Below are 57,353 nucleotides of genomic sequence, written 5' to 3'. Positions count from 1 at the left end.
ATCCTGAATGGCCTTTCTTGACATTCAGGTTTGTTGCAGGGGTCGAAGTGTGATGGATTTGTGATTTAAAGTGAGATTGCGTGAGCGGATCGGCGCAGGGAGGGTAACTGCACTGTCCTGGATATTCCCCCGGCGCAGCGCGCGCCGGGGATTGAAGAAGGGAACTTTGCTCTCAACAGTTCACGAGGTCAGAGCGCCGCCGCCAGACGGCTGCCCTGATCGATCGCGCGCTTGGCATCGAGCTCTGCCGCCACGTCGGCGCCACCGATGATGTGCACGTTGCGACCACCGGCCTGCAGCGCATTGGCCAGTTCGCGCTGCGGCTCCTGGCCGGCGCAGATCACCACGTTGCCGACATCGAGCAGCTGTTCCTGGCCGTCCACGCGGATGCGCAGGCCGTGGTCATCCACGCCCAGATACTCCACGCCGCCCAGCATGGCCACGTGCTTGGCCTTGAGCGTGGCGCGGTGGATCCAGCCGGTGGTCTTGCCCAGGCGGGCGCCGGGTTTGCCCGGGCTGCGCTGCAGCAGCCAGACCTTGCGTGCGGGCGCTTCGGGCTGCGGCTTGACCAGGGCGCCACGCTTTTCGAAGGTCGGATCCACGCCCCATTCGGCCATCCAGCGCGCGGTATCCAGCGAGGGCGATTGGCCTTCATGCACCAGGAATTCACCCACGTCGAAGCCGATGCCACCGGCGCCGATGATCGCCACCTTGTCGGCGGCGGTGACCCGTCCCTGCAGCACATCCAGGTAGTTCACCACCATCGGGTGGTCGGCTCCGGGGAAATCCACCTTGCGTGGCGAGATGCCGGTGGCGATGACGACTTCATCGAAACCAGCCAGTGCGCCGGCATCCACGTGCGTATCCAGGCGCAGGTCCACGCCGGTATCGGTCAGCCGGTGGTGGAAGTAACGCAGCGTCTCGTGGAACTCTTCCTTGCCGGGAATGCGCTTGGCCACATTGAACTGGCCGCCGATTTCGCTGGCGGCATCGAACAGGGTGACCTTGTGGCCGCGCTCGGCCGCCACCGTGGCGCAGGCCAGTCCGGCCGGGCCTGCGCCGACCACCGCCACGCGTTTGGGTGCGGTGGTCGGGCGGTAGACCAGTTCGGTTTCATGCGCGGCGCGTGGGTTGACCAGGCAGGTGGCGCGCTTGTTGACGAAGATATGGTCCAGGCAGGCCTGGTTGCAGGCGATGCAGGTGTTGATCGTTTCGGCCTTGCCGGCGCGGGCCTTGGCCGGCCATTGCGGATCAGCCAGCAACGGGCGCGCCAGCGACACCATGTCGGCATGGCCGTCGGCCAGCACCCGTTCGGCCACGTCGGGCATGTTGATGCGGTTGACCGCGATCACCGGTACGTTCACATGCGGGCGCAGCTTGGCGGTAACGCCGGTGAAGGCCGCACGCGGTACCGAGGTGGCGATGGTCGGCACGCGTGCCTCATGCCAGCCGATGCCGGAGTTGATCAGGGTGGCGCCAGCGGCTTCGATGGCCTTGGCCTGCAGCAGGACTTCTTCCCAGTTGCTGCCGTCTTGGACCAGGTCCAGCAATGACAGCCGGTAGATGATGATGAAGTCCGGGCCGCAGGCTTCGCGGATGCGGCGCACGATCTCCACCGCAAAGCGCATGCGCTTGGCCGGATCACCGCCCCAGGCATCGTTGCGCTTGTTGGTACGCGGAGCGATGAACTCGTTGATCAGATAGCCTTCCGAGCCCATCACCTCGACGCCGTCGTAGCCGCCGTCACGGGCCAACCGGGCGGCACGGGCGTAATCATTGATATGTCGCTCGACACCTCGTGCTGTCAGCGCACGCGGGGTGAACGGGTTGATCGGCGCTTTCAACTTTGACGGCGCCACCTGCAGCGGGTGGTAGGCATAGCGGCCGGCATGCAACAGCTGCATGCAGATCTTGGCGCCATGGCTGTGCACGGCGGCGGTTACCTGACGGTGGCGGCCCACTTCCCACGGCCAGGACAGCTTGCTGCCGAATGGCGCCAGCCAGCCCACCACGTTCGGCGAGAAGCCACCGGTGACCAGCAGCGCAGCGCCGCCCTCGGCGCGCTCGCCAAAGTAGGCGGCCAGCTTGGGGAAGTCCCGGACGTGATCCTCCAGGCCGGTGTGCATCGAGCCCATCAGGATGCGGTTGCGCAACTGGGTGAAGCCCAGGTCCAGCGGCGCGAACAGGTGCGGATAGGCGGAATCAGTGGCTGGCGTCATGTGGATACGCTTGCGTATGGAATGTCCCCATTCTGACTGGCAATGCAGGCGTACTCAATCCTCGGCGTGGACGAGGGCTTGAGTACTGCAATCCATGACCGAGTGATTACAATGCGCGCCGCTCGCCCACGATCGGGCAGCAGTCGTCAAGGATTGATTGTCAATGCACGCACGTTCCCTGCCTTCACAAACGGCGCGGCTGTTCCCGCGGCTGTGGCTGCTGGTTGCCACAACTGCCGCGCTCGGCGCGGTGGCGCGCCTGTGCCTGTGGGTTGCCTATGCCGGCGCCGAGCGGGGCAACGAGCTGCTGTGGCCGGCGTTGTTGCAGGGGTTGCGCTATGACCTGGTGGCCGGCGCGGCCGCCGCGCTGCTGGTGGGCCTGCTGATGGCGCCGCTGTGGCTGATTGGTTGGCGCGGGCGGGCGGTACGCTGGGCGCAGTGGATGCTGGTCGGCGTGCTGCTGTCGTTCGTGCTGTTGTCCGTCTGCGAACACTTCTATTACGCGTTCTATAAGACGCGCTTTGATCCGATCGTGTTCGGCATGTTCGAAGACGACACCGGGGCCATCCTGGAAACCGTCTGGCAGGACTATCCGGTCATCCCCGGCTTGTTCGGCCTGGGCGTGGCGGCGCTGGTGCTGCACTGGAGCGTGCCGCGCGCTGGTCACTGGTTGGGCGCGCGCTGGCCCAAGGCCGGCGGCAACTGGGGCAGGATCAGCCTGCTGGTCGTGCAATGCGTGCTGCTGGTGTTGCTGGCACGTGGCAGCGTGGGGACATTCCCGCTGGTACGGCGCGATGTGACCGTGTCGGCGGATCCTTTCGTCAACGCGCTGGTACTCAACGCGCCCTTGACCCTGTATCGCGCCGCGCGCATCCGCGCCAAGGAAACCGACATTGGTGCCGATCCGCTGGTCGGTGTTCGTCGCCTTGGCTTTGCCAGCCTGGAGGAGGCCGCACGTGTGGCCGGTCTGCCTTCCGGTGAGCCGGAGCAGGTGCGCGCCGCGCTGTTTCCGGTGGCGCCGGGCCAGCCACGGGCATTGGCCCAGTCCCCGCACGTGGTAATGGGACTGCTGGAATCGTTCGGCCAGGACCTGCTGTTCAGCGATGGCCCCGGCAATGATCTGCTGGGCCGATTGCGTGCCGAGCTGGCCTACGGCCATCGCTTCGACAACTTCATCTCCGGGCAGAACGGCACTCACCCGCAGCTGGAAAACCTGCTGCTGGGGTCGCCGATCACACCGCTTACCGGTGGCCGCAACGCGCGGCTGTCGTTTGATACTTCGGCGGCGCTGCCCTTCAAGCGGGCCGGCTATCGCACCGTGTTCCTGTATGGCGGCGGCAGCGACTGGCGCGAGATCGGCACTGCCTTCACCCGCCAGGGGTTCGACCGCGTGTACGACGCGCGCGATATCCGTGCGCGCTTTGCCGATGCCCATGGCACTGACTGGGGCTTGTATGACGCCTGGCTGTTCCGCTTCGCCGAGGACCTGCTGGTGCAGGCCGATGCCAAGGGGGAGCGGTTGTTCCTGGTGTTGTTGACCACCACCAACCACCCGCCGTTCGAGCTGGATACGCCGCGCCGCAACCTGCCGCTGGACCCTGCCGCGCTGGGCCCGCGCGCGCTGGACGACAAGGCCGAGCTGCGCAGCATGTTGGCCACCTACCAGTACCAGGCTGACGAATTCGGCGGCTTCGTGCAGACGCTGCGACAAGGGCCGCTGGGCGAACGCACCATCATCGCCGCAGCCGGCGACCATAATCTGCGCACCCATTACCGCTACGACCTGCCGGCCGAACAACCCGATGTGGACCGCGTGTTTGCATGGCTGCGGGTTCCGGATGCCTATGCGCCTGCCGGTGCCGGCCCGGATACCCGCGCCTTCGCCGGTCATGCGGACCTGATTCCAACCCTGGTGTCGCTGGCAGTGCCTGGCCAGCGCTACTTCGCCACCGGGCGCAACCTGTGGCAGGCGCCGGGCGATGGCGGTCAGGCCTTGGCCCAGTTCGACCGGATGTATACGGCCGAAGGCATGCTGATGCCGTTGCATGCACCACTGCTGCATGCCTGGCACAGCCCGCGCCAGGTGCGGCCCGAAGGCACGGTGCCGGACGCGGCTGCTACTGTTTCAGCGCGTCGTGCCGCTGCTGGCGTGGCGTTGCGTGACTGGTACATCCGCGACCAGGTGCTGCGCGTCCGCAAGTAGGCCGGGCACCCCTGACCCCCGGTAGTGCTGAGCCATGCTCGGCAAAGCGCCACCGGCGTTGCCACCAGGTAACACTCAGCGGAAGGAGCTCCTCATGGATCGACCTGTGCGCCCGGGCTGGGGGCCTCCTGCCGAGCATGGCTGGGCAGCACTACCGCTCAGGTGGCGGCTGGGGCCACGGCCCTGTTGCCTCGGTCGAACAGCGGCAAGGTAAGCCCGCACAACGGGCCGATCAGCAGCGCGAAGGCCAGCGTGCCCAGGCCGACGTTGCCGCCCAGCCACCAGCCAACGCCCAGCGCGCTGGCTTCAATCAAGGTACGTACCCGCCAGATCGCCCAGCCGGTGCGTGCATGCAGCCCGGTCATCAGGCCATCGCGTGGCCCCGGCCCAAAGCGGGCACCGATGTAGAGGCCGGTGGCGATGGCCAGCAGCACCAGCCCGGCGCCGAACACCAGCATCTGCCAGAACAGGCCGGTGACCGCTGGCAGCAACCACAGGCCGAGCTGGGCGCTGGGGCCGATGATCAACACGTTCAGCACGGTGCCCAGTCCAGGCTTCTGCCGCAGTGGCAGCCACATCAACAGCACCACTGCGCCGACCAGGTTGGTCACCAGCCCGAACGACCAGCCGCTGCGCAGGGAGATGCCCTGGCTGAGCACATCCCACGGCGCGATGCCGATACCCGCCCGGATCATCAGCGAAGAAGCGATGCCGAACAGGAACAAGCCGGCCAGCAGCTGCGCCAGGCGCAGCAGGAACGTTGAAGTGAACATTGCCAGAGAAGATAAGGAGGCGGTGCCTTGCCGTGACGGGGTAGGGCAGCGCGCCGCGACACCGCGCGCTGCCGGTTGCACATCCTGATGTGGCCTGGGTCGCTGCTCAGTCCCAGCCTTCCAGCGCCAGCTTGCCGATGCTGCTGCCGGACTCCAGCAGCTGATGGGCCTGGCGCAGGTTGCCGGCGTTGATCGCTCCCAGGCGCCGGGTCAGGGTGGTGCGCAGTTCGCCGGCATCGATCAGGCTGGCGGCGCGGGTCAGGATGCGGTGCTGCTCGATCATGTCGGCGGTCCGGAAGCGGGCCCGCGCGAACATGAATTCCCAGTGGATGCCGATGCACTTGGCCTTGTAGGGATCGCCGATGCGCAACTCGCCGGCCGGCTCCACGATCAGCCCGACATGGCCCTGCGGCGCCAGCAGTTCACCCAGCTGCTGCCAGTACAGGTCGGTGTTGGCCAGGTTCAGTGCCGCGTCCACCTGGGTGATGCCTACCGCCTGCAACTGCGGAGCAAGCGGCTGGCGGTGGTCGATGGCATGGTCGGCGCCCAGCTGCCGGCACCACTGCAACGATTCCTCCCGCGAGGCGGTAGCGACCACGGTGAAGCCGGCATGGCGGCCCAGCTGTATGGCGATGGAGCCCACGCCGCCAGCCCCGCCGATCACCAGCAGCACCTTGCCAACATGGCGTTTGCCGTCCAGCTGGTAAGGCATGCGCTGGAACAGCAGTTCCCAGGCGGTGAGCGTGGTCAGTGGCAGCGCGGCGGCCTCGGCGAAATCCAGCGTATTGGGCTTGCGGCCAACCAGGCGCTCGTCCACCAGCTGCAACTGTGCGTTGCAGCCCGGACGGGTGACATCGCCTGCGTAATAGACCTCGTCCCCCACCTCAAAGGCGGTGACTTCCGGCCCGACCGCCAGCACCGTGCCGGCAGCATCAAACCCCAGTACACGCGGCGGGTCTTCCTGTTGCGCCTTGGGCGCACGCAGCTTGGTATCGACCGGATTCACCGAAACCGCGTGTACCTGCACAAGCAGATCCTGGCCCTGCGGCGCGGCGGGAGCTGGCAGGTCGAAATCCTGCAGGGAGCGGGCGTCGTCGATGGGGAGGTACTGGGTGAGGCCAATCGCTTTCATGCGGAAAAGTTCCGTTGCTTGGGGGCCAAATGATCATACCCAGCAAACGGTTCAGCTGGCGGTAACCGGCCGACGCAGCCCGTGTTTCCGGGGGTTTGCCGGATGCAACCACCCGCAATGCAGCAATAACGCCAGAACCCTTGCCATGGCTGACTATTGCGCCCCTTGATGAAGCTGTATACGGTTCGCCCAGCCGGACACGTGGAGGTCTGGTGGCCGCTTCATTTGTTATATGGCCGTTAACATCGTCTTCACGGGCCAGCGCATAATCTGCCTCGCGATGGCGTGCGGAAACGGCCGTCTCTGAACGCGACGAATATCGCTGTGCTGGACCATGCCTCTACCGGTTTCATACCCCCGAAACAAGGAGCTGTATTTCATGAACAAGAAGATCCTTACCGCCGCGCTGCTGGGTGGTCTGGCTTTTGCCCAGGCCGCTTCGGCTCAGGAATTCGACGACCGCTGGTACCTGACCGGTTCGGCCGGTTTCAACTTCCAGGACGGCGACCGTGGCACCAACGACGCTCCGTTCGCCACGCTGGGTCTGGGCAAGTTCATCAGCCCGAACTGGTCGCTGGACGGTGAGCTGAACTATCAGAACCCGAATTTCGACGACAACCAGGACCAGAACTGGTCGCAGTACGGCGTGTCGCTGGATCTGCGTCGCCACTTCATCAATGAAGGCCGCGGCTGGAACCCGTACCTGCTGGCTGGCCTGGGCTACCAGAAGTCGGAAGAGGAATACCTGACCACCGGTGGTGAGCTGAAGGACCGCAAGGACGGCAACCTGGCTGCCAAGGTCGGCGTCGGTCTGCAGACCACCTTCGAAAAGCGTGTTGCCGTTCGTGCCGAACTGGCTTACCGCGCTGACTTCGACGACCAGAGCGTGCGTCAGTTCAGCACCGACAACGATCGTCCGGATTGGTTCGGCGACGTGCTGGCTTCGGTCGGCGTCGTGATTCCGCTGGGCCCGGCCCCGGTTGCTGCCGTTGCTCCGGCTCCGGTTGCTCCGAGCTGCGCCGACCTGGATGACGACGGTGACGGCGTCAACAACTGCGACGACAAGTGCCCGGATTCGCAGCCGGGTCAGACCATCGGTCCGGACGGTTGCCCGGTGCCGGTCTCCATCGACCTGAAGGGCGTGAACTTCGACTTCGACAAGGCCACCCTGCGTCCGGATGCTGTTTCGATCCTGAGCGAAGCCACCGAGATCCTGAAGCGTTACCCGGATCTGCGCGTTGAAGTTGCCGGTCACACCGACTCGAAGGGTACCGACGCTTACAACCAGAAGCTGTCTGAGCGTCGCGCCAAGACCGTGTACGACTACCTGACCACCAACGGTGTGTCGGCTTCGCGTCTGCAGGGCCCGATCGGCTACGGCGAGAGCCGTCCGATTGCCCCGAACACCAACCCGGATGGTTCGGACAATCCGGAAGGTCGCGCCAAGAACCGTCGTACCGAGCTGAACGTCCAGAACTAATCGGACGCTTCGGTTGAAACACAGCAAGGCCCGGCATCTGCCGGGCCTTGTTTTTTTGCGCCCGCGCACAGGCTTGGCCGCTGGTCGCAGATAACGGTTGAAAGCGGTGCAGGCGCTGCCTACACTCGCCGCGTTCCCCTGATTTAATGGAAATCCGATGCTGCGTATTGCCCTGGCTGGTCTTGTCGTGTTGGCCGCCGTGCCTGCCGCCCATGCAGCAGTGGATTGTTCGGCCAGTGCGATCCCGGCCGCGCCGCTGCCGGCGACGGTCATCGCACCGGTGGCTTCGGAGCTGTATGTGCGTCCGGGCCAGCTCGGCCTGCCTTCGGGCGTGCTCAGCGGCGGTGGCGAGGAATCGCTGGACCGCGTGCTGATGCGCCTGCGCGTGGAAAGCTGCAACAACGTGGCCAGCGCGATGCCGGCACGCCCGGCGGTCAACGCCAACGGCCCGGCCGCCTACAAGCCGCAGACTGAATTCGACAACACGCCTTGGCGCTTTGACATGAGCCAGAACGGCAAGCGCATGACCGCCGAGGAGTTCGACGCCTGGATGAAGGCGCGCGGTGTGCGTGTGGTCAAGGCACGCCCGGTTCCGGCCGAAGCCGCCGCGCCTGCCGCGCAGCCGGCCACCGAGGTCAAGTAAGGCGGCGGGAGCCGCCCTGGATACGCATGGCCTCCCGCAAGCCTCCGCATCAACCGAACGCCCGCCCGGCTAAACCAGGCGGGCGTTCGCATTCCCGTGGCAATGGCACGCAGGTGCGCCACGGCCTGGCGCGGGTGCTGTCCAAGGCCGGCATCTGCTCACGCAGCGAGGCGACACGGCGCGTGCTTGATGGGCGTGTCTGCGTGGACGGGCGGGTGATTCGTGACCCCGAATTTCCGGTGGTGGCCAGCCGCAACAAAGTGCTGCTCGACGGCCAGCCGCTGACCACGACGCGGCGGCTGTACCTGGCGCTGAACAAGCCGCGCGGGCTGGTGACCACGGTGCAGGACGAGCAGGGCCGGGACACGGTCTATCGCTGCCTTGAAGGCGCGGGCCTGCCGTGGCTTGCGCCGGTGGGGCGGCTGGACCGTGCCAGCGAGGGCCTGCTGCTTTTCAGCAACGACCCGGAATGGGCTGCGCGCCTGACCGACCCGGCAACCGGCCCGCTGAAGACCTACCACGTGCAGGTGGATGCGCTGCCCGATGCACGGCAGCTGGCGTGCATGCAGGAAGGGGTGGATGATGCGGGCGAGCACCTGGCCGCGCATTCAGTGCAGGTGCTGCGTCACGGCCAGCGCACCGCGTGGCTGGAGGTGGTGCTGGACGAAGGCCGCAACCGGCATATTCGTCGTCTGCTGGAAGTGCTGGGCTTTGAGGTGCTGCGGCTGATGCGGGTCGCGATCGGGCCGGTGCAACTGGGTGAACTGGCCAAGGGACAGTGGCGCGAGCTGGATCAGGCGGAACTGAATGCGCTGGCCGCAGGGAATGCGATACCGCTCTCACTGAATACGGTAATTAGTTCAACAAATTCAGTGGAATAGCTGGACTTGCTGTAGTGATGCATTAGACTGGTGCTCTAATTCACTGAGGTCAGGGCCATGCAAACGCTCATCCGTGTATCAGGCATTTCGGCGCTGCTGGCATCGGCCGTGGTTCTCGCCGGCTGTGCGTCCTCAGGCAAGCAGGTCAAGGCCGGTGGCGATGAAGTCACGGTAACGGCGACCGCGCCGGTGGTGGAGAAGGATGCGCTGGGCAATTACCGCTTCCTGATGCAGCAGGGCGAAAAGCGGATGAGCGCCGACCAGTTCGACGCGTGGATGAAGGCCAACGGCATCCGCGTTGCCAAGGGTGCACCGGCGCCGGCTACGGCCGCCGCAGCCAAGCCGGCCAAGAACTGAGCATCTTGATGTAGTGCCGAGCCATGCTCGGCAGGTGGCAAGGCCCCAGCGGAGCATGATTCCGCTCTACAGCAGGCTTTGTCGGTAGGACTCCAGCGGAGCATGACTCCGCTCTACCGGGAAACGAAAACAGGCGCCGTTTAGGCGCCTGTCTTGTTTTTCGTGCAGGCGATGCTCAGCCCTTGATGACGCCCAGCTCCTTGCCGATGCGGGTGAAGGCATCGATCGCGCGATCCAGGTGCTCGCGGCTGTGCGCGGCGCTGATCTGGGTGCGGATGCGTGCCTGGCCCTTGGGCACCACCGGGAAGAAGAAGCCGATCGCGTAGATGCCTTCTTCCAGCAGACGCTCGGCGAACTTCTGTGCCAACGGCGCGTCGTACAGCATCACCGGGCTGATTGGGTGCACGCCCGGCTTCACGTCGAAACCGGCAGCGGTCATCTTCTCGCGGAAGTAGGCGGTGTTCTCGGCCAGCGTGCCGCGCAGGTCATCGGCGGCGGCGAGCATCTCGAACGCCTTGATGCCGGCGGCGACCACGTGCGGCGGCAGTGAGTTGGAGAACAGGTACGGACGCGAGCGCTGACGCAGCAGTTCGATCACCTCGGCGCTGGCGCAGGTGAAGCCACCCAGCGCGCCGCCCATGGCCTTGCCCAGAGTGCCGGTGATGATGTCGATCTTTTCCAGCACGCCCTTCACTTCGGCAGAGCCGCGACCGGTGGCACCAAGGAAGCCGGTGGCGTGGCATTCGTCGATGTGCACCAGCGCGTTGTACTTCTTGGCCAGCGCGGTGATTTCATCGAGCGGGGCGATGAAGCCGTCCATCGAGAACACGCCATCGGTGGTGATCAGCTTGGTCTTGCAACCGGCGGCGTCAGCAGCCTGCAGCTGCGCTTCCAGATCGGCCATGTCGCAGTTGGCGTAACGGAAGCGCTTGGCCTTGCACAGGCGCACGCCATCGATGATCGAGGCGTGGTTGAGCGCGTCGGAGATGATCGCGTCGTTCTCGCCCAGCAGCGGTTCGAACAGGCCGCCGTTGGCGTCGAAGCACGCCGCGTAGAGGATGGTGTCGTCCTTGCCGAAGAACTCGGCGATCTGCTTCTCCAGCTGCTTGTGCAGGTCCTGGGTGCCGCAGATGAAACGCACCGAGGCCATGCCGAAGCCGTGGCTGTCCAGTGCGTCCTTGGCGGCCTGGATCAGGTCCGGGTGGTCGGCCAGGCCCAGGTAGTTGTTGGCGCAGAAGTTCAGCACGGTGCGGCCATCGTCCAGGGTGATTTCGGCCGATTGCGGGCTGGTGATGATGCGTTCGGACTTGAACAGTCCCTGCGCGCGGATGGCGTCCAGTTCCTCGGCGTAGTGCCGGGTGAGCGGGGAGGTGTTCGCAGTAACGGTCATGGCGGGTCTTGCGGCGGAAAGGAACCCCGATTTTAGCCGGCCCCCGCCGCTGGCGGCGGCGTCATGCGCGATGGCTATAAGCGCCGTGCCCGAAGTCATTTCTCCGGCCGGGTGTGCGCCCGCAGCATCGACGCTCCACCCAACCTTCACACAGGAGCCGCCGATGACTGCCCAACCGCCCCCGTTCACATTGCCGACCAGGAAGCTGTTGTCCCTCAGCCTGGCCGTGGCGCTGTGTGGGGCTTGGTCATCGGCGCAGGCGCAGCAGCTCACCGTGGAACAGTTGCAGCAGCGCCTGGAACGGCTGGAGCGCCTGGCCGGCGTATCCGACGGTGCACCGATCGAAGGTGCTGGCCTGGCCGACCTGGACCAGCGCCTGCGCATCCTCGAGCGCCGCCTGGAGTTGCAGGAAGAAGAACGCGTGGCCACCGCCAAGGCCGCACCGAAGATCACCGTCGACCAGAAGGGCGCCTCGTTCAAGTCCGGCGACGGCAACTACGAGCTGAAGCTGCGTGGCCTGCTGCAAGGCGATGCGCGCGTGTTCCTGGGCGACAGCAGCCAGAACGACACCTTCCTGCTGCGCACCGCGCGGCCGACGCTGGAAGGCTCGCTGGGCAAGCTGGTGGCCTACCGCTTCACCCCGGAGTTTGCCGGTGACAGCGCCAGCATCGTCGATGCCTACGCCGACCTGCGCTTCAACCCGGCCTACACGGTGCGCGTGGGCAAGTTCACCTCGCCGGTCGGACTGGAGCGCCTGCAGTCATCCGCCGCGTTGGTGGATGTCGAACGCGCGCTGGCCAGTGAGCTGGCACCCAACCGCGATCTCGGCGTGCAGTTGCAGGGCGAAGTGGCCAAAGGCAAGTTCAGCTATGCGCTGGGCATCTTCAACGGCGCGGTGGATGGCCGCGATGCGGTGAGCAGCAATCCGGACGACGATTTCGAGTACGCCGGCCGCGTGTTCTTCGAGCCGTTGAAGGGCAGCGACAGTGCCTGGGCCGGGCTGGGCTTCGGCCTGGGCGCGAGCGCCGGTGAAAAGCACGGCAGCGGCGCCAACTACCTGCCGCGTTACCGCACGCCGGGTCAGGCCACGTTCTTCAGCTATCGCAGCGCAGTGCTCGCCGATGGCGACACGCTGCGCTGGTCGCCGCAGGGCTGGTTCTATCGCAACGGGTTTGGACTGCAGGGTGAGTACATCGTCTCGCAACAGGAAGTGGCGCGTGATACACGGCGCGAGGACCTCAAGCACCACGCCTGGCAGGCCACGGCCAGTTATGTGCTGACCGGCGAGGACGCCAGCTATCGCGGGGTGACGCCATCGCGTCCGTTCGGCGTCAATGGTGGATTGGGTGCCTTCGAGCTGACCGCGCGCTACGGCGAGTTGGATATCGACGAAGCCGCGTTCCCGTTTTCTGCCGACCCCAATACGTCCGCTTCGCATATCCGCTCGTGGACCGTGGGTGCCAACTGGTACCTCACGCCCAACCTCAAGCTGGCGACCAACTACCTGCACAGCAGCTTCGATGCCGTCGCCGGTGCCGCCAAGCTGCCGAATGAAAAAGCCGTTTTCTCACGCCTGCAAGTTTCCTTCTGACGGAGAGCCTTCGTGAAGCATTCCTTTCTTGCCCGTACCGGTATCGCCTCGCTGGCTTTCCTGCTGACCTTGAGCGCAGGTGCGGCGTTCGCGCGTGACATCCAGCTGCTCAATGTTTCCTACGACCCGACCCGCGAGTTGTACCGCGACTTCAACGCCGCCTTCGCCAAGCATTGGAAGGAAACCAAGGGCGACAACGTCACCATCGAAACCTCGCACGGCGGCTCCGGCAAGCAGGCGCGCGCGGTGATCGATGGCATCGAGGCCGACGTGGTGACGCTGGCGCTGGCCTACGACGTGGACGCCATCGCCGAGAAGGCCAAGCTGTTGCCGGGCAACTGGGAGGACCGCCTGCCGGACAACAGCGCACCGTACACCTCGACCATCGTGTTCCTGGTGCGCAAGGGCAACCCCAAGGGCATCCGCGACTGGCCGGACCTGCTGCGCAGCGGCGTGTCGGTGGTGACGCCCAACCCGAAAACGTCCGGCGGCGCGCGTTGGAATTATCTGGCCGCCTGGGCCTACGCCGATCACATCTTCAAGGGTGACCGCGACAAGGTGCTGAACTACATGCGCGCGCTGTTCCGCAACGTGCCGGTGCTGGATACCGGTGCGCGCGGGGCGACGACCACCTTCGTGCAGCGCGGCATCGGTGACGTGTTGCTGGCCTGGGAGAACGAGGCATTCCTGGCGCAGGAAGAGCTGGGCCCGGACAAGTTCGAGATCGTGGTGCCGCGCCAGTCGATCCTGGCCGAACCGTCGGTGGCGCTGGTGGACCGCAACGTGGATCGTCACGGCACCCGCGAAGCGGCCCAAGCCTACCTGCAGTATCTGTATTCGCCGGAGGGCCAACGCATCGCTGCGCGCCATTACTACCGTCCGCGCAGCCCGGAATATGCCGACCGTGCCGACGTTGCCCGCTTCCCGCAGCTGCAGCTGGTCACCATCCGCCAGGCGTTCGGTTCATGGGAAAAGGCGCAATCCGAGCACTTCGCTGATGGCGGTTTGTTTGACCAGATCCAGGCGAGCAAGTAAGCGGTGAGTACAAGCACTGACGCATTACCGCCGCGCGTGCGGCGCCAACGCCGGGTTCTGCCCGGCTTTGGCATTGGTATGGGCATCACCCTGTTCTGGCTGGGGTTGATCGTGTTGATCCCGCTGGCCGGCGTGTTCCTGAAAGCGGCCGGGTTGGGCATCGGCGGTGTCTGGCAGATATGGACCGAGCCGCGCGTGTTGGCCGCATTGCGGCTGAGCTTTGGCACCGCATTTGCGGCGGCCGCATTCAACACGGTGATGGGCACCTGGGTGGCGTGGGTGTTCGTGCGCTATCGCTTTCCGGGCCGACGCCTGTTCGATGCAATGATCGACCTGCCATTCGCCCTGCCCACCGCCGTGGCCGGCATTGCCTTGACCGCGTTGTATGGCGGCCAGGGCTGGGTCGGGCGCTGGCTGGAACCGCTGGGCCTGAAGGTGGCCTACACACCGCTGGGCATCACCGTCGCGCTGGTGTTCGTGGGCCTTCCGTTCGTGGTGCGCATCGTGCAGCCGGTGCTTGCCGAAGCCGAGCGTGAGCTGGAGGAAGCCTCGGCAACCTTGGGCGCGAGCCGCTTGCAGACCATCGTGCGGGTGGTGGTGCCGATGTTGTGGCCGGCGATGCTGACCGGCTTTGCGCTGGCCTTCGCGCGCGGCGTGGGCGAGTACGGCTCGGTGATCTTCATCGCCGGCAACCTGCCCAATTTCACCGAGATCGCACCGCTGCTGATCACCATCCGCCTGGAAGAATTTGATTACGCCGGTGCCACCGCCATTGCCGGGGCCATGCTGCTGCTGTCCTTCGTGGTGCTGCTGCTGGTCAACAGCCTGCAGGCATGGTTGCAGCGTCGGGGGTCGCAATGAACGAACAGGTACTGGAGTTGCCGGTGCAGGCAGAGCAGGGGGCGGCGGTGCGTACCCGTCAACGGGTGACCAGCGAGCCGCGCTGGGTGCAGGTGCTGTTGATCCTCGGCGCGCTGGGGTTTTTGTTGTCGTTCCTGCTGCTGCCGTTGTTGCTGGTGTTCGTTGAAGCACTGCGTGGTGGTGTGCAGGGTTTCTGGTTGGCCATCAGCGAGCCGGATGCCTTGTCGGCAGTGAAGCTGACCTTGATCGTCACCGCCGTCGTGGTGCCGCTGAATCTGGTGTTCGGCGTGGCCGCGGCGTGGGTGGTGAGCAAGCACAGCTTCCCCGGCAAGCGCTGGCTGGTCACCTTGATCGACCTGCCGTTCTCGGTGTCGCCGGTGGTGGCGGGCCTGGTGTTCGTGCTGCTGTTCGGGCGCGATGGCTGGTTCTGGCCGTTCATCGAGGATGGCGTGCGCCTGCATCTGCCGGTGCTGGGAGAAACGCTGCTGCAACTGCCGCGCATCGTGTTCGCCATTCCGGGCATCGTGCTGGCCACGGTGTTCGTCACGTTCCCCTTCATCGCGCGCGAGTTGATGCCGCTGATGGAGCAGCAGGGCAGCGATGAGGAGCTGGCTGCACTGACGCTTGGTGCCAATGCCTGGCAGATGTTCTGGAAGGTGACCCTGCCCAACATCCGCTGGGGCCTGTTGTACGGCGTGCTGTTGTGCAGCGCGCGTGCGATGGGCGAGTTCGGCGCGGTGTCGGTGGTGTCCGGGCACATCCGTGGGCGCACCAACACGCTGCCGCTGCATGTGGAAATTCTCTACAACGAATACGCCTACAGCGCGGCCTTCGCCTGCGCCTCGCTGCTGGCGGCTACCGCGTTGCTGACGCTGGTGGTCAAGACTTTCCTGGAATGGCGCCACGGCCAGTCGCTGGCCGCCGCGCATCGCCACTGAGGTGAACTGATGAACATCCGCATCCAACAATTGGGCAAGCGCTTCGGCGCGTTCGCCGCACTCGACGGCGTCAGCCTGGACATTCGCAGCGGTGAGCTGCTGGCGCTGCTGGGGCCGTCCGGCTCGGGCAAGACCACATTGCTGCGCGCCATTGCCGGGCTGGAGCAGCCGGAGCAGGGCAGCATCCTGTTCGATGGCGAGGACGCCACCGGCTTGAGCGTGCAGGCGCGGCGGGCGGGTTTCGTGTTCCAGCACTACGCCCTGTTCAAGCACCTGGACGTACGCCGCAACATTGCCTTCGGGCTGGAAGTACGGCGCGGCGCCGAGCGCTGGCCGAAGGCGCGCATCGACGCGCGCGTGGACGAGCTGTTGTCATTGGTGCAGCTGGAAGGACTGGGCGGCCGCTATCCGGCGCAGTTGTCAGGCGGCCAGCGCCAACGCGTGGCGCTGGCTCGCGCCTTGGCCATCGAGCCGCGCGTGCTGCTGCTGGATGAGCCGTTCGGCGCGCTGGATGCGCAGGTGCGTCGCGACCTGCGCCGCTGGCTGCGTGAACTGCATGACCGCACCGGCCTGACCACGGTGTTCGTCACCCACGACCAGGAGGAGGCGCTGGAGCTGGCCGACCGCGTCGCCATCCTCAACCGTGGCCGCATCGAACAGGTCGGCACTCCGGGCGAGGTCTACGACCAGCCGGCATCGCCGTTCGTGTACGGCTTCGTCGGCGAAGCCAACCGGTTGCCGGCGCGGCAGCAGGGCGAGGTGCTGGAAGTGGCCGGCGCGCGCTGGCCGCATGCAGCGACGGCGCAGGACGACGCGCCGCTGGAAGTGTTCGTACGTCCGGAGGACCTGGTGATCGATGCTGGTGGCCATTGGCCGGCGACGGTGGGCGCAGTGCAGCGCAGCGGGCCTCGCCAGCGGCTGCGCGCACGCCTGGAAGGCGTGGCGGCCGAGCTGGAGGTGGAGCTGCCGCCCGGCAGTCCGGCCTACGCAACGGGTGAATCGATCCGCTTGGCAGCACGGCGCTACGGGATTTTTCCGGCCACGGGAGGCTGAATACGGGAAAAAGGGCACGCGGATGTTGCATCGCAATATCATTGCGGTTAAAAATTCGTGAATCGGATTGGTTCGATCCGATGCCCCCCACTTCCTGGAGAGTCCCTGATGCACAACAAGCGTCTTGTCGCCGTTGCCTGCGCCGCCCTGTTGTCCGTTCCGTTCGCCGCCTGGGCCCAGGACAGTGAGGAGGAGGCCACGTCTCCGTTCAGCGCTTCCTTCGCGGTGACCACCGATTACGTGTTCCGTGGTGTGTCGCAGACCGACAACGGCCCCGCGTTCCAGGCCAGCGCCACCTACACCGCACCGTTCGGCGTGTACGCCACCGTGTGGGGCTCCAACGTCGATTTCGGCGAAGGCGGCCCGAACTTCGAAGTCGACTACAACATCGGCTGGAGCAAGGACCTGTCCGACAGCTGGAACATCGATCTGGGCATCAACCGTTACACCTACACCAATGCCTCCTCGGGCTACGGTGACATCGACTACAACGAATACCTGGCCAAGGTGACCTGGAATGGCCCGGTGACCGTGAGCGGCCTGCTGGGCTACGCCAACGACTACAGCAACAGCGGTGCCGAACAGACCTACTCGGCGCTGGAAGCCAGCTACGACATCGGCGAGTCCGGTTTCTCGATCGGCGCTTCGGCCGGCTACACCACCATCAAGGAAGAAGCCAACGAGTGGCCGCGTCGTGCGGACTACTACGACGGTTCGATCTCGGTGTCCAAGGCCTTCGGCCCGGCGACCGCGACCCTGGGCTACTACGACACCTTCGGTTCGGACGCTTCGCTGCTGCGCCGCGAGTCGGACACCTACAAGCCGGGCGTGGTGTTCACCGTGTCGGTGGACGTGCCCTGATTCTTGTTTGATGCGTAATGGAAAAGGCGCCGAAAGGCGCCTTTTTCATGCTGTTTTTGTAGGAGCGGCGTCAGTCGCGAAGCTGATGATGTTCCAGGTTGCGTAGATGCCGGTCATTTCATTGTTTCGGGCTTCGCGGCTGCAGATATACGAAAGGCGCCTTGCGGCGCCTTTCGTGTGCATCGCGCTGGCGATCAGTTCCAGCTCAGCACGACCTTGCCGGCCTTGCCCTGTTCCATCAGGTCGAAACCTTCCTGGAAGCGGTCCACCGGCAACTGGTGGGTCATCACCTTGCCCAGCGGGAAGCCGGACAGCACCAGCTGGGTCATCTTGTACCAGGTCTCGTACATCTTGCGGCCGTAGATGCCCTGCACGGTCAGGCCCTTGAAGATGATCTTGTCCCAGTCGCAGCCGGCGCCCTTGGGCATGATGCCGAGCATGGCGATCTTGCCGCCGTGGTACATGCAGTCGAGCATGTCGTTGAACGCACGCGGGTTGCCGCTCATTTCCAGGCCCACGTCGAAGCCCTCCATGTGCAGTTCCTTCATCACTTCCTTCAGCGACTGGTTGGCGACGTTGACCACGCGCGTGGCGCCCATGTCGGCGGCCAGCTTCAGGCGGAAATCATTGACGTCGGTGACCACCACGTTGCGCGCGCCGATGTGCTTGCAGATGCCGGCGGCGATGATGCCGATCGGGCCGGCGCCGGTGATCAGCACGTCCTCGCCGATCACGTCGAACTCCAGCGCGCAATGCGCGGCGTTGCCGTACGGATCGAAGAAGGCGGCCAGCTCGGACGGGATCTGGTCGGGGATCGGCCACAGGTTGCTGGCCGGCATCACCATGTATTCGGCGAAGGCGCCGTTGACATTGACGCCGATGCCGACGGTGTTCGGGCACAGGTGCGGGCGGCCGCCACGGCAGTTGCGGCAGTGGCCGCAGACGATGTGGCCTTCGGCCGACACGCGCTGGCCGATTTCATAGCCGGTCACGCCCGGGCCGATCTCGGCGATGCGGCCGACGAACTCATGGCCGATGGTCAGGCCCGGCTTGATGGTGCGCTGGCTCCAGTCGTCCCACAGGTAGATGTGCAGGTCGGTACCGCAGATGGCGGTCTTTTCCAGCTTGATCAGCACTTCGTTGGGGCCGGGCGTCGGTACCGGCACCTCTTCCATCCAGATGCCCTTGGTCGCTTCGCGCTTCACCAGCGCCTTCATCGTCTGTGCCATTGCAGGAAAACCGCAGTGTGAAAAAGAGCCGCGATTATATGCCTCCCACCGTAACCGCCCCGTACTGACCGATGGCAGGGGAAGGGGGCGGTTCCAATCGTTACAATCGGCCGTTCCAACCTTTCGGAACTGCCTCATGCGCGTGAATTTGCTTGCGTTTTCCATCGTCGCCGGGCTGGGCATGGCCCAGGCCGCCCAGGCCGCTGAAGGCATGTGGGTGCCGCAGCAGCTGCCGGAGATCGCCGGTCCGCTGAAGCAGGCCGGTCTGAAGCTGGACCCGCAGCAGCTGGCCAACCTGACCGGCGACCCGATGGGCGCGGTGGTTGCGCTGGGCGGCTGCACCGCCAGCTTCGTCTCGCCGCAGGGCCTGGTGGTCACCAACCACCACTGCGCCTACGGCTCGATCCAGCTGAACTCGACCGCTGAGAAGAACCTGATCAAGGACGGCTTCAACGCGCCGACCTACAAGGACGAACTGAGCGCCGGCCCGAACGCGCGCATCTACGTGCTGGACGACATCACCGACGTCACCACCCAGGCCAAGGCCGCCATCGCTGGCGCCGGCAACGATCCGCTCAAGCGCACTGAAGCCCTGGAAGCGTTGGAGAAGAAGCTGATCGCCGACTGCGAAAGCGACGACGCCTACAGTTGCACCCTGTACAGCTTCTCCGGCGGCAACACCTATCGCCTGTTCAAGAACATGGAAATCAAGGACGTGCGCCTGGCGTACGCGCCCCCGGGCAGCGTCGGCAAGTTCGGTGGCGACATCGACAACTGGATGTGGCCGCGCCACACCGGTGACTTCTCCTTCTACCGCGCCTACGTCGGCAAGGACGGCAAGCCGGCCGCATTCGCCGCCGACAACGTGCCGTACCAGCCCAAGCATTGGCTGAAGCTGGCCAACCAGCCGCTGGGCGAGGGTGATTTCGTGATGGTGGCCGGTTACCCGGGCCGCACCGACCGCTACGCGCTGGTCAGCGAGTTCGAGAACACCGCCAACTGGAGCTACCCGGCCATTGCCAAGGCCTACAAGGACCAGATCGCGCTGGTCGAAGCGGCCAGCAAGGACAACAAGGACATCGCGGTGAAGTACGCCGCGAGCATGGCCGGCTGGAACAACACCAGCAAGAACTACGACGGTCAGCTGGACGGCTTCAAGCGCAACAACGTGCTGGCCCACAAGCAGCGCGAGGAAGCGGCGGTGCTGGAATGGCTGCGCGGGCAGGGTGCTGCCGGCAAGCCGGCACTGGACGCCTTCGCCCAGCTGCAGGCGCTGGGCCAGCAGTCGCGCGCCAACCAGGCCCGTGACCTCAACCTGGCCATGCTCAACCGCACCGGCACGCTGGGCACCGCTGTGCGCCTGTACCGCCTGGCCATCGAAAAGGCCAAGCCGGACGCGCAGCGCGAAGAGGGTTACCAGGAACGCGACCTGCCGGCCATCGAAGGCGGCCTGAAGCAGATGGACCGCCGCTACGTGGCGGCCATGGATCGTCAGTTCCAGCAGTACTGGCTGCAGCAGTACGTGGCCCTGCCGGCCGCACAGCGCCTGCCGGCGTTCGACACCTGGCTGGGTGGTGACAACGCCGCTGCGGTAGCGGCCAGCGTGACCCGCCTGGACGGTTCCAAGCTGGGCAGCCTGGACGAGCGCCTGAAGTGGTTCAACGCCGACAAGGCTGCGTTCGAAGCCAGCACCGATCCGGCCATCCAGTACGCGGTGGCAGTGATGCCGGCACTGCTGGAGCTGGAACACCAGCGCAAGGTGCGCATGGGCGAGGAGCTGGTGGCGCGTCCGCTGTTCCTGCAGGCCATTGCCGATTACAAGAAGACCCAGGGTGAGTTCGTCTACCCGGACGCCAACCTGTCGCTGCGCATCACCTTCGGCAACGTGAAGGGTTACACCGGCCTGGACGGCAAGGTGCAGCCGGCCTTCACCGACCTGGAAGGCATCGTGGCCAAGGAAACCGGCGCCGATCCGTTCGATTCGCCGAAGGCACTGATCGATGCGGTCAAGGCCAAGCGTTACGGCGGTCTGGAAGATTCGCGTATCGGCAGCGTGCCGGTGAACTTCCTGTCGGACCTGGACATCACCGGTGGCAATTCCGGCTCGCCGGTGCTGGACGCGCATGGCCGTCTGGTTGGCCTGGCCTTTGACGGCATCTGGGAATCGGTCGCCAGCAACTGGGTGTTCGACCCGGTGATGACCCGCATGATCTCGGTGGACGAGCGCTACATGCGCTGGATCATGCAGGAAGTGGCGCCGGCGCCGCAGCTGCTGAAGGAAATGGACGCCGCCTCGAAGTAAGCACGTCGAGCGGTCCAATCAGAAGCCCGGACGGGAATCCGTCCGGGCTTCTGCGTTTGCGGGCAACGCGTTGCTGATTCCTTCGGCTGCGGTCTATTGGCCCACCGCAGGAGCGGCTTCAGCCGCGAAGCTGACGATGCTCCAGGTTGCGGACGTGCCTGTCATTTCACTGATGCGAGCTTCGCGGCTGAAGCCGCTCCTACGCGTGCTCGCAGATAGCAAGAGAGACACGATGCGGCTTTTTCAGGTTTTGTAGGAGCGGCGTCAGCCGCGAAGCTGACGATGCTTCAGCTCGCGGACGTGCCCGTCATTTCATTGATGCGAGCTTCGCGGCTGACGCCGCTCCTACAAGGGTCAACCGAACGCCCGAATCAGCCGAACTCAGCGATAAGGCCCGGGGCCGCGCCAGAGCAGCTCGCCGTAGCGATAGACGTACATCACGATGACGAACTGCCGCGCATCGCCGATGGCCTTCAGTTCGGGCGAATCCGACGGCAACATGCGGCACTTGCTTGAACCACGCCGGAGCGCGACCTCGGCCGGGCAGACCATCAGGTAAGTGGTGCCGGGCAGGGGGATCAGCAGCTCCTTCATGCCCTGGTCCATCCAGGTGCGCAGCTTTGTCTCGCTGAGCAGGTCGTAGATGATCTGGTAGCCGCCCACTTCCATGGCCGGCTCGCCACCGCTTCGATCGACCAGGCGACCGGTCTGGTTGCCCTGGCCGGTGGAACGCCCGTTGTCGTCGGGATTGGCCGGCCTTTCCAACAGGCCGGGCGGGCGCCCGGTCCAGGTCTGCGGACGCTGTGTCGCGCTGCCCGAGGGGGCCGCGGCTGGCGGCGGCGTGGCTTCGGCCTGCGCCTGGTCGGGTGTCGGGTTTTCTTCCTGCTCGGACGCGCTGGGCGGCTCGATGTAACGGGCTTCCGCTACCGGCTTGCGGTCCGGGCTGCGGCGTTGCGCCTGCGTCTTGTTCTGCGAGGGGGGTGTTTGCCGGGGCTTGGGCTGCGCTGGCTTCTGCTGGGGCTGCGGGGGCGCCGCTGCGTCACCGACGAAATCGACCTTGACCCGGCCGCCACCGGAAGCGCCGTCCGGCGAGGAAACCACCGGCGGGTTGGAATGCAGCAGGAGCAGCAGCAACAGCAGGTGCAGCAGCACGGTGATCAGCGCCGCCGCCCAGCGGTTGCGGGGCTCGTTCCAGAATACGGAGATGGGATGCTTCGGAGAGGGGCTGCTCATGCCACGCCGGGGGCCTGGAAGTTGTTGGCCCTCATGCGGAAATCACACCGTGCCACCGATAGGAAGCGGACATGGTAACGCCTGTGCCGGGCACGCAACTGTTCCGTCTGCGCTATTGGCTGTTGCCGTTGCAGCTTTGAATCCTGGGCGGTGGTAACCGGTGGAAGCCGTTCGGCCATGGCGGCGGGGGCCGATCCGTATCGCTGGTAACCGTGGGCTGCTTCCTCGCGCGGCCGGGCTATGATGCGCCTCCTGCCGTATCGACCCGGCGGGCCCCACACAACAATGGAACTTGCTGCATGCGCATCCTGCTTGCCCGTCACGGCGAAACGCCGTGGAACGCCGAAGGCCGCTATCAGGGCCAGATCGACATTCCCCTTTCGCCGGTTGGCGAAGCCCAGGCCAAGGCCCTGGGTGAACGGCTGGCCGATGTGCAGATCACCCGTGCCGTCGCTTCGCCGCTGAGTCGCGCGCAGAGCACCGCCAAGGCCGCGCTTGGCAGCAACCGCGAAGCGATGCTGCTGACCGAGCCGGACCTGCAGGAAATCGCCCACGGTGAGTGGGAAGGCCTGCTGGCCAGCGAGATCAACGACAAGGACCCGGCGCGCCTGCGTGCCTGGCGCGAGGAGCCGGACACTGTGCTGATGCCCGGCGGTGAATCGCTGCGTCAGGTGCTGGACCGCAGCTGGCGCGGGCTGACCAAGGCCGCCGAAGGCCTGGGCGAGGACGACACCCTGCTGGTGGTCGCCCACGACGCGGTCAACCGGGTGATTCTGTGCAAGATCCTGGGCCTGCCGATCTCCAAGCTGTGGACCTTCCGCCAGGCACCGACCACGCTCAACCTGCTCGAAGGCCCCGATGTGGAGCACCTGGAAGTGGTGCGCCTGAACGACTGTGCCCACCACACCCCATTCTTCGGCGAAGCCAAGCACCGCGCGCTGTGAGGTGATGCGGCGCGTTGCGCCGCCGGAATTGGAGATTCGCGATTCGGTAGAGCGGAGCCATGCTCCGCTGCGGTCTTTCCCGTAATGCCCCCGCCGAGCACGGCTCGGCACTACCGATCTGCTCCCCCCTTTGCCGCAGGCAAGGGGAGGGCTGGGGAGGGGTAGCCCTTTGCGAGAACCCTGCCGTCATGTACGCCCGAGTCACGCTCGGCGATGCGGCCTGCCTGGTAGTGCCCCGACTGGGCACGGCTCGGCACCACCCAAACGCAGGGCCACCCGCAAGCCCGCTGTATTATGGGCACCATTCCCGCGCGCAACGCGCTGCCGGCCATCCTGGCCTGGCCCATGATCCAGAGAGCCTTCGCATGTCTTCCGTACGTCCCGCCACGCTTGAACAGTGGCTCGCCCATATCGAACAGCAGCACCCGCACCCCATCGCGATGGGTCTGGAAAGGGTCCGCGAGGTCGCCCAGCGCATGCAGCTGGGTAAACCGGGTGAGTACACCATCGTGGTCGGCGGGACCAACGGCAAGGGTTCGACGGTGGCCTTCATCGAATCCATCGCCCGTGCTGCCGAGTGGAAGGTGGGTGCCTACACCTCGCCGCATCTGCTGCGCTACAGCGAGCGCGTGCGCATCGACGGCGCCGACGTTGACGACGCCACCCTGGTGGCCGGTTTCAATGCCGTGGAGGATGCTCGCGGCGACACGGCGCTGACCTATTTCGAATACGGCACCTTGTGCGCATTGTGGGTGTTCCAGCAGGCCGGGCTGGACCTGGCGGTGCTGGAAGTGGGCCTGGGTGGCCGCCTGGACGCGGTCAACATCATCGATGCCGATGTTTCGGTGATCACCACCGTGGACATCGACCACTCCGATTGGCTGGGCAACGACCGCGAAGCCATTGGTGAAGAGAAGGCCGGCATCATCCGCGGCTGGAAGCCGGCGATCCTGGGCGAGATCGACCCGCCGTCGAGCGTGCTGCGCCGCGCCTACGTGCTGGGCGCCAATGCCATCCGGTTCGGCAGCGATTTCTTCGCCGAGCCGATCGATGCGCAGAACTGGCGCTGGCGCGATGTGGCGTTCCGCATCGAACTGCCGCAGCCGGCCTTGTGGGCGCCGATCCAGCGCAACAATGCCGCAACCGCCATTGCCGCGTTGCGTGCGCTGGACAAGCCGGTGCCGCGCACCGCGTGGGCGCAGGGTGTGGCCGATGCGCGGATTGCCGGGCGTCTGCAGCGGTTCGAACGCGGTGGCGTGGAGGTTCTGGTTGATGTCGGCCATAACCCGCAGGCTGCCGCGACGCTGGCCGCCGCACTGAAGGCACAACCGGCCAGCGGCCGCACGCTGGCGGTGTACGGGGCATTGGCCGACAAGGACGCCGAGGGCGTCGTGCAGGCGTTGCAGGAGCAGGTCGATGGCTGGTGGCTGGCCGGGCTGGACGGCGCACGTGGGCAGAGCGCGGCGCAGCTGCATGAACGGCTGAAGGCAACCGCCGCCGCCAACGGGGTGCAGGCCGGGAGCGTCAATGCGGCGCTGAAGCTCGCACTGGCCCAGGCCGGGGTAGGGGACCGGGTGTTGGTATTTGGTTCGTTCCACACCGTGGCCGAGGCCTTGCCGCTGCTGCAATCAGCGGGCTGACGGGGGCCAGCAAGCCGGTGCCACACCGAGATCGCGCGATCATGAACGGTTCCCGCGGCCGCGTGGCGGATGCCCCGCATATAATCGCCACGGCAACCCGCCACGCCCCTTGTGTACGCCATCTGTGGATACTCCTCTGAAACAGCGACTGATTGGTGCCATCGTTCTGGTGGCTTTGGCCGTGATCTTCCTGCCGATGCTGGTCAAAGGGCCGGCGCCGGACAGTGGCGTCCAGGACGTGCCGTTGAAGGCCCCGGCCGCCCCGGCCGATGGCCAGTTCGAAACCCGTGAGCTGCCGCTGGTGGCGCCTGCCGGTGGTGCAGTGGGCATGCCGGCCGCGCAGCCGGAAGCCACCACCGCGCCGGCCGTCGCAGCCACTGGCAGCGGCCTGCCGCCAGCCGTCGCCGCAGGCAACTACGCGGTCAACTTTGGTGCCTACGCCAGCCAGGCCGATGCCGATGCGGTGATCGCGCACCTGAAGAAATCCAACCTGCCGGGCTTCCACCAGGCCGACACCATCAATGGCCGTCCGGCCTGGCGTGTGCGCATTGGCCCGTACGCCGACCGCGCCCAGGCGGAACTGGTGCGGCTGGAGGCCGGCAAGGTGCGCAGCGACGTCAATGCACAGGTGGTCGTGCTCAACGCCAGCGCCGAAGCGCCTGCCACCGCCCCGGTGGCGAGCACGGCCACGGCCGCGCCGGCAACGGCTGCGGTGCAGACCGAGGCGCTGCCGCCGGAACCGGCCAGGCCGGTCGCCGCCGCGCCCAAGCCGGAAGTCAAACCCGAGCCGGCCAAGCCTGCGCCGAAGCCGGAACCGGAACCGGCCAAGCCGGTGGCAACCACGCCGGCCAAGCCGGAAGTGCGTACTCCGGCAGCACCGGCCGCCAGCAACGTCGGCTTCGCTGTGCAGCTGGGGGCATTTGGCCAGGCGGCCGATGCCAACGCCCTGCGCGACCGCGCACGTGCGGCCGGCTTCAGCGCCTTCGTCGAGCAGGTGCGCACCGACAACGGCACGCTCAGCCGCGTGCGCGTCGGGCCGGTGGTCAGCCGTGCCGAGGCCGAGCAGCTCAAGGCCCAGGTGGCCGCCAAGGTGGGTATCGCCGGCATGGTCCGTCCGCATCCTTGATGCGTAACGGCCTGCAAAGCCTGACCGGCTGCGCCGCGGTCCTCGTTGGCGGAGTGCGCGGTGCTTGATCTGCTGTTGTTGGGGCTGATCGCCATATCGGCCCTGCTTGGGCTGATCCGCGGCTTGCTGGCTACGGTGCTGGGCGTGGCCTCGTGGGGGCTGGCTGCCTGGGCGGCGCTGCTTTACGGCGAAAGCGCCGCGCAGTTCCTGTCCGCCGGTTCGCCGGCCGAGAGCGGTGATTACATCGGCGGCTACCTGCTGGTGTTCATCGGCGTGCTGCTGGTGATGGCGTTGCTGGGCATGTTGCTGCGCGGTGTGGTCAATGCCACGGTGCTGCTGAAGTGGCCCGATCGCCTTCTCGGCCTGGGCCTGGGCACGCTGCGCGGGGTGCTGCTGGCGGTGCTGGCGGTGTTCGCGCTGGGCTTCAGTTCGATGCGCGAGGCACCGGCCTGGCGCCAGTCGGTGGTGCTGCCGTGGTTGCAGCCGATGGCAGATTGGCTACGTGAACAACTGCCAAAGCCCTCACAGTCACCGGCAATGTCGCTGATGGACTTGGGCAAGTCGGTGCTGGCAGGCGATAATGGCGGACCGAACGAGTCAGATGCGGGCAGCGGGTTGCTGCCGGCGCTGCTGGAACAGGTGGGCAATGACCACCGCCAGCGCGCAGGCCAGGACAACCCGGTGGACCCGGCGGGGGCGTTGCCCTCCAACATCGATCCGGCGCAGGTGCGCCCGGGTCAACCCGATCCCACACGGGTCGAGGTACACGGCCAGGCACGGCCACCTTCACGTTAACCGGGCGCCTGCGCCCAGCGGAGATCGCGCAACATGTGTGGCATCGTCGGAATCGTCGGCAACCAGAACGTCGCCGGGCAGCTTTATGACGGCCTGACCGTCCTCCAGCATCGTGGCCAGGATGCGGCCGGCATCGCCACCGCGGACGGTACGCGGCTGCGTGTGGAAAAGGCCAACGGCCTGGTACGTGATGTGTTCGACGAGCGGCGCATGGCGCTGCTGCAGGGCCGCATCGGCATCGCCCATGTGCGTTATCCCACCGCCGGCTCCGAAGGCACCGACGAGGCGCAGCCGTTCTACGTCAACTCGCCCTACGGCATCGCGCTGGCGCACAACGGCAACCTGATCAATACCGAGGCGCTGCGTCGCCAGGTGTTCGAGGCCGACCGTCGCAACATCAATACCGACTCGGACAGCGAAGTCCTGCTCAACGTGTTCGCCTACGAACTGGATGCGCAGCGCATGCTCACCCCGGAAGCGGCCATCCGCGCTGTGGCCGGCGTGCACCGCCGCTGCAAGGGCGGCTATGCGGTGGTCAGCGTGGTGCTGGGCCTGGGCCTGGTGGCTTTCCGCGACCCGCATGGCATCCGCCCGCTGGTGCTGGGCAAGCGCACCAATGCCGAAGGCGACGAGTATGTGGTGGCTTCCGAATCGGTGGCGCTGGACGTGCTCGGTTTCGAGCGCATCCGTGACGTGGCGCCGGGCGAAGCGGTGGTCATCACCGAGCGCGGCGAGCTGTTCACTGAAGTGTGCGCGGCCAACACGCAGCAGACCCCGTGCATCTTCGAGTACGTGTATTTCGCACGTCCGGACTCGATGATGGACAACGTGTCGGTGCACAAGGCGCGCATGCGCATGGGCCAGAAGCTGGGCGAGAAGATCCTGCGCCTGCGTCCGGATCACGACATCGACACCATCATCCCGATCCCCGACACCTCGCGTGACGCGGCGCTGGAAATGTCCAACGTGCTCGGCGTGAAGTACCGCGAAGGCTTCGTCAAGAATCGCTATGTCGGCCGCACCTTCATCATGCCGGGGCAGGGTGAGCGGGTGAAGTCGGTGCGTCGCAAGCTCAACCCGATCCATCTGGAATTCCGCAACCGCGTGGTGCTGCTGGTCGATGACTCGATCGTGCGCGGCACCACCAGCCAGCAGATCGTGCAGATGGCGCGTGACGCCGGCGCGCGCAAGGTCTACCTGGCCAGCGCCGCGCCGCCGGTGCGCTACCCGAACATCTACGGCATCGACATGCCGGCCGCCGAGGAACTGGTCGCGCACAACCGCAGCGTCGAGGACATCGAAAAGCACCTGGGTTGCGACTGGCTGGTCTACCAGGACCTGGAAGACCTGGAGGTGGCCGTGCGTGAAGGCAACCCGGACCTGAAGGAATTCGATTCGTCCTGCTTCAATGGCGAGTACGTCACCGGCATCGAGCCGGGTTATTTCGAGCGCATCCAGCAGTTGCGTTCGGACGAAGCCAAGAAGCAGCGCCGCGCCTGACACACTCAAGCCCCTCTCCCGCTTGCGGGAGAGGGGTTGGGGTGAGGGCCGAACAGCGCCTCGATGTTTGGATGCCGATGACCACGCAACCTGCGCAGAACACGGAAGTGACGCCGGGCGTATCCGCACCGGAACCCGCTGGCTTCTCCCTCCTCGACGCGGCCTGCATCTGCCTTGCCGAAGCTGACCCGCTGCGCAAGGTTGAGCTGACCCAGCATTACGCCAGACGCTTTCGCGCCGGCAATTTGAAACTGCCCGCGCAGGCCTCCGATCCCGAGCCGATCCGCATGCCCGGCCGTCCGGCGCAGCTGGTGCTGGTGCATCCGCGCGACCTGCCGCGACGTGGTCTCGGCTCGCAGGAAGGGCGTGCTGCCTTCATCCACGCCATCGCCCATATCGAACTCAACGCCATCGACCTGGCCTGGGACGCGGTCTACCGCTTCCGTGGCCTGCCCGGCAGCTTTCATGCCGATTGGGTGAGCTGTGCCGATGACGAGTCGCGCCACTTCATGCTGCTGCGCGAACGCCTGCTGGCACATGGCCACGACTACGCCGATTTCCCCGCGCACAACGGTCTGTGGGAAATGTGCGAGAAGACCGCACACGACGGCCTGGCGCGCATGGCGCTGGTGCCGCGCGTGCTGGAAGCACGCGGGCTGGATGTCACTCCGGCCATGATCACCAAGCTGCGTTCGCTCGGTGACGATGCGACCGCCGATGTGCTGGAAGTGATCCTGCGCGAGGAAGTCGCGCACGTGGCGGCCGGTTCGCGCTGGTACCGCTGGTACTGCGAACGTGCGGGCGTTGAGCCCCGCGCACGCTTCAAGGAACTGCTGCGCGAATACGCCGGTGGCTATCTGCACGGCCCGTTCAACATCGAGGCGCGTCTGCTGGCCGGTTTCGACGAGGACGAACTGGCCAACCTGGTCGAGCAGGCCGGTTGACGCACGTCGCTGCCCGGTGACGAAGATGTCAGCGTGGCCTGTCGTGGCATTCGGGGCGCGCGTGAGCGTTACATCACAGTTGATATCACCGGTCGGCGCGGGTGATCGCGCGAATCCTCAGTTCACCAGCCATAGGCATGCGCTGGTGTTCAATGACCGCTTTCGTACAACAAGGAACCCGCTGATGAAGCATGCATGGATTGGATTGGCGCTGGTGATGGGGCTGGCAGGCTGCAAGCAGACGCCGCCTGCCGCGCCGGAAGAGGCCGCGGCACCGGCGGTGAGCGAGCAGGCTGTGCACGCTGCGGCGGAGTTTCCTGCGGTCCTGCAGGCGTCGGGCACCGAGCCGTTCTGGGGTGTGTTGGTGGACGGTGGTCGGCTGACCTACACCACGCCGGAAACCATGGACAAGCCGCGCATGTTCGAGGGAACGCACGAGGTGAAGGACGGTGTGCTGACCGTGAAGGGCGGCGAGGGCGATGCGGCCTTCGGCCTGACCATCCGTAAGGGCGAATGCTCGGACGGCATGTCCGACCTCCGCTACCCCTTCACCTCCGAGTTCGTACTCGGCAAGGAAACCTTCAAGGGCTGCGCACGCGATCCCTCGGTGCGGGTCGAAGCTCCCTGACGCCAGGTCAGCCCAGTCAGCCGGTGTCGAGCCATGCTCGGCACGGCAACGCCGGGAAATTCCAAGTAGTGCCGAGCCATGCTCGGCAGCATGTCACCGGTAAAGCACCAGCCGAGCGCGGCTCGGCTCCACCGGCACAAGGCAATCAGCGGGCGGCGCGATTCGTGCCCGCTCGTGTTCTCAGCCCTGCAGCGCTTCCAGCCGGAAACCATCGGCATCCACGCGCAGCACCGAACCCTGTTCGTACCAGTCGCCGAGCACGATGCGCGTGCAGATGTGCTCGCCTGCCTGCACGGTGTGGATGGCAGGGCGATGGGTATGGCCGTGGATCATCGTGTCCACGCCATAACGCTGGAAGGTGGAAACCACTTCGGCCGGCGCCACGTCGGTGACGGTCTCGAACTGGGCGCGGTCGCCTTCCTTCATTTCCGACTGACGGGCCTGGCTGGCGGCACGGGCCTTCTGTGCGAACGCGATGCGCGCTTCCAGCGGTTGCGACAGGAACTGAGCGATGAAGGCCGGGTCGCGGGTCTGCGCGCGAAACGCCTGATAGGCGACGTCGTCGGTGCACAGCAGGTCGCCGTGCTGCAGCATCACCGGTTTGCCGTACAGCTCGATCACCGCCGGGTCCGGCAGGATGCGCATGCCGGCGCGTGCGGCGTAATCGTTGCCGACCAGGAAGTCGCGGTTGCCACGGATGAAGAACACCGGCACGCCGCTCTCATGCAGTTCACGCAGGGCGCCGGCGACGGCATCGGCGGTACTGGAAGGCGTGTCATCGCCAATCCAGGCCTCGAACAGGTCGCCCAGGATGTACAGCGCCTCGGCCTGGCGCGCTTCACCGCGCAGGAAGCCGAGGAACAGTTCGGTGATGGCTGGACGGCTCGGGTCCAGATGCAGATCGGAGATGAACAGCGTGGTCATGGCCCGCATTGTAGGGCGTGTGCTGCGCCGTCGTGCAGGCCGGCCAGGATCAGACCACCAGCGGCCACAGCTGCAGCGAGGCGGTGCCCAGCAGCAGGCCGATGCCGGTGGCCGCCAGCACGTCGCTGGGGTAATGCAGGCCCAGCACCACGCGCGACAGCGCTACGCCGGCGGTGAACGGCACCAGCAGCGGCGCCAGCCACGGGTAGTAGGCCAGCGCGACCACCGTGAAGGAGACTGCGTGCAGGGTGTGCCCGGAAGGGAAGCTGTATTCATCCAGCGGTGCCACCCAGGCGCGGATATGCAGGTCAGCGGCGAACGGGCGCGGGCGTCGCGTCCAGCGCTTGAGCGCCTTGTACAGGGTCAGCGCGATCACGCCGGTAGCGGCCATGTGGATCGAGGCCTCCAGACCGTCCAGTCCGTCGGCCAGCACCAGGGCGCCCATCAGCATGTACCAGAACACGCCGTCGCCGAGCCGGCTCAGCACCGAGAACACCCGGCGGATGCCGCGTCGGCGGCCGTAGCGGTTTGCGCGACGGCACCAGCGGGCCTCGCGCGCGGCGATTCCTTCAGGCGGCAGCAAAGGCATGGGGGCGTCTCCGGTTGGCCAGTGCGCTCAGCAGTGCATCGAATTCGGCGACCACCTGCTCCGGATGCAGCCGCTGCATCGCGCGGCTGGCGTTGGCACCGAGCGTGGTGCGCATCTCTTCATCACTGGCCAGCTGGACGGCTGCGGCAATGAAGCTCTCGTCGTTTTCCACCGCGACTCCGTTGTGGCCGCTGCGCAGGTGTTCGCGCGCGGCTCCGTAGTTGAAGGCCACCGTCGCCACGCCGCTGGCCATCGATTCCAGGGTGACGTTGCCGAAGGTCTCGCTGCGGCTGGGAAACAGGAACAGATCACCGCTGGCGAAGTGCCTTGCCAGCGCTTCACCGCGCTGGATGCCGCAGAAGATGAAGTCCGGGTTTTCGTAGGCCAGCCTCTCGCGCAACGGGCCATCGCCCACCCACACGAAACGCGCCTTCGGCCGCTGCTGCTGGATGCGACGGAAGGCTTTTACTGCCAGGCCCAGATTCTTCTCGGCGGCGATGCGGCCGACATGGATCACCACCAGCCCTTGGCCTTCAATGCCCCACTCGGCGCGCAGCGCGGCGCTGCGTTGTTGCGGATCGAACTGGCGGCCATCGACCGCGCGTGCGAGCTGCCGCGGCCGCGCGAAGCCGTTGTCCTGCAGGAACTGGCGCAGTTCCTGGGTCGGCACCAAGGTGACATCGGCCTGGTTGTGGAATCGTCGCATCCACGCCAGCGCGGCGGCTTGCAGCCACGCTGCGCCGTAGTCGGGCAGGTACTCGTCAAAGCGTGTGTGCAGACCGGAGGCCACCGGAATGCCGAGCCGGCGTGCGCTGCGCATGGCCGACCAGCCAAGCGGGCCTTCGGTGGCGATGTAGATCGCATCGGGACGACGCTGCTGCCAATGCTGGGCAAGCCGCTGCGGGGCCGGCAGGCCAAAGCGAAGGCCCGGATAGCGGGGCAGGGAGGCGCCGCGGACCAGCACTTCATGCGTGGCGGCGGTGTCCTGCGACTGTCGTGGGCGGATTAGATCCACCTCATGGCCGCGATTGCGCAGGCCATGTTCCAGGCCCTGGACGGTCAGGGCAACGCCGTTGACCTCCGGCGGATAGGTCTCGGTGACAATGGCGTAGCGCATGGCGGCCTCCGGGTTTGCCGGAAGGATGCGCTCGGCCTGTGGCGGGCATATGTCGGTGATGTTCCGCCTGGATGACAAGCGCCGAAACCGCCAAGCCGGTAACGCCGAGCCATACCCGGCGAGGTTTTCCTCCCGGGCAAGCCCTTGCCGAGCATGGCTCGGCACTACATGGTGCGGGTGAGGCTCAGGCCACGAACGGCCGGAAGTTGATGCCCAGCCCGGTCATGCCTTCGGCTTCGCCGACCAGGTCGGCACGCAGCAGCGGGCGGGCGTCAATGAAGCTCTTGGACAGCACCAGCGACAAGGTGTTGCCGTCCACCGCCAGTTCCAGCGTGGGGATTGGCGTCTGCTCGTGGGCGCGGTGCAGCAACACCGCAAGCCGCAGCAGGGCGGCGGTGCGCTTGGCCGGCAGCAGCAGACGCTCGGGCAGGGCATCGAAAGCGGATTTGGAAACGCTGCGACGATGGCTGCGGATCAACGCTGCCAGCATCTGCTGTTCCTGGCGCGAGAAACCGGCGATGTCCGAATGCTCGATCACGTAGCTGCCATGCGTGTGATAGCCGCTGTGCGCGATCATCAGGCCCAGCTCATGCAGGCGTGCGGCCCAGCCGAGCATGCGTGCATCGTCCGAATCCAACTTCCAGGCCTCGGCAACCTGCTCGAACAGGCGCTGCGCAGTGGCTTCCACGCGCTGCGCCTGGGCGGTGTCGATGCCGTAGCGCTGGGTCAGTGCGGCCACGGATTCATCGCGCGGGTCGTTGTCGCTGGCGCGGCCCATGATGTCGTAGAGGATGCCTTCGCGCATCGCGGCCTTGCTGACCAGCAGTTTCTGCAGGCCCAGCGCCTGGAAGGCGGCCTCCAGCACCAGCACGCCGCCGGCGATGATCGGGCGACGTTCGCTCGACAGCGTGGGCAGATTGATGTCGTCGATGTGCTTGGCGCGCAGCAGTTCCTCGCGCAATTGCGGCAGGGCCTCGGCGGTGATGGCGCCCTTGCTGAGCTTCATCGCCGCGCAGATTTCGCTGATTGCCTTGTGCGTGCCGGAGGAACCTAGCGCTTCCTGCCAGCCCAGCGTCTTGTACTTGTTGGCGAAGGGTTGGAACTCGGCGCCGATTTCGGTCAGTGCATCCTTCCAGCGCTTCTTGCTCAGCTTGCCACCGGGGAAGAAGCGCCGCGTGGAGGCAATGCAGCCAGCCTGCAGGCTTTCGCGTTCCAGGGTCTGCATGCCCTGGCCGATGATGAACTCGGTGGAACCACCGCCGATGTCGATCACCAGTCGTCGCTGGCCCGGCTTGGGCGGCTGTGCGTGTGCAACACCGAGGTAGATCAGGCGCGCTTCCTCGCGCCCGCTCACCACTTCGATGGCGTGCCCCAGCGCGGTTTCGGCCGGCATCAGGAACGACATGGGCGAACGCAGCTGACGCACCGTATTGGTGGCCAGCGCGCGGACCCGGTAAGGGGGGATGTCGCGGATGCGCTGGCCGAAACGGGCCAGACATTCCAGCGCGCGCTGCCGCGCTTCGGTCGATACCCCGCCCTTGCCATCCAGGCCGTCGGCCATGCGCACGGTTTCGCGCAGGCGATCGACCACACGCAACTGCCCGAGCAGATAGCGGGCGATGACCATGTGGAAGCTGTTGGAGCCCAGGTCGATGGCGGCCAGCAGGTCGCCGTCCTGGAGGGGCGGGGGAGTCGTGGAGGACTGGGGCATGACGGGGATGGTAATGCCAGGAGCGGGGGGAGGGCGAGAAGAGGAAGTGAGCGAAGAGGAGTCGGGTGAGGCAGCGGCAGGGAGGCTGGCCGGCAGCGCTTTGCTTTTTTGCCGTCATTCCCGCGCAGGCGGGAATCGCTCTGGCATTTGCTCTTTGCCGCAGGGTTCAAGGAACAGCGGAAAGCCGGGAACGATGCGCCGCCGCTCGTCGGTTGAGATCCCGGCCTGCTCGGAAATGAAGGCCGAGGGCAGGAGCGCGGCTGCTCTCACTGCCCTTCAGTCACGCGGCCCTCAAAGCCCCTCGAGCAACGCCTGCTGGGCCGAATGCGGCGGCTGGTCGGCGGCCGGCTCGCATTTTTCGTAGCGGCCATCGGCACGCAGTTCCCACGCATTGAGGTTGTCGTCGAGGTAGTTCTGCAGCACTTCGCGATAAATGCGCCGGGACAGGTCGTTGTCCAGGATCGGGAAGCAGGTTTCCACCCGGCGCAGCAGGTTGCGTTCCAGCCAGTCGGCGCTGGCGCAGTACAGCTCCGGCGCGCCGTTGTTGCCGAACCAGTAGACGCGACTGTGCTCCAGGAAGCGGCCGACGATGGAACGCACCCGGATGTTGTCCGACACGCCCTCCACGCCCGGGCGCAGGGTGCAGGCGCCACGCACGATCAGGTCGATCTGCACGCCAGCCTGCGAGGCGGCGTACAGCGCGCGGATCACCTGCGGTTCGTTGAGCGCGTTCATCTTGGCGATGATGCGCGCCGGTTTGCCCTGTTCGGCCAGCCGCATCTCGCGCTCGATGCGCTTGATCAGCCCCGGATGCAGGGTGAAAGGGGACTGCAGCAGGCACTTGAGTTTCATCTTCGGTGCCAGCCCGGACAGCTGCTGGAACAGCAGGTGCACGTCGTTGCCGATATCCGCGTCGGCGGTGATCAGGCTCAGGTCGGTGTACGCGCGGGCGGTGCCGCTGTGGTAGTTGCCGGTGCCCAGGTGCACGTAGCGGCGCAGCTTGCGGCCTTCACGGCGCACGATCAGCAGCATCTTGGCGTGGGTCTTGTAACCGACCACGCCGTAGACCACCTGCACGCCGGCATCCTGCAGGCGGTCGGCCAGGCCGAGGTTGGCTTCCTCGTCAAAGCGCGCGCGCAGCTCGACCACCACGGTGACGTCCTTGCCGTTGCGCGCGGCCAGGATCAGTGCCTCGACGATCCCCGAGTCCTTGCCGGTGCGGTACAGCGTCTGCTTGATCGCCAGCACATTCGGGTCCACCGCCGCTTCGCGGATCAGCTCCAGCACGGTGCTGAACGAGTCGAACGGATGGTGCAGCAGGATGTCACTTTGCGCGGCCTTCTCGAAGATGCCTTCGCTGGCCTTGAGCACACGCGGCGTCATCGGTGGGTACTTCAGGTCCGGCCGTTGCAGCAGGTCGTAGACCTGGATCACCCGGTTGAGGTTGACCGGGCCTTCGATGCGGTAGGCCGCGTTTTCGGGCAGGCCGAAGTTCTGCAGCAGCGTCTGCATGATCGGCTTCGGGCAGTCGTGCGCGATCTCCAGCCGCACGGCCGGGCGATAGCCGCGATCGACCAGCTCGTCGCGCAGCGCCAGCGCCAGGTTTTCCACTTCTTCCTCGTCCACCACGAGTTCGGAGTTGCGGGTGACGCGGAACTGGTAGGCGCCCTGGACTTCCATGCCCGGGAACATCTCGTCGACGAAGGTCGACAGCACTGCCGACAACAGCACGAAATTCTGCGGGCCGCCCAGTGACTCGGGCAGTTGGATGATGCGTGGTAGCGAACGTGGTGCCCGCACCAGCGCCAGGTGACCGGCGCGGCCGAATGCGTCGGTGCCCTTGAGCACGACGACGATGTTCAGTGACTTGTTGAGGATCTTCGGGAACGGATGCGAGGGGTCCAGCCCCAGCGGCGACAGCACCGGCATGATCTCGTTGCGGAAGTAGGCGCGCAGCCAGCGCCGCTGGCGCGGTGTCCACGAGCGCTGCGCGAGGATGCCGACACCGGCCTCGGCCAGCGCCGGGCGCAGCACGTCGTTCCAGCAGCGGTACTGCTGGTCCACCAGTTCGGCGGCGCGGTCGTGGATGGCGGTCAGGATCGCCTGCGGGCTCATGCCGTCCGGTGCCGGCGGCAGGCCGAACTCCTGCGCGTGGCGCACCGCGGCTGCACGGATCTCGAAGAACTCGTCCAGGTTGGTGCAGGAGATGCACAGGAAGCGCAGGCGCTCGAGCAGCGGCACCTGTTCGTCCATCGCCTGCGCCAGCACGCGGAAGTTGAAGTCCAGCTGCGACAACTCCCGGTTGATGTACAGCGCCGGATCACGCAACGGATCGTTGGCGGAGGCGGGCAGCGTGGGGACGGGCGGGTTCATGCCGGTGAGTCTTCCGTGGAAGCGGTCGTGGAGGTGGAGTTGCGCGGGCGCACGTGCTCGGCATCGAAGTGGCACGAGAACGTGCTGCCCTTGCCGACTTCGCTGCGGATATCCAGGCGCGCCTGGTGCAGCCCGAGGATGTGCTTGACGATCGACAGCCCCAGCCCGGTGCCGCCACTTTCGCGCGAACGGCTGCTGGAGACGCGATAGAAACGTTCGGTCAGGCGCGGCAGGTGGTTGGCCGGGATGCCGTAACCGGTATCGGTGACGGCCAGCACCGCGCCATTGCCCTCGCGGGCGAAGGTAAGCGTGATGCGGCCGCCGGCCGGGGTGTAGCGCACCGCGTTGGTCAGCAGGTTGGAGAAGGCGCTGTGCAGTTCCTTGTTGGAACCGGCCAGGTCCACGCCGGCCTTGTCTTCGACGACGATGGTGTGACGTCCCTGGCTGTGCGCTTCGGCTTCACGCCGCAGCGAGGCCAGCATCGAGGTCATCGCCACCGTTTCCAGTTCGGTGTGTTGCTGCGACTCCAGCCGCGACAGCGTCAGCAGGTCTTCCACCAGCTGCGCCATGCGCTGCGACTGCTTGCGCATCTCCGACAGCATCGGCCCGGTATCGGGGAAATCCTCCGGGTCCATCATGTCCAGGTAGCCGTGCACGACGGTCAGTGGCGTGCGCAGTTCGTGCGAGACGTTGGCCACGAAGTCGCGACGCACCTGCTCCAGGTGCAGCAGCTTGGTGACATCGCGCGCCACCAGCAGCCAGTGATGGTCTGAATACGGAATCAGGCGCAGGTGCAGGCGGATGCTCGGATCGACCGGCGAGTTCGCATCGAGGATCGGCTCGGCATTGCGGCCGCCGGCCAGCCAGTGCGCCAGCGGCAGCGGCAGCAGGCGTTCGACCAGCGCCGCTTCCATGTCGGCCGGATGCTGAAGCCCGAGCAGCGCCGTGGCTGCTTCGTTGAACCACTGCACGCGCTGGGTATTGCGGTCCACCACCACCACCGCATCGGGCAGGGCCGCAGCGGCGGCGCGGTAGCTGCGCAGCATCTGGATCAGGCGCCGCTTGCGTGCGCGCATTTCCTGCTGGTTGCGGTACAGCACCCGGTCCAGTTCGTTCCACACGCCGGTGCCTTCGGTGGTTTCCCAGCGCTGGCGCGCGGTCAGTCGCATCAGCACCTGACGCAGCCGCCAGTAGTGCCAGGCCAGGACCGCCAGTGCCGCTATCGCCACGCAAAGCGCCGGGTGTCCGATCGCCATGCCCAGCAGCCCGGCCAGCAACAGCAACGTGGCCACGGTGGTCAACGTCTTCAACCAGGCGGATCGGAATTGACGGGGCATTGCGCTCTCGGATGGTGCGAAGGGTTCACAAGGGTGAACCCGGTTATGACATCAATCCTGGCTTACGGCCAGCGGTCGCCGCGGTGTGGTTCAGATCGACGCGGAAAAGCGGTAACCCGACCCGCGCACCGTCTGCACCATGTTTTCCGCGCCAAACGGCTCCAGGGTCTTGCGCAGCCTGCGGATGTGCACGTCGATGGTGCGTTCTTCCACGTACACGCTGCCGCCCCAGACATGGTCCAGCAGCTGCGAGCGGGTATAGACGCGCTCGGGATGGGTCATGAAGAAATGCAGCAGGCGGTATTCGGTCGGGCCGATCGGCACCGGCACATCGCCGGCGAACACGCGGTGCGCGGCGCCATCGATGCGGATCGGGCCGACCGCGACGCTGCCGTCCTCGTCGTCGTCGCGGGTACGGCGCATCACCGCGCGGATGCGGGCGAGCAGTTCGCGGGCCGAGAACGGCTTGACCACGTAGTCGTCAACGCCGGCCTCCAGTCCACCGACCCGGTCGTTCTCCTCGCCACGGGCGGTGAGCATGATGATCGGGACATCGCGGGTCAGGGCCTCCTTGCGCCAGCGCCGGGCCAGTTCCAGGCCGCTGGTGCCAGGCAGCATCCAGTCCAGCAGGATCATGTCCGGCACGCGGTCGGCAATGGCGGTCTGGGCTTCGAGGGCGTCGCCGGCATGCACCGGTTCGTACTCCCCCTTGCGCAGGGCGAAGGCGACCATGTCTCGGATCGCGGGTTCGTCATCGACAATCAGGATGCGTTTCTGCACGTCGTGCCTACCGTAAAGCCCATCGAGCGGGGGATGCGCCCAGTAGACTACGGTTTGATGACCGGTTTGTGACATAGCTGGCCTACCGTATGTAGGCCGGCTTCAGCCGCCAAACAGGCGCCGCGCTCCGACTGTGGCGTCATCCGTAATTGCAGGCGGGTCCGCGGCGGGTGTCGCAGGGGCTCCGCGTCGGAAGTCACTGCCGCCACGGCCGGGGTTTGCTGTCAGTTGCGTGACATGTCCGGGTCACGCTGGCCGAGCCGGCGCATTTCCAGCACGGTGGGCATGATCGTTTCGATCCGGGCATCAACCCGTGCCCGGCTCACGTAATCCAGCCCGGGTTGCTTGAGCAACGCCTGGAACTGGATCAGCGCCTGCTCCGGGCGCCCGTTCAGGTAGGCGGCCTCGGCGTACGCCTCGCTGGCGCGGCTGGAGTCGCCGGCCAGTTCGCTGGCGCGGGCAAAGGTGGCCTGGAACACCGCGTCGTCACCGGCCCGGGCCAGCAGCGGTCGCAGCATGGCCTGGGCACGCCTGCCGGCTTCGACGCCACCTTGCTCGTTGAGTACCCGCGCATAGGTCAGCGCGACCGGCCGGCTTTGCGGCAGACGCTTGAGCAGCGCGTCGAAGCGCCGGTTGGCTTCGGCATGCAGCCCGTTGCGGGATTCGGCTTCGCCCAGCGCCAGCTCCACCCACAGGTTGTCGGGGTATTCGGTTTCCAGCTGCTGCAGCTCCACCAGCGCCTGCTTGCTGGCGGTGCCGCCATCACGCAGACGGGCGATGGCGACGCCGTAGCGCTGCGCATCGGTCAGGCCGTCCTTCTGGCTGCGCTTGAGGCCTTCGTACTCGCGGACCAGCTCCGAAGGAGTGGTCGCGCTGAGCACGCGCAGGCGTTCGCGGGCCCAGTCGAACTGGCCGGTGGCGCCGCGCGGCAGGCTGCTGTCGGGCAGCGACAGTTGCAATCCACCCGGTAGCAGCGGGTTGCCCTTGCCCAGCGGATCGCGGCTGGCGTCCGGCTCGGACGGGTTGACCCGTTCCTGGCGCACGCCGGTGGGCGTCTGCGTGGTCAGCAGCACCGTGTCCTTCTTCATCTGCTCGGCGCGCGACTTTGCCTCGCTGATGCGGGTGATGTTGACCGGGTGGGTGCGCAGGAAATCCGGGGTGGAATAGCCACCCTCGTTGCCGCGCATCGCCGCGGACATGCGCTCGAAGAAGCCGGCCATCGCATCCACGTCGTAACCGCTGCGCGCCAGGGTGCGGATGCCCAGGCGGTCGGCTTCGGATTCGTTGGAGCGGGTGTAGTTGATCTGGCGCTGCTGCATCAGGCCCATGCCGGAGGTGATCGCCGCCATGGTGGCGTCACCGGAAGAATTGCCACCGGCCTGCTGCGCGGCAACCACCGCCGCCAGCATGCCCAGCAGGATCGGGATCTGGTCGCGCTGGGCGCGCTCAACGCCACGCAGCACATGCTGCTGGGTGACGTGGGCGATTTCGTGCGACAGCACCGCGGCCACCTCGTCCTCGCGCTCAGCGGTCAGCACCAGGCCGGCATTCATGCCGATGTAGCCGCCCAGCGTGGCGAAGGCGTTGATCTGGCGGTCCTTCATCATGAAGAACGTGTAGCGCTGTTGTGGCTGGGCACTGTTGGAGCCCAGTCGCGTGCCCATGGTGTTGAGCCAGTCATCCACCAGCGGGTCGTCGAGCAGATAGCCGTAGTTGCGCAGCTCACGCAGCATCATTCCGCCGTACTCGGCCTGCCGTGCCGGAGTCAGCAGCTCGCCGGCCGACGAACCGATGTCCGGCAGCTTGGTGTCGTCGGCGAAGGACGGCGGGATGGCCAGGGCCAGGGTGACGGCGGTGGCTAACAGCAGCGTGCGCAAGCAGTTACTCCGGTTGGGGCGGGGCGGAGGATGACAGTGGAGCGGAGAATGACGGTGAAGCGGTGGAACGATGTGAAGCACAGGTTAATGGGACGGGGTGTCGTGTGCTGCGTTTTCAGCGCCAAGCCGGCTGGCAGCGGCTGATGTCCGTGTCGCAGTGTTCCGCTGGTGCGTCTCGAAAACCGATCCGCCGCTACCATATACAGACAATGTTTCCAGTCAGGAGTTTCCTTGTGAGCAATGAATCCAATGGCGGCACCCCGGGCGTACCGGAGATCACCATTTATTCCACCGCCGTGTGCCCGTACTGCGTGGCGGCCAAGAATTTCCTGAAGAGCAAGGGCCAGTCCTGGACCGAGGTGCGCATCGACCTGGACCCGGCCGCACGCGAAAAGATGATGGCGACCACCCGCCGCACCAGCGTGCCGCAGATCTTCGTCGGCGACGTCCACGTTGGCGGCTATGACGACATGATGGCCCTGCATCGTGAAGGCAAGCTGGAGCCGCTGCTGGCCGGGCAGAGCGCATGAGCCAGCCGACCGACAAGGACCGCCTGGCCGAATTCACCGAATTCCGCCAGCGCATGAACCAGCGCATCCTGGCCGAGCCCAACCAGATGGTCCGGCGCTTCTTCGCGTTGGACACCCAGACCTACCAAGCCGGCGCGCTGGACGTGAAGACCAAGGAACTGCTGGGCCTGGTGGCGTCGCTGGTGCTGCGTTGCGATGACTGCATCAGCTACCACGTGGCCCAGTGCAAGGAGGCCGGGGTCAACCGCGAGGAGTTCTTCGAGACCTTCTCGGTCGGCCTGGTGGTCGGCGGTTCGATCGTCATCCCGCACCTGCGCCGGGCCGTGGACTTCCTCGACCAGCTGGAAAACGGGGCTGTCGAGGCACCGGCCGGGCACGATCACGGCTGAACCCAGACCATGGTCCAGTTGGGAGGAGCGGGCTGGATCGGGCATAATTGACAGTTGAAACCTTTTAAAAACGCGCCGGTATCCGGGCAGCCGGACGGGCGCTACCTCTCCTCCCTGTTCGGAATACCAACAAATGACGCAGACAATCACCGTCATCCGTGGCGATGGCATCGGCCCGGAAATCATGGACGCCACCCTGTTCGTGCTGGACAAGCTCGGCGCCGGGTTGCAGTACGAATTCGCCGATGCCGGTCTGGTCGCGCTGGAAAAGCACGGTGAACTGATCCCGGCTTCCACGCTGGAATCGATCACCAAGAACAAGGTCGCCCTGAAGAGCCCGCTGACCACCCCGGTGGGCGGCGGTTTCAGCTCGATCAACGTGGCCCTGCGCCGCCAGTTCGACCTGTACGCCAACGTGCGTCCGGCCATCTCGTTCCCGAACACCAAGTCGCGCTACGAGAACATCAACATGATCACGGTGCGCGAGAACACCGAAGGCGCCTACCTGGCCGAAGGCCAGGAAGTGTCGGCCGACGGCGAGACCGCGTTCTCCGGCACCCGCATCACCCGCAAGGGTTCCGAGCGCATCGTGCGTTACGCCTTCGAGCTGGCCAAGAGCACCGGCCGCAAGAAGGTCACCGCCGTGCACAAGGCCAACATCATCAAGTCGACCTCGGGCCTGTTCCTGGACGTGGCCCGTGAAGTGGCCGCCAAGTACCCGGAAATCGAGTTCCAGGAAATGATCGTCGACAACGCCTGCATGCAGCTGGTGATGCGTCCGGAGCAGTTCGACATCCTGGTCACCACCAACCTGTTCGGCGACATCATCTCCGATCTGTGCGCCGGTCTGGTCGGCGGCCTGGGCCTGGCCCCGGGTGCCAACATCGGCAAGGACGCGGCGATCTTTGAAGCCGTGCACGGCACCGCACCGGACATCGCCGGCCAGGGCAAGGCCAATCCGGTCGCACTGCTGCTGGCAGCGGCGCAGATGCTGGACCACGTGGGTCAGCCGGAAAATGCCGAGCGCCTGCGCAAGGCCATCGTCGCCACGATGGAAGCCAAGGATTCGCTGACCGGCGACCTGGGCGGCACCGGCACCACCATGGGCTTTGCCCAGGCCATCGCCAGCCGCATCTGATCGCAGCAGGCAATTGCCAGTGGTTGAAGAAACGGAGCGCGGAAGCGCTCCGTTTTTTGTTGCCTGCGATGTCGCCGAGGCCAGTGTTTCAGCTCCCTCCCTTTCGCCGAAGGCGAAGGGGAGGGTTGGGGAGGGGTAAGCCGCTCTCGCCGTGAAACAACCGCAAGCCTGGACTGCACTCCACCCAGCGCGGTCCACAGAGCCCCGCGCACAAAAAAAAGGGCGCCTCGCGGCGCCCTTTCATGCAGTTCCGAACGAAGTGCTCAGTTGCGCGACTGCAACTTCGACAGCAGGCGCAGGAACTCGATGTACAGCCACACCAGCGTGACCATCAGGCCGAACGCGCCGTACCACTCCATGTACTTCGGAGCGCCGGCTTCCACGCCGCTTTCGATGAAGTCGAAGTCCAGCACCAGGTTCAGCGCCGCGATCACCACCACGAACAGGCTGAAGCCAATGCCGATCAGGCCCGACTCGTGGATGAAGGGAATCTGGATGTTGAACATGCCCAGCACGATGGTGGCCAGGTAAACCAGCGCGATGCCGCCGGTTGCAGCCACAACGCCCAGCTTGAAGTTCTCGGTGGCCCGGATCAGGCCGCTGCGATAGGCGAAAAGCAACGCGAACAGCGTGCCGAAGGTCAGGATCACCGCCTGGAACACGATGCCGTTGAAGCGGGCTTCGTAGATGGCCGAGATCGAGCCCAGGAAGAAGCCTTCGGCCAGTGCATACAGTGGTGCGCTGACCGGTGCCCAGGTCTTCTTGAAGATCGTCACCAGCGACAGGATGAAGCCGACGATCATGCCGCCCCACAGATACAACTTGCCGGAGGCGGCCAGCTCGCCGGTATCGGTGAGCGTGTTGTTCCAGGCAAATGCTGCCGTCAGCACCGCCAGCAGCAACAGGATGCCGGTCTTGTTGACGGTGCCGTTGATCGTCATCGCATCGGCGCCGCGCGAGATGACGCTGCCGCTGCCAAGATCAAGGAAGGTCGAATCGGAAAGGGCTGGGTTGCCGCTGCGCATGCCGTGCTCCATGGCTGAAGGAAGAGGGGTACTGAGCGAAAGGATACCCGTATCCACGAAGATGAAAATTGTCGTTGACAGATACTGCCGCAGTTCCGACAATAGCCGACCTTTCCGGGGTAACCCGAGAGATTCACCGCCGGGGTATAGCGCAGTCTGGTAGCGCGCCTGCTTTGGGAGCAGGATGTCGGGGGTTCGAATCCCTCTACCCCGACCATCCGATGCACTCGATGCGCACCGGAGTGCGACGATCCGGTTCAGAGCGCCCGTAGCTCAACTGGATAGAGCACCGGCCTTCTAAGCCGGCGGTTACAGGTTCGATTCCTGTCGGGCGCGCCAATCGGCGCAAGCGGTAGGTAAGTTGTTGGTTTTCAGTGGTGGCTGTAGCTCAGTTGGTTAGAGTACCGGATTGTGATTCCGGTGGTCGGGGGTTCGAATCCCCTCAGCCACCCCACTGAACAAAGAGGCTTCGAAGTGAAATTCGGGGTTTCAAAAAAAAGAAGGGTGCGGTAACATTCGCCCCCTGATTTTCAGGGCTGTTAGCTCAGTTGGTAGAGCAGTTGACTCTTAATCAATAGGTCCAAGGTTCGAATCCTTGACAGCCCACCAAATCAAGAAGCCGCTTGAGCAATCAAGCGGCTTTTTCCTTATTTATGTAAGTCCCGTGTTTTCGGGCTGGTGCGATAAACACCTTCGGGTGTAGAATTCGCACCCAGAGTTTCAGGGCTGTTAGCTCAGTTGGTAGAGCAGTTGACTCTTAATCAATAGGTCCAAGGTTCGAATCCTTGACAGCCCACCAATTTGAAGCCACCGGAGCGATCCGGTGGCTTTTCTTTATCCGCATCGTTGTCGGCTTCCGCTTTGCGCGCCTGCCTGCAACAATGCCGCCCTGAACCGGCAAAGCGAAAGTGGCGGAATTGGTAGACGCCCTGGATTTAGGTTCCAGTGCCGCAAGGCGTGGGGGTTCGAGTCCCCCCTTTCGCACCATTGCCCGGCATCTCGCACCCGCCCCGGGTGCTGCCCTCGACCCTGAACGACCGCCGCTGCTGGCGGTGCCGGGCGATATCGGCCAAACTAAAGGGCTGCGGCGGTTATCGGCGCTCTTAACAATCGTTTCAACCATCACATCGTGCCGGGGCTGTCGCCACCGGTGGCAGGAGTCAACATGCAAGCTTCGATCGAATCCACCGGCAACCTGGAACGCCGCCTGAGCTTCTCGCTGCCGGAAGACCGCCTACAGGGCCACATCAGCGGCCGTCTGGGCGAAATCGCGCGTACCGCGCGTATCAAGGGCTTCCGCCCGGGCAAGGTGCCGGCCAAGGTGATCGAACAGCGTTTCGGGCCGCAGGTGCGCGCTGAAGCACTGGATGGCCTGCTGCGTGAAACCTTCGACGCCGCGCTGCGCCAGCACGAGCTGCGCATCGCCGGCAACCCGCGTATCGACAAGGCCGGTGAAGGCGAATTCGACTTCGTTGCCACCGTCGAGCTGATCCCGGACTTCGGCGATGTCGACGTGACCAAGCTGACTGTGGTCCGCCACACCGCTGAGATCAGCGATGCCGACATCGATCAGATGATCGAGAACCTGCGCCAGCAGCGCCGCACCTGGAAGCCGGTTACCCGTGGCGCCCAGGAAGGCGACCTGGTCGGCCTGGAAACCTGGTCGCAGGCCGGTGACGAGCGCCTGCCCGCTGAAGGGTCCGAGAAGGGCACCATCATCATCGGCCAGGGCATGATGTTCGAGCAGATCGAAAAGGGTCTGATCGGCCTGGCCAAGGGCGAGGAAAAGACCCTGGACGTCGAGTTCCCGGCTGACTGGCGCGTGCCGGCACTGGCGGGCAAGACGGTCCAGGTGACGGTCAAGGTCACCGAGGTTTCCGAGCAGGAAGTGCCGGAAGTGGACGCCACCTTCATCAAGAGCTTCGGCGTGAAGAACGGCGACGTGGAGCAGTTCCGCGCCGACATCCGTTCCAACCTGGAGCGCGAGCTCAAGGGCGCGCTGATGAACCGCCTGCGCCGCGAAGTCGGTGAGCAGCTGATCGCCGCCTATTCCTCGGTGGAACTGCCGCCGCGTCTGGTCGAGAACGAAGCCCGCTCCATGCTGGCCCAGCAGGTTGACGCCATCCGTCGCCAGGGCGGCAACCCGGGCGAAATCCCGGCCGATGCCCACGAAGGCTTCAAGGACGCCGCTGGCAAGCGCGTGCTGGTCGGCCTGCTGGTCGGCGAAGTGGCCCGCAAGAACGAGCTGCGCCTGGACCCCAAGCGCCTGAACGAAACCATGCGCCTGATCGCTTCGACCTACGAAGAGCCGGAGCAGGTCATTGAGATGTACCGCAATGATCCCCAGCTCATGGCTGGCCTGCAGAACCGCGTGATGGAAGAGCAGGTCATCGACTGGATCGCCGAGCGTGCCCAGCACACCGAGCAGGCGTTGACGTTCCAGGAAGCCATCCGCCAGTAAGCTGGTGGTCGTTTGATCCCCGCGCCTCGGCGCGGGGCGTACCCCTCCAAGACAGGTGCCTCACGAAATGGACAACCGAACCAAAGCCCTGAACATGGTTCCGATGGTGGTCGAGCAGACCGCCCGTGGCGAGCGCGCCTACGACATCTATTCGCGCCTGCTCAAGGAGCGCCTGATTTTCCTGGTCGGGCCGATCGACGATCACATGGCGAACCTGATCGTGGCCCAGTTGTTGTTCCTTGAATCGGAAAACCCGGAAAAGGAAATCAACATCTACATCAACTCGCCCGGTGGCGTGGTGACCGCCGGCATGGCGATCTACGACACCATGCAGTACATCCGGCCGGACGTGAGCACCACCTGCATCGGTCAGGCTGCTTCGATGGGCGCGCTGCTGCTGGCAGCTGGCGCACCGGGCAAGCGTTACGCGCTGCCGAACTCGCGGGTGATGATCCACCAGCCGCTGGGCGGATTCCAGGGCCAGGCCACGGACATCGACATCCATGCCCGTGAAATCCTGACCCTGCGTTCGCGCCTGAACGAAGTGATGGCCAAGCACACCGGCCAGCCGCTGGAGACCATTGCACGCGACACCGAGCGCGACAATTTCAAGAGCGCGTTCGACGCCAAGGCCTATGGCCTGGTGGACCAGGTGCTGGAACGTCGTCCGGAAGAGACGATCCAAGCGTCTTGATGGTGCAAGTGGCCGAAAACACGGCATTTTTTGCAGGGTCGGAACTGGACTGGCGTCCATCCGGCCCTGTGCTATTCTCGAAATCGAACCCCCTGTTCATAGGGGGAAGCAACTGGGTAAGCGAAGCATGAGCGAAGACCGGCAAGGTCGTTCCGGGGACAGCAGCAGCGGCAAGATCCTGTACTGCTCGTTCTGCGGCAAGAGTCAGCACGAGGTACGCAAGCTGATCGCGGGCCCGAGCGTGTTCATCTGTGATGAATGCGTGGAGCTGTGCAACGACATCATCCGTGAAGAACTCGAGGAAAAGGCGCAGTCGGCGCGCAGCTCGCTGCCCAAGCCGCGCGAGATCCTCGAAGTCCTGGACCAGTACGTCATCGGCCAGAACCGTGCCAAGCGCACGCTGGCGGTGGCTGTCTACAACCATTACAAGCGCATCGAAAGCCGTCAGAAGAGCGACGAAGTCGAGCTGTCCAAGTCCAACATCCTGCTGGTCGGTCCGACCGGTTCGGGCAAGACGCTGCTGGCCGAAACGCTGGCACGCCTGCTCAACGTGCCGTTCACCATGGCCGATGCGACCACGCTGACCGAAGCCGGTTACGTGGGCGAGGACGTGGAAAACATCATCCAGAAGCTGCTGCAGAAGTGCGACTACGACGTCGAGAAGGCGCAGCAGGGCATCGTCTACATCGATGAAATCGACAAGATCTCGCGCAAGAGCGAGAACCCGTCGATCACTCGTGACGTGTCGGGCGAAGGCGTGCAGCAGGCACTGCTGAAGCTGATCGAAGGTACTGTCGCCAGCGTCCCGCCGCAGGGTGGTCGCAAGCATCCGCAGCAGGAATTCCTGCAGGTGGACACCAAGAACATCCTGTTCATCTGCGGCGGCGCGTTCGCCGGCCTGGACAAGGTGATCCAGCAGCGTTCCTCGGAAACCAGCAGCATCGGCTTCGGTGCCAAGGTCAAGAGCGCCGAGCGCAAGCAGGAAGTTGGCAAGGTGCTGGCTGAAGTCGAGCCGGAAGATCTGATCAAGTTCGGCCTGATTCCGGAGTTCGTCGGCCGTCTGCCGGTTGTGGCGACGCTGGAGGAGCTGGATGAGCCGGCGCTGATCAAGATCCTGACCGAGCCCAAGAACGCGATCACCAAGCAGTTCAAGAAGCTGTTCGACATGGAGAACGTGGAGCTGGAGTTCCGCCCGGATGCGCTCTCGGCCATCGCCAAGAAGGCGCTCAAGCGCAAGACCGGCGCCCGTGGCCTGCGCACCATCGTCGAATCGGTGCTGCTGGACACGATGTACGAGCTTCCGTCGCAGGAAAACGTCAGCAAGGTGGTGGTGGACGAGTCGGTCATCGAGAACAAGTCCGAGCCGTACATCATCTACCAGACGCCGCCGGCACCGCCCAAAGCCGCGTCCGGCGACTGAACCAGTCTCATGGCGGTTTGAGCTTTCCGCCGCGTAGTCAGGTTCAGTTTTCAGCGCCTCTTGCAACACTCCGCCGATGGCCCCATAACGGGGCCATCGGCTTTTTTATTCGGCCTTTCCTGACATCAGCGGAGCCCGCCCCCCATGGCCCAGTCCCAACTCGAAGTTCTCGACCTGCCGGTCCTGCCACTGCGTGACGTGGTGGTGTTCCCGCACATGGTCATCCCGCTGTTCGTGGGCCGCGACAAGTCCATGCAGGCGCTGGAACGCGCCATGGAAGCGGACAAGCGCATCCTGCTGGTCGCGCAGAAGTCGGCCGAAACCGACGACCCGACGGCAGCGGACCTGTACTCGGTTGGCACGTTGGCCCAGGTGCTGCAGCTGCTGAAACTGCCTGACGGCACCATCAAGGTGCTGGTCGAAGGGCTGTCGCGCGTGGCCGTGGACAAGGTCTACGAGCGCGACGGCGCGCTGCAGGGCCATGGCGAGGAAATCGAATCGGACGATTCACGCGAGACGCGAGAGATCGAGGCGATTGCCCGTTCGCTGATGTCGCTGTTCGAGCAGTACGTGAAGACCAACCGCAAGCTGCCGCCGGAGCTGTTGCAGACCCTGGCCGGCATCGAGGAGCCGGCACGTCTGGCCGACACCATCGCCGCCCATATCGGTGTGCGCCTGGCCGACAAGCAGAAGCTGCTGGAAACGCTGCAGGTCGGTGACCGGCTGGAAATGCTGGTCGGCCTGGTCGACGGCGAAATCGACGTGCAGCAGCTGGAAAAGCGCATCCGCGGCCGCGTGAAATCGCAGATGGAAAAGAGCCAGCGCGAGTACTACCTCAACGAACAGATGAAGGCCATCCAGAAAGAACTGGGTGACCTGGACGACGCGCCGGGCGAGCTGGACGAGCTGGCCCGCAAGATCGCCGAAGCCGGCATGCCCAAGCCGGTGGAAACCAAGGCCAAGGCCGAACTCAACAAGCTCAAGCAGATGTCGCCGATGTCCGCCGAAGCGGCCGTGGTGCGCAACTATCTGGACTGGCTGCTGGGTGTGCCGTGGAAGAAGCGCACCAAGGTGCGCAAGGACCTGAAGGCCGCGCAGGACACGCTCGATGCCGATCATTACGGTCTGGACAAGGTCAAGGACCGCATCCTCGAATATCTCGCCGTGCAGTCGCGCGTGAAGCAGATGAAGGGGCCGATCCTGTGCCTGGTCGGGCCGCCGGGCGTGGGCAAGACCTCGCTGGGTCAGTCCATCGCCAAGGCCACCAACCGCAAGTTCGTGCGCATGTCGCTGGGCGGCGTGCGCGACGAAGCCGAGATCCGTGGTCATCGCCGTACGTATGTCGGTTCGATGCCGGGCCGCATCGTGCAGAACCTCAACAAGGTCGGCAGCAAGAACCCGCTGTTCGTGCTGGATGAAATCGACAAGATGTCGATGGACTTCCGTGGCGATCCGTCCTCGGCGCTGCTGGAAGTGCTCGATCCCGAGCAGAACAACGCCTTCAACGATCACTACCTGGAAGTGGACCTGGACCTGAGCGAAGTGATGTTCGTGGCGACGTCCAACTCGCTCAACATCCCCGGCCCGCTGCTGGACCGCATGGAAGTGATCCGCATCCCCGGTTACACCGAGGACGAGAAGCTCAACATCGCCACGCGTTACCTGGTGCCCAAGCAGCTCAAGGCCAACGGCCTGAAGCCGGAGGAGTTGGCGATCGAGGAAGATGCGATCCGCGACATCGTGCGTTATTACACGCGCGAATCCGGTGTGCGTAACCTTGAGCGCGAAGTGGCCAAGATCTGCCGCAAGGTGGTCAAGGAAATCGCGCTGGCCGGCCCGCAGCCGGTGAAGAAGGCCGCCAAGAAGAGCGCGAAAAAGCCCAAGGCGCTGGTGGTGGTCGACGGCAAGAACCTGGACAAGTACCTGGGCGTGCGTCGTTTCGACTTCGGCCGCGCCGAGGAAGAGAACGAGATCGGCCTGGTTACCGGCCTGGCCTGGACCGAAGTGGGCGGCGACCTGCTGCAGATCGAATCGACGTTGATTCCGGGCAAGGGCGCGGTGACGCTGACCGGCCAGCTCGGCAACGTGATGAAGGAATCGGCGACGGCGGCGCTGTCGGTGGTGCGTGCACGCGCCGAGGCATTGGGCATCGACGTGGATTTCCTGCAGAAGCACGACGTCCACCTGCATGTGCCCGATGGCGCTACGCCCAAGGATGGCCCGAGTGCCGGTATCGCGATGGTGACCTCTCTGGTTTCCACCTTGACCAAGGTGCCGGTCAAGGCGGAGGTGGCGATGACCGGCGAAATCACCCTGCGCGGGCGCGTCACCGCCATCGGTGGCCTGAAGGAAAAACTGCTGGCCGCGCTGCGTGGCGGCGTGCGCACGGTGATCATCCCGGAGGAGAACCGCAAGGATCTGGCCGACATTCCGGCCAATGTCACCGATGGTTTGAAGATCCTGCCGGTGAAGTGGATCGACGAAGTGCTGGATATCGCGCTTGAGTCGCCGCTGGCGGCGCCGAAGGCACGCAAGAGTGCGCAGCGCGTCACTGTGCGCGGCAAGTCCAAGTCAACTCCGGCCGCGCGCGTCAAGCATTGAAGTGTGAACGCAAAATCCCCCAAAACCCGCGTCATTGCTGGCTTTTCAGCTTGCGTGGGTAGGGGGGCGCTGGTATAAAAGTGCGACTCACGTACCTGCTGATCTGCAGCTGACGTGTTTCAAGGATCTTCCGGTCATCGCAGTCTTCCAGCATGCGAAGACCACCCCAACTATTTCGCGGATTCGCCGCAAAGGGAGTTTTACAGAATGAACAAGACCGAATTGATTGATGGCGTTGCCGCTGCTGCTGACCTGTCCAAGGCCGAAGCTGGCCGTGCAGTTGACGCTGTCATCGCCGAGATCACCAAGGCCCTGAAGAAGGGTGATGCCGTGACTCTGGTGGGCTTCGGTACGTTCCAGGTTCGCGAGCGCGCAGAGCGCACTGGCCGCAACCCGAAGACCGGCGAAGAGATCAAGATCGCCGCTGCAAAAAATCCTGCCTTCAAGGCTGGTAAAGCCCTGAAGGACGCTGTAAACTAAGCGGCTCACCGGGGGTGCTTAGCTCAGTGGTAGAGCGTCTCCCTTACACGGAGAGGGTCGGGGGTTCGAAACCCTCAGCACCCACCAAAAGCACCAACGAGCAGTATTGAAAGTGGAGCGGTAGTTCAGCTGGTTAGAATGCTGGCCTGTCACGCCGGAGGTCGCGGGTTCGAGTCCCGTCCGCTCCGCCACTTCATACGCGCCCCTGAGCAATCGGGGGCGTTGTTTTCTCAAGGCCCCAGGGTTGAGAGAAAACAAAAAAGGTTAAATGCGGAGCGGTAGTTCAGCTGGTTAGAATGCTGGCCTGTCACGCCGGAGGTCGCGGGTTCGAGTCCCGTCCGCTCCGCCATTTTTCCAGTCACTCTTCGGAGTGCGCATCATCGGGTTTCCGGTGGTGGTCGAGTCAAAACGTGGAGCGGTAGTTCAGCTGGTTAGAATGCTGGCCTGTCACGCCGGAGGTCGCGGGTTCGAGTCCCGTCCGCTCCGCCAGTTGTCTCAAAGCCCTCGGCGCAAGCCGGGGGCTTTTTCTTTGTAGCCCAAGCCCGGACTGGCCCGGTTGGGACTCGGGCGGGAAGCGGGTTACACTGCCCGGCTCGCCAATAGGCCCTGATTTTTCCCATGCTGCAGAAACTTCGCGACAAGACCTCAGGCTGGATCGTTACCGTGATCGTGGGCCTGTTGATGATCCCGTTCCTGTTCGTGATCGACAACAGCTACCTTGGTGGCGTCGGTTCGCAGAATGTGGCCAAGGTATCGGCGCCGCCGACATGGTGGCGTTCGGCGCCGTCCTGGTGGCCGGTGTCGTTCCTGTGGAGCCACCACGAAATCAGCGTCGAGGATTTCCGCACGCGTTTCGAGCAGGCGCGCATGGCTGCACGCGAGCAGCAGGGCGACAACTTCGATCCGCGTGAGTTCGAGACGACCGAGAACAAGCTCGCCGTCCTGGACCAGCTGGTGGACGAGCAGGTGGTTCGCCTGGCCGCCGAGCAGGCACACGTTGTCATCGGCGACAAGGCCGTGCGCGACTACATCAACGGCATCGAGGCGTTCCAGCGCGACGGCAAGTTCGATCCGGACCAGTACCGCATGGTGCTGGCGCAGAGCATGCCGCCGCGTACGCCGGCGATGTTCGAGCAGGTGGTCCGCACCAGCCTGCAGCAGTCGATCATTCCCACCGCGTTGGCCGAGTCGGGCTTTGCCACCAAGGGTGAAGCCGAGCGCATGCTGAAGCTGTTGGGTGAAACCCGTGACGTCGAGTTCGCGTTGCTGCCGCCGGCCGAAGTCGATACCGCGCCGGTCAGCGATGCTGAAATCAAGCAGTGGTACGACGGCCACGCGAAGGATTTCCTGCAGCCGGAGAGCGTGTCCATCGAATACGTGGAACTCAACGCGGCCAGCCTGCCGGCTGCGACGCCGGCCGATGAAGCAACGCTGCGCAAGCGCTATGAAGACGAGAAGGTGCGTTTTGTCGCACCGGACCAGCGCCTGGCATCGCACATCCTGATCAGTGCCAGCAGCGATGAAGCCTCGCAGAAGGCCGCCGAAGCCAAGGCCAACAAGCTGGCGGCCGACGCCAAGCTGCCGGGTGCCGACTTCGCCGCGCTGGCCAAGGCCAATTCGGACGACCCGGGTTCCAAGGAAGCCGGTGGCGACCTGGGCTGGGTGGAAAAGGGCGTGATGGTCAAGCCGTTCGAGGACGCACTGTTCGCGATGAAGGCTGGCGAGATCACCGGTCCGGTCAAGACCGAGTTCGGCTATCACGTGCTGATGCTGCGCGAGATCAAGGGCGGCGAAGGCCGTCCGTTCGAGGAAGTGCGTGACCAGCTGGCCGCCGAGCAGTTGCAGGCCGACAGCGAGCGCGCCTTCAACGAACTCAGCGGCCGTCTGGTCGACCTGGTCTACAAGAACCCGACCGCGCTGGAACCGGCGGCCAAGGAAGTGGGCGTGCCGGTGCAGACCATGGGGCCGTTCACCCGCGCCACTGCCAGTGGCATTGCCGCCACTCCGGCCGTGCTGCGTGCGGCGTTCTCCGATGCGCTGGTGGAAGACGGCACGGTCAGCGACCCGATCGAGATCGCGCCCAACCACAACGTGATGATCCGCGTCACCGCACATACGCCGGAGCAGGCGATTCCGCTGGAAAAGGCGCGTGAGCAGGTGATCGCGGCAGTGCGCGCGAACCGTGCCGAGGAAGCCTCCAAGAAGGCTGCCGATGCATTGCTGGCCAAGTTGGCCGCTGGCCAGACGCTGTCGGCACTGGCACAGGAAGACAAGCTGCAGTTGCTGCCGATGCCGGGCCTGCCGCGTGGTGCGCCGATGCCGAGCGCCGAAGCCAACCGTGCGGTGTTCAGCGCGGCACCGCCGGCGGGCGACAAGCCCAGCTACGGCAAGGTGGAAGTGGAAGGCGGTCGTTATGCGGTGTTCGCGCTGACCAAGGTCACGCCGGGCAATATCGCCGAAGTGCCGGAACAGCAGCAGCAGATGCTCAAGCAGCAGTTGAGTCAGATCGATGGCGCCGCTGCGGCCAAGGCGTACGTCGATGGCATGCGCAAGCACTTCAAGGTGCAGGTGCAGGAAAGCCAGCTCTGATCGAACGCGTTTGGTTACAGAAAAAGCCCGGTCGTCTGACCGGGCTTTTTTTTTGTCTGACAGCACGGGCTCGACGTGATCTGGAAGCCGCGTCGGCGCGGGGCAGGAGCCGTGTCGACGTTGGGCGCTATCGGGAACGTCGCTGCCGAGCGTGGCTCGACACTACGGAGCGGAGACGCAGGCGGGGACAAAGCCCCGGCATCCCGTGTCGGATGTTGGCCGGCAAGCCCGGGAATACGCTGGGCTGCATCCCAGCCACAGCGCCGCTGTCGGAATGACAACCGATAAACAGAAAGCCCGGCGGGTGCCGGGCTTTCCAGGTTGCTTCCAGAGAGTGATCTCAGCGCGCTTCTTCGAAGCGCAGCACCATGCCCGGCTTGAGGATCGCGCGGGCATCGAGATTGTTGGATGACAGCAAGGTCTTGACCGAAATGCCGTAGCGACGAGCAATGGTCCAGGCCGACTCGCCGTTGCGGACCGTATGCCGACGCGCGCCGCTGGCTGCGGCCACCGTGCGGACCGGTGCAGGGGTCCTGGTCTGGGTCGGCTGGGGCGGACTGTCGCTGATGGCGACCAGGGCTTCGACCGGCGGTTCGGTGCCGCCGCCGACCAGGGCCGGTGCCAGCACACGCGTACCGGCGCGGCTGCCGCTCACCGCCGGATTGAGGCGGGCGATGCGGGCCGGTTCCAGTGCGTTCTGCGATGACCAGGCGGTCAGCGAGGTGTTGGCCGGCAGCGTGTGTCCTTTCAGAATCGGAACCGGCCGGTTGAGCGAGGCCATCATGTCCGGCTCGGTCTCGGCCTGTTCCAGCACGCAGGCAAGCGCGTGCAGCTTCTCCACGTAGGCGTAGGTGATGGGGGACAGGCCGGGCAGCTCGGCGGCGCGGGCGTTCTGGGCGTTCATGCCACCGCGACGGAGGGCCTGCAGGATGCGGTACTCGCCGGCGTTGTAGGCCATCACCGCCAGTTGCCAGTCACCGGCGAACATGCCGTGCAGTGTTTTCAGGTAACGCACGGCCGCGCGGGTGGAATCCACCGGCGAGAGGCGCCCGTCATAACCCTTTTCCATCGGCACGCGGTGGTTGCGCGCTGTGGTGGCGATGAACTGCCACAGCCCGGCCGGGCCGCTGGCGTTGCGGGCTCCGGGGCGATAGCCGCTTTCCACGAACGGAATAAGCGCGAACTCGGTCGGCAGACCGGCCGCACGCAGCTCATCGACCACATAGCCGAACAGCGGCAACGCGTCGTCTTCGACATTGCCCAGGCGTGCAGGCGCGTGGGCGAACTGCTTGCGCCAGCGGGGGCTTGTGGCCTCGGCATCACACTGCGGCGCCGCCAGGCCTTCGCGGAAGCTGGCGAAGATCTCGCGGCCGTTGCGGGTGGTGGCCGGCGGCAGCGATGCCGGATCTACCGGCAAGGCGCCCAGGGCGGCCACGTTCTGGGTCAGGCCGCTGCTGGTGGGCAGTGACTGCCCGCTGGCAACGGTGCTGCCGGCGCCGAGCAACAACCCCAGCGCCAGCGAAAGACCATGCCGCCTCACGTGCGGAAACCGTCTTTCCACCGCCGCAATTCGGCGAACACTTCCACCTCGTCGGTGGGCGCGCGCCCAAGGCGCGCGGCAACTGCCTCGACGATGTGGGCATCGCCGGTACGCAGGAATGGGTTGCATTGAAGTTCACTGGCCAATACGGCCGGAACAGTAGGACGGGAACGGCTGCGCATGTCCTGAGCTTCCTTCTGGCGGCGTTGCAATGCCGCGTTGGTGGGATCGACATGCCGCGCGAACACGGCATTGGCCAGCGTGTATTCGTGCCCGCAGCAGACCTGTGTCTGTGGGGGCAGGGAGGCCAGTCGCCGCAGCGAGGCCAACATCTGGGCGGGCGTACCTTCAAACATGCGTCCACAGCCCAGGCTGAACAGCGTGTCGCCACAGAACAGATGGTCGTGGCCAAGGTAGGCGATGTGGCTCCGGGTATGGCCGGGAACGGCCAGTACGTTGAACGCGAAGCCGGGCAATTGTACCCGGTCACCTTCGGTCACCCGTTCACAATCCAGAGCGATGCGTTCATCCTCCGGCGCGAACACCGGCAGCTGCGGCCAGCGCCGGCGTAACTCGGCCACGCCGCCGATGTGGTCGTCGTGGTGGTGGGTGAGCAGGATGGCAGCCGGTTGCAGGCCTTGGTCGGCCGCTTCAAGCACCGGCGCGGCCTGGCCCGGATCGACGAGGACGGCAGGGCCATCGGGTGCTTGCAGCACCCAGATGTAGTTGTCCTGGAATGCAGGCAGGGCGGTCAGTCGCATAGAATTGCAAAATGCCTGCCGCCCCGTCCCCCCGTCAAGCCGCAGTCTCGCCATGGTTTGAGATGGTTGGCGCGCTGACGATCCGGGATTGGGAACACAAGCACCTGCTGGAACGGCTGCGCAGCGTGCCGGCCCAGCCTTGGTTGTGGCTGGCGCCCAGCCCGGTCTGGCTGCCCGAACAGGCACCGCCTGGGCGCGGCATGCGCCTGCATCGGATGCCGGATGGGCGCGAATGGCGCGGCGACCTGCGCTGTGGGCTGCCCCTGCCTTTGCCTGCCGAAGCGGTCAACGCCATCGTCATCCAGCACGCCGAGCCGGCCGACCTGGCGCCGTTGCTGGCCGAATGCGCGCGGGTGCTGATGCCCGGTGGCCGGTTGTGGATGACCGTGCTCAACCGTTACAGCCCGTATCGCGCGCACTGGCAACTTCAGGGCGCGCGACCCGTATCGGTGGCGCGCACGCGCGTGCTGCTGAAGCGTCAGGGGCTGCGCTGTCATTCAATCGGGCACCACGGGCCGCTGTGGAGTCCATCCGGTGGAACGGCGGGAACGACATTGTCGGCACTGCGCGCGTTGTGCGTGCTGGAAGCGGAAAAACGAACCGAGGCGTTGATCGGGCCGATCAAAGCCAGCCAGGTAGGCTGGCGCCGGCCGATGGCGACCTGAATCACCAACGGAAGCACATGAAGTCAATTGAAATACATACCGATGGCGCCTGCCTCGGCAATCCCGGGCCGGGCGGTTGGGCTGCGTTGCTGCGCTACAACGCGCATGAGCGCGAACTCACCGGCGGCGAAGCCCACACCACCAACAACCGCATGGAGCTGATGGCGGCCATCGCCGGGCTGGAGGCGCTCAGCGAGCCGTGCAACATCATGCTGCAGACCGATTCGCAGTACGTGCGGCAAGGCATCACCGAGTGGATGTCGGGCTGGGTGCGACGCAACTGGAAGACCGCTGGCGGTGACCCGGTCAAGAACCGCGACCTGTGGGAACGCCTGCACACCGCCACCCAACGGCACCAGATCGAGTGGCGCTGGGTGAAGGGCCACAATGGCGACCCGGACAACGAGCGCGTGGACCAATTGGCCCGTGATGCAGCCATCCGTGCGCGCGATGGCGCGGCAAGCAACTGAGGTAGACCATGCGCCAGATCGTTCTTGATACCGAAACCACCGGCCTGGAATGGAAGAAGGGCAACCGGGTGGTCGAAATCGGCTGCGTGGAGCTGCTTGAGCGCCGCCCCAGCGGCAACAACTT

The 57,353-nt window shown here is 65.4% G+C and carries 47 protein-coding genes, 10 tRNA genes and 1 pseudogene (1 of these 58 only partly in view); 41 read left to right on the top strand and 17 right to left on the bottom strand.

Annotated features, from left to right (window positions below; translation table 11 throughout):
• Positions 1–188: 188 nt before the first annotated feature.
• Positions 189–2,219, bottom strand: coding sequence for an NADPH-dependent 2,4-dienoyl-CoA reductase (locus tag LR961_RS14415; protein WP_232150621.1), 2,031 nt, complete (start codon positions 2,217–2,219; stop codon positions 189–191).
• Positions 2,220–2,382: 163 nt separating this feature from the next.
• Here LR961_RS14415 and LR961_RS14410 point away from each other — a divergent pair, with 163 nt between their 5' ends.
• Positions 2,383–4,422 carry an LTA synthase family protein gene (locus LR961_RS14410; RefSeq protein ID WP_232150619.1) on the top strand — a complete coding sequence of 680 codons (2,040 nt, stop codon included), beginning with the start codon at positions 2,383–2,385 and terminating at the stop codon, positions 4,420–4,422.
• A 158-nt stretch (positions 4,423–4,580) separates the two neighbouring features.
• On the opposite strand, the gene LR961_RS14405 is transcribed toward LR961_RS14410, so the two are convergent.
• Positions 4,581–5,195, bottom strand: coding sequence for a hypothetical protein (locus LR961_RS14405; protein ID WP_232150617.1), 615 nt, complete (start codon positions 5,193–5,195; stop codon positions 4,581–4,583).
• Positions 5,196–5,301: 106 nt separating this feature from the next.
• Positions 5,302–6,327, bottom strand: coding sequence for a zinc-binding alcohol dehydrogenase family protein (locus LR961_RS14400; protein ID WP_232150616.1), 1,026 nt, complete (start codon positions 6,325–6,327; stop codon positions 5,302–5,304).
• Between the two features lie 379 nt (positions 6,328–6,706).
• Here LR961_RS14400 and LR961_RS14395 point away from each other — a divergent pair, with 379 nt between their 5' ends.
• The 4 genes from LR961_RS14395 to LR961_RS14380 all read left to right on the top strand — a co-directional run bounded on the left by LR961_RS14395 (position 6,707) and on the right by LR961_RS14380 (position 9,688).
• Entirely contained in the window at positions 6,707–7,807 is a 1,101-nt protein-coding gene (locus LR961_RS14395) for an OmpA family protein (protein ID WP_232150613.1), read from the top strand.
• A gap of 157 nt (positions 7,808–7,964) precedes the next feature.
• Entirely contained in the window at positions 7,965–8,450 is a 486-nt protein-coding gene (locus LR961_RS14390) for a hypothetical protein (RefSeq protein ID WP_232150611.1), read from the top strand.
• 26 nt (positions 8,451–8,476) lie between these two features.
• On the top strand, positions 8,477–9,331 hold the full coding sequence (locus tag LR961_RS14385) for a pseudouridine synthase (protein ID WP_232150609.1): 855 nt from the start codon (positions 8,477–8,479) through the stop codon (positions 9,329–9,331).
• A 57-nt stretch (positions 9,332–9,388) separates the two neighbouring features.
• Complete coding sequence (locus LR961_RS14380) at positions 9,389–9,688, top strand: hypothetical protein (protein WP_232150607.1); 300 nt, start codon at positions 9,389–9,391, stop codon at positions 9,686–9,688.
• Positions 9,689–9,863: 175 nt separating this feature from the next.
• On the opposite strand, the gene kbl is transcribed toward LR961_RS14380, so the two are convergent.
• Positions 9,864–11,078: a glycine C-acetyltransferase gene (kbl, locus tag LR961_RS14375; RefSeq protein ID WP_232150605.1), complete on the bottom strand. Its 1,215-nt coding sequence runs from the start codon at positions 11,076–11,078 to the stop codon at positions 9,864–9,866.
• Positions 11,079–11,241: 163 nt separating this feature from the next.
• Between kbl and LR961_RS14370 the strand changes: the two genes are divergently transcribed.
• From LR961_RS14370 to LR961_RS14345, 6 genes and pseudogenes are all read left to right on the top strand, one after another.
• Positions 11,242–12,669 (top strand): porin, encoded by a 1,428-nt coding sequence (locus LR961_RS14370; RefSeq protein ID WP_232150604.1) that lies wholly within the window; start codon positions 11,242–11,244, stop codon positions 12,667–12,669.
• Positions 12,670–12,711: 42 nt separating this feature from the next.
• Positions 12,712–13,704: a sulfate ABC transporter substrate-binding protein gene (locus LR961_RS14365; RefSeq protein ID WP_232151158.1), complete on the top strand. Its 993-nt coding sequence runs from the start codon at positions 12,712–12,714 to the stop codon at positions 13,702–13,704.
• 36 nt (positions 13,705–13,740) lie between these two features.
• Positions 13,741–14,565 (top strand): sulfate ABC transporter permease subunit CysT, encoded by an 825-nt coding sequence (gene cysT / locus LR961_RS14360; RefSeq protein ID WP_332311043.1) that lies wholly within the window; start codon positions 13,741–13,743, stop codon positions 14,563–14,565.
• Positions 14,566–14,633: 68 nt separating this feature from the next.
• Positions 14,634–15,503: pseudogene (gene cysW / locus LR961_RS14355) on the top strand (sulfate ABC transporter permease subunit CysW); the annotation flags it as partial.
• Between the two features lie 9 nt (positions 15,504–15,512).
• On the top strand, positions 15,513–16,556 hold the full coding sequence (locus LR961_RS14350) for a sulfate/molybdate ABC transporter ATP-binding protein (RefSeq protein WP_232150600.1): 1,044 nt from the start codon (positions 15,513–15,515) through the stop codon (positions 16,554–16,556).
• A 108-nt stretch (positions 16,557–16,664) separates the two neighbouring features.
• On the top strand, positions 16,665–17,417 hold the full coding sequence (locus LR961_RS14345; RefSeq protein ID WP_232150598.1) for a TorF family putative porin: 753 nt from the start codon (positions 16,665–16,667) through the stop codon (positions 17,415–17,417).
• A gap of 194 nt (positions 17,418–17,611) precedes the next feature.
• Here the strand turns inward: LR961_RS14345 and tdh are convergent, their stop codons facing one another.
• Positions 17,612–18,646 carry an L-threonine 3-dehydrogenase gene (gene tdh, locus LR961_RS14340; protein WP_232150596.1) on the bottom strand — a complete coding sequence of 345 codons (1,035 nt, stop codon included), beginning with the start codon at positions 18,644–18,646 and terminating at the stop codon, positions 17,612–17,614.
• A gap of 136 nt (positions 18,647–18,782) precedes the next feature.
• Between tdh and LR961_RS14335 the strand changes: the two genes are divergently transcribed.
• The gene (locus LR961_RS14335) at positions 18,783–20,948 is read left to right on the top strand and encodes a S46 family peptidase (RefSeq protein ID WP_232150594.1); all 2,166 of its coding nucleotides are present in this window, start codon (positions 18,783–18,785) and stop codon (positions 20,946–20,948) included.
• A 381-nt stretch (positions 20,949–21,329) separates the two neighbouring features.
• Here the strand turns inward: LR961_RS14335 and LR961_RS14330 are convergent, their stop codons facing one another.
• Entirely contained in the window at positions 21,330–22,181 is an 852-nt protein-coding gene (locus LR961_RS14330) for a type II toxin-antitoxin system RelE/ParE family toxin (protein ID WP_232150592.1), read from the bottom strand.
• 299 nt (positions 22,182–22,480) lie between these two features.
• On the opposite strand from LR961_RS14330, the gene LR961_RS14325 reads away from it, so the two are divergent.
• From LR961_RS14325 to LR961_RS14295, 7 genes are all read left to right on the top strand, one after another.
• Entirely contained in the window at positions 22,481–23,125 is a 645-nt protein-coding gene (locus LR961_RS14325; protein ID WP_232150590.1) for a histidine phosphatase family protein, read from the top strand.
• Between the two features lie 365 nt (positions 23,126–23,490).
• A complete protein-coding gene (folC, locus tag LR961_RS14320; protein WP_232150589.1) occupies positions 23,491–24,765 on the top strand; it encodes a bifunctional tetrahydrofolate synthase/dihydrofolate synthase in 1,275 nt (424 codons plus the stop codon).
• A gap of 124 nt (positions 24,766–24,889) precedes the next feature.
• Positions 24,890–25,891 carry an SPOR domain-containing protein gene (locus tag LR961_RS14315; RefSeq protein WP_232150587.1) on the top strand — a complete coding sequence of 334 codons (1,002 nt, stop codon included), beginning with the start codon at positions 24,890–24,892 and terminating at the stop codon, positions 25,889–25,891.
• Between the two features lie 60 nt (positions 25,892–25,951).
• Positions 25,952–26,686, top strand: coding sequence for a CvpA family protein (locus LR961_RS14310; protein ID WP_232150585.1), 735 nt, complete (start codon positions 25,952–25,954; stop codon positions 26,684–26,686).
• Positions 26,687–26,719: 33 nt separating this feature from the next.
• Positions 26,720–28,186 carry an amidophosphoribosyltransferase gene (purF, locus tag LR961_RS14305; RefSeq protein ID WP_232150583.1) on the top strand — a complete coding sequence of 489 codons (1,467 nt, stop codon included), beginning with the start codon at positions 26,720–26,722 and terminating at the stop codon, positions 28,184–28,186.
• 77 nt (positions 28,187–28,263) lie between these two features.
• Positions 28,264–29,130, top strand: coding sequence for a ferritin-like domain-containing protein (locus LR961_RS14300; RefSeq protein ID WP_232150582.1), 867 nt, complete (start codon positions 28,264–28,266; stop codon positions 29,128–29,130).
• 184 nt (positions 29,131–29,314) lie between these two features.
• Complete coding sequence (locus LR961_RS14295; protein WP_232150580.1) at positions 29,315–29,758, top strand: hypothetical protein; 444 nt, start codon at positions 29,315–29,317, stop codon at positions 29,756–29,758.
• 180 nt (positions 29,759–29,938) lie between these two features.
• On the opposite strand, the gene lpxH is transcribed toward LR961_RS14295, so the two are convergent.
• The 8 genes from lpxH to LR961_RS14255 form a co-directional block, all read right to left on the bottom strand.
• Positions 29,939–30,682: a UDP-2,3-diacylglucosamine diphosphatase gene (gene lpxH, locus LR961_RS14290; protein ID WP_232150578.1), complete on the bottom strand. Its 744-nt coding sequence runs from the start codon at positions 30,680–30,682 to the stop codon at positions 29,939–29,941.
• A gap of 49 nt (positions 30,683–30,731) precedes the next feature.
• Positions 30,732–31,271: a phosphatase PAP2 family protein gene (locus tag LR961_RS14285; protein ID WP_232150576.1), complete on the bottom strand. Its 540-nt coding sequence runs from the start codon at positions 31,269–31,271 to the stop codon at positions 30,732–30,734.
• Positions 31,252–32,388 carry a glycosyltransferase family 1 protein gene (locus tag LR961_RS14280; RefSeq protein WP_232150574.1) on the bottom strand — a complete coding sequence of 379 codons (1,137 nt, stop codon included), beginning with the start codon at positions 32,386–32,388 and terminating at the stop codon, positions 31,252–31,254. The genes LR961_RS14285 and LR961_RS14280 overlap by 20 nt, the downstream gene beginning before the upstream one ends.
• A 184-nt stretch (positions 32,389–32,572) precedes the next feature.
• Positions 32,573–34,099 (bottom strand): exopolyphosphatase, encoded by a 1,527-nt coding sequence (gene ppx / locus LR961_RS14275; RefSeq protein ID WP_232150572.1) that lies wholly within the window; start codon positions 34,097–34,099, stop codon positions 32,573–32,575.
• Between the two features lie 291 nt (positions 34,100–34,390).
• Positions 34,391–36,472, bottom strand: a complete 2,082-nt coding sequence (gene ppk1, locus LR961_RS14270; RefSeq protein WP_232150570.1) for a polyphosphate kinase 1 — start codon at positions 36,470–36,472, stop codon at positions 34,391–34,393.
• Positions 36,469–37,809 carry a phosphate regulon sensor histidine kinase PhoR gene (phoR, locus tag LR961_RS14265; RefSeq protein ID WP_232150568.1) on the bottom strand — a complete coding sequence of 447 codons (1,341 nt, stop codon included), beginning with the start codon at positions 37,807–37,809 and terminating at the stop codon, positions 36,469–36,471. Before phoR ends, ppk1 begins: the two co-directional genes overlap by 4 nt.
• Before the next feature lie 90 nt (positions 37,810–37,899).
• Positions 37,900–38,589: a phosphate regulon transcriptional regulator PhoB gene (phoB, locus tag LR961_RS14260; RefSeq protein WP_232150566.1), complete on the bottom strand. Its 690-nt coding sequence runs from the start codon at positions 38,587–38,589 to the stop codon at positions 37,900–37,902.
• A gap of 224 nt (positions 38,590–38,813) precedes the next feature.
• Positions 38,814–40,466, bottom strand: a complete 1,653-nt coding sequence (locus LR961_RS14255; RefSeq protein ID WP_232150564.1) for a M48 family metalloprotease — start codon at positions 40,464–40,466, stop codon at positions 38,814–38,816.
• Between the two features lie 233 nt (positions 40,467–40,699).
• On the opposite strand from LR961_RS14255, the gene grxC reads away from it, so the two are divergent.
• The 3 genes from grxC to LR961_RS14240 all read left to right on the top strand — a co-directional run bounded on the left by grxC (position 40,700) and on the right by LR961_RS14240 (position 42,523).
• The gene (gene grxC / locus LR961_RS14250) at positions 40,700–40,996 is read left to right on the top strand and encodes a glutaredoxin 3 (RefSeq protein WP_232150562.1); all 297 of its coding nucleotides are present in this window, start codon (positions 40,700–40,702) and stop codon (positions 40,994–40,996) included.
• Positions 40,993–41,385: a carboxymuconolactone decarboxylase family protein gene (locus tag LR961_RS14245; RefSeq protein WP_232150560.1), complete on the top strand. Its 393-nt coding sequence runs from the start codon at positions 40,993–40,995 to the stop codon at positions 41,383–41,385. The genes grxC and LR961_RS14245 overlap by 4 nt, the downstream gene beginning before the upstream one ends.
• A gap of 133 nt (positions 41,386–41,518) precedes the next feature.
• A complete protein-coding gene (locus LR961_RS14240; RefSeq protein WP_232150558.1) occupies positions 41,519–42,523 on the top strand; it encodes an isocitrate dehydrogenase in 1,005 nt (334 codons plus the stop codon).
• Positions 42,524–42,786: 263 nt separating this feature from the next.
• Here LR961_RS14240 and LR961_RS14235 read toward each other — a convergent pair whose 3' ends face one another.
• The gene (locus LR961_RS14235) at positions 42,787–43,548 is read right to left on the bottom strand and encodes a Bax inhibitor-1/YccA family protein (protein ID WP_232150556.1); all 762 of its coding nucleotides are present in this window, start codon (positions 43,546–43,548) and stop codon (positions 42,787–42,789) included.
• Between the two features lie 140 nt (positions 43,549–43,688).
• On the opposite strand from LR961_RS14235, the gene LR961_RS14230 reads away from it, so the two are divergent.
• The 16 genes from LR961_RS14230 (at position 43,689) to LR961_RS14155 (ending at position 53,793) form a co-directional block, all read left to right on the top strand.
• Positions 43,689–43,765, top strand: a tRNA-Pro gene (locus LR961_RS14230).
• Between the two features lie 45 nt (positions 43,766–43,810).
• Positions 43,811–43,887, top strand: a tRNA-Arg gene (locus LR961_RS14225).
• A 38-nt stretch (positions 43,888–43,925) separates the two neighbouring features.
• Positions 43,926–44,002, top strand: a tRNA-His gene (locus LR961_RS14220).
• Between the two features lie 79 nt (positions 44,003–44,081).
• Positions 44,082–44,157 (top strand) — tRNA-Lys (locus tag LR961_RS14215).
• 114 nt (positions 44,158–44,271) lie between these two features.
• Positions 44,272–44,347, top strand: a tRNA-Lys gene (locus LR961_RS14210).
• Between the two features lie 103 nt (positions 44,348–44,450).
• Positions 44,451–44,535: transfer RNA gene (locus LR961_RS14205), tRNA-Leu, on the top strand.
• Between the two features lie 178 nt (positions 44,536–44,713).
• Positions 44,714–46,009, top strand: coding sequence for a trigger factor (gene tig, locus LR961_RS14200; protein WP_232150554.1), 1,296 nt, complete (start codon positions 44,714–44,716; stop codon positions 46,007–46,009).
• Positions 46,010–46,076: 67 nt separating this feature from the next.
• Positions 46,077–46,703, top strand: a complete 627-nt coding sequence (gene clpP / locus LR961_RS14195) for an ATP-dependent Clp endopeptidase proteolytic subunit ClpP (protein ID WP_232150553.1) — start codon at positions 46,077–46,079, stop codon at positions 46,701–46,703.
• Positions 46,704–46,830: 127 nt separating this feature from the next.
• Positions 46,831–48,123 carry an ATP-dependent Clp protease ATP-binding subunit ClpX gene (gene clpX, locus LR961_RS14190; RefSeq protein WP_232150551.1) on the top strand — a complete coding sequence of 431 codons (1,293 nt, stop codon included), beginning with the start codon at positions 46,831–46,833 and terminating at the stop codon, positions 48,121–48,123.
• A 144-nt stretch (positions 48,124–48,267) separates the two neighbouring features.
• On the top strand, positions 48,268–50,724 hold the full coding sequence (lon, locus tag LR961_RS14185) for an endopeptidase La (RefSeq protein ID WP_232150549.1): 2,457 nt from the start codon (positions 48,268–48,270) through the stop codon (positions 50,722–50,724).
• Between the two features lie 207 nt (positions 50,725–50,931).
• The gene (locus tag LR961_RS14180) at positions 50,932–51,204 is read left to right on the top strand and encodes an HU family DNA-binding protein (protein ID WP_132862574.1); all 273 of its coding nucleotides are present in this window, start codon (positions 50,932–50,934) and stop codon (positions 51,202–51,204) included.
• A gap of 12 nt (positions 51,205–51,216) precedes the next feature.
• Positions 51,217–51,291: transfer RNA gene (locus tag LR961_RS14175), tRNA-Val, on the top strand.
• A gap of 27 nt (positions 51,292–51,318) precedes the next feature.
• A tRNA-Asp gene (locus LR961_RS14170) sits at positions 51,319–51,395 on the top strand.
• Positions 51,396–51,476: 81 nt separating this feature from the next.
• Positions 51,477–51,553, top strand: a tRNA-Asp gene (locus LR961_RS14165).
• A gap of 63 nt (positions 51,554–51,616) precedes the next feature.
• A tRNA-Asp gene (locus LR961_RS14160) sits at positions 51,617–51,693 on the top strand.
• A 129-nt stretch (positions 51,694–51,822) separates the two neighbouring features.
• Positions 51,823–53,793: a peptidylprolyl isomerase gene (locus LR961_RS14155; protein WP_232150547.1), complete on the top strand. Its 1,971-nt coding sequence runs from the start codon at positions 51,823–51,825 to the stop codon at positions 53,791–53,793.
• Positions 53,794–54,133: 340 nt separating this feature from the next.
• On the opposite strand, the gene LR961_RS14150 is transcribed toward LR961_RS14155, so the two are convergent.
• Together LR961_RS14150 and gloB are read right to left on the bottom strand one after the other, a co-directional pair.
• On the bottom strand, positions 54,134–55,333 hold the full coding sequence (locus tag LR961_RS14150; protein ID WP_232150545.1) for a lytic transglycosylase domain-containing protein: 1,200 nt from the start codon (positions 55,331–55,333) through the stop codon (positions 54,134–54,136).
• Positions 55,330–56,094 (bottom strand): hydroxyacylglutathione hydrolase, encoded by a 765-nt coding sequence (gloB, locus tag LR961_RS14145; RefSeq protein WP_232150544.1) that lies wholly within the window; start codon positions 56,092–56,094, stop codon positions 55,330–55,332. Before gloB ends, LR961_RS14150 begins: the two co-directional genes overlap by 4 nt.
• 11 nt (positions 56,095–56,105) lie before the next feature.
• Here gloB and LR961_RS14140 point away from each other — a divergent pair, with 11 nt between their 5' ends.
• The 3 genes in view from LR961_RS14140 to dnaQ are tightly spaced (at most 17 nt apart) and all read left to right on the top strand, a layout consistent with a single transcriptional unit that may run on beyond the window.
• Positions 56,106–56,759, top strand: coding sequence for a class I SAM-dependent methyltransferase (locus LR961_RS14140; protein WP_232150542.1), 654 nt, complete (start codon positions 56,106–56,108; stop codon positions 56,757–56,759).
• A 17-nt stretch (positions 56,760–56,776) separates the two neighbouring features.
• Entirely contained in the window at positions 56,777–57,229 is a 453-nt protein-coding gene (gene rnhA / locus LR961_RS14135; RefSeq protein WP_232150540.1) for a ribonuclease HI, read from the top strand.
• 8 nt (positions 57,230–57,237) lie between these two features.
• Positions 57,238–57,353, top strand: partial view of a DNA polymerase III subunit epsilon gene (dnaQ, locus tag LR961_RS14130; RefSeq protein ID WP_232150539.1) — the beginning only. 613 nt of this gene lie beyond the right edge of the window; 116 of the gene's 729 nt are visible here — the first part of the coding sequence; its start codon is at positions 57,238–57,240; the stop codon falls past the right edge of the window.

It is taken from the genome of Stenotrophomonas sp. SY1 (genome assembly GCF_021202945.1).
Classification (GTDB): Bacteria; Pseudomonadota; Gammaproteobacteria; order Xanthomonadales; family Xanthomonadaceae; genus Stenotrophomonas.
Note: the sequence above shows the minus strand (reverse complement) of the source record. Positions and strands in the feature narration are given on the sequence as shown.

Coding starts and splice junctions, on each gene's coding strand:
- LR961_RS14415 (WP_232150621.1), bottom strand. CDS start 2,219: ATGACGCCAGCCACTGATTCCGCCTATCCGCACCTGTTCGCGCCGCTG.
- LR961_RS14410 (WP_232150619.1), top strand. CDS start 2,383: ATGCACGCACGTTCCCTGCCTTCACAAACGGCGCGGCTGTTCCCGCGG.
- LR961_RS14405 (WP_232150617.1), bottom strand. CDS start 5,195: ATGTTCACTTCAACGTTCCTGCTGCGCCTGGCGCAGCTGCTGGCCGGC.
- LR961_RS14400 (WP_232150616.1), bottom strand. CDS start 6,327: ATGAAAGCGATTGGCCTCACCCAGTACCTCCCCATCGACGACGCCCGC.
- LR961_RS14395 (WP_232150613.1), top strand. CDS start 6,707: ATGAACAAGAAGATCCTTACCGCCGCGCTGCTGGGTGGTCTGGCTTTT.
- LR961_RS14390 (WP_232150611.1), top strand. CDS start 7,965: ATGCTGCGTATTGCCCTGGCTGGTCTTGTCGTGTTGGCCGCCGTGCCT.
- LR961_RS14385 (WP_232150609.1), top strand. CDS start 8,477: ATGGCCTCCCGCAAGCCTCCGCATCAACCGAACGCCCGCCCGGCTAAA.
- LR961_RS14380 (WP_232150607.1), top strand. CDS start 9,389: ATGCAAACGCTCATCCGTGTATCAGGCATTTCGGCGCTGCTGGCATCG.
- kbl (WP_232150605.1), bottom strand. CDS start 11,078: ATGACCGTTACTGCGAACACCTCCCCGCTCACCCGGCACTACGCCGAG.
- LR961_RS14370 (WP_232150604.1), top strand. CDS start 11,242: ATGACTGCCCAACCGCCCCCGTTCACATTGCCGACCAGGAAGCTGTTG.
- LR961_RS14350 (WP_232150600.1), top strand. CDS start 15,513: ATGAACATCCGCATCCAACAATTGGGCAAGCGCTTCGGCGCGTTCGCC.
- LR961_RS14345 (WP_232150598.1), top strand. CDS start 16,665: ATGCACAACAAGCGTCTTGTCGCCGTTGCCTGCGCCGCCCTGTTGTCC.
- tdh (WP_232150596.1), bottom strand. CDS start 18,646: ATGGCACAGACGATGAAGGCGCTGGTGAAGCGCGAAGCGACCAAGGGC.
- LR961_RS14335 (WP_232150594.1), top strand. CDS start 18,783: ATGCGCGTGAATTTGCTTGCGTTTTCCATCGTCGCCGGGCTGGGCATG.
- LR961_RS14330 (WP_232150592.1), bottom strand. CDS start 22,181: ATGAGCAGCCCCTCTCCGAAGCATCCCATCTCCGTATTCTGGAACGAG.
- LR961_RS14325 (WP_232150590.1), top strand. CDS start 22,481: ATGCGCATCCTGCTTGCCCGTCACGGCGAAACGCCGTGGAACGCCGAA.
- folC (WP_232150589.1), top strand. CDS start 23,491: ATGTCTTCCGTACGTCCCGCCACGCTTGAACAGTGGCTCGCCCATATC.
- purF (WP_232150583.1), top strand. CDS start 26,720: ATGTGTGGCATCGTCGGAATCGTCGGCAACCAGAACGTCGCCGGGCAG.
- LR961_RS14300 (WP_232150582.1), top strand. CDS start 28,264: ATGACCACGCAACCTGCGCAGAACACGGAAGTGACGCCGGGCGTATCC.
- LR961_RS14295 (WP_232150580.1), top strand. CDS start 29,315: ATGAAGCATGCATGGATTGGATTGGCGCTGGTGATGGGGCTGGCAGGC.
- lpxH (WP_232150578.1), bottom strand. CDS start 30,682: ATGACCACGCTGTTCATCTCCGATCTGCATCTGGACCCGAGCCGTCCA.
- LR961_RS14285 (WP_232150576.1), bottom strand. CDS start 31,271: ATGCCTTTGCTGCCGCCTGAAGGAATCGCCGCGCGCGAGGCCCGCTGG.
- LR961_RS14280 (WP_232150574.1), bottom strand. CDS start 32,388: ATGCGCTACGCCATTGTCACCGAGACCTATCCGCCGGAGGTCAACGGC.
- ppx (WP_232150572.1), bottom strand. CDS start 34,099: ATGCCCCAGTCCTCCACGACTCCCCCGCCCCTCCAGGACGGCGACCTG.
- ppk1 (WP_232150570.1), bottom strand. CDS start 36,472: ATGAACCCGCCCGTCCCCACGCTGCCCGCCTCCGCCAACGATCCGTTG.
- phoR (WP_232150568.1), bottom strand. CDS start 37,809: ATGCCCCGTCAATTCCGATCCGCCTGGTTGAAGACGTTGACCACCGTG.
- LR961_RS14245 (WP_232150560.1), top strand. CDS start 40,993: ATGAGCCAGCCGACCGACAAGGACCGCCTGGCCGAATTCACCGAATTC.
- LR961_RS14240 (WP_232150558.1), top strand. CDS start 41,519: ATGACGCAGACAATCACCGTCATCCGTGGCGATGGCATCGGCCCGGAA.
- LR961_RS14235 (WP_232150556.1), bottom strand. CDS start 43,548: ATGCGCAGCGGCAACCCAGCCCTTTCCGATTCGACCTTCCTTGATCTT.
- tig (WP_232150554.1), top strand. CDS start 44,714: ATGCAAGCTTCGATCGAATCCACCGGCAACCTGGAACGCCGCCTGAGC.
- clpP (WP_232150553.1), top strand. CDS start 46,077: ATGGACAACCGAACCAAAGCCCTGAACATGGTTCCGATGGTGGTCGAG.
- clpX (WP_232150551.1), top strand. CDS start 46,831: ATGAGCGAAGACCGGCAAGGTCGTTCCGGGGACAGCAGCAGCGGCAAG.
- lon (WP_232150549.1), top strand. CDS start 48,268: ATGGCCCAGTCCCAACTCGAAGTTCTCGACCTGCCGGTCCTGCCACTG.
- LR961_RS14180 (WP_132862574.1), top strand. CDS start 50,932: ATGAACAAGACCGAATTGATTGATGGCGTTGCCGCTGCTGCTGACCTG.
- LR961_RS14155 (WP_232150547.1), top strand. CDS start 51,823: ATGCTGCAGAAACTTCGCGACAAGACCTCAGGCTGGATCGTTACCGTG.
- gloB (WP_232150544.1), bottom strand. CDS start 56,094: ATGCGACTGACCGCCCTGCCTGCATTCCAGGACAACTACATCTGGGTG.
- LR961_RS14140 (WP_232150542.1), top strand. CDS start 56,106: ATGCCTGCCGCCCCGTCCCCCCGTCAAGCCGCAGTCTCGCCATGGTTT.
- rnhA (WP_232150540.1), top strand. CDS start 56,777: ATGAAGTCAATTGAAATACATACCGATGGCGCCTGCCTCGGCAATCCC.